We start from the raw sequence: 57,430 nt of genomic DNA, 5'->3' as shown, positions 1-57,430 counted from the left end.
GAGCGACGACAACACATCGGCGACGGGCACTGAAAACAGCACGCCATCGAGCCCATAGCGGGGCGTGTCGGGCGGCAACGATGCGGCCTGACGCATCAGGTCTTGTGCCGTGTCCGCATCGATCGGCGGCTGCGTCTTGACCACGCCGCGCTTGCCGACCAGCAGCAGCGTGCCCTCGTACGGCGACCTCGCGGTGACGTTGAAGAACTGCTCCAGCGGCTGAATGATCGCGATCAGCGCGACGGGCGTGTCGCCGGAATAGTAGGCGGTGATCGCGACCATCGCGGGTGCGCCGAGCAGCGGATCGGAGTACGGACCCGACAGCACGTAACCGCCCTTCGGCGGCGCGCGCGAGCCTGTCTGCGCGAGCAGGTTGCGCTCGAGCGTGTCGCGCAACGTGCCGATCAGCGCGGGCGAAACGGACGGCGCATGCGGGTCCGTGGAAGGCGACAGCTCCGGCATGAGAACCGCGTAGTCGTCCGTCAGCCCGACGATCACCGCTCGGTACTTCGCATCGAAGGCGGCGCGTGTCACGAGCGTCGAATTGGCCGCCGACGAAATCCGCCACAGGTTCTCGTTCAGACTGTCGCCCCAGCGCGCGCGCGTCGCTTCGGAAACCAGCACCTGATAGCGCGTGTCCAGCCCCGAACCCGCCGCGACCAGCAAGCCGCTTTGTCGCGCCGCCTGCTCGGCCTCGGCGGATACGCGCTGAATCTGGTCCGTGCTCTCGTAGTAGCTGACCGTGAGTTCGGCGCGTCTCAGGAACGACTGTCCGCGATGAATCGCGACCGAAAAGTTCGCCGCGTCCTGCGCGCGGATGCTGCGCATGTAATCGACGTATTTGCCGATCGCCAGCGCCGAGAGCAGCGAGGCCGATACGACGAGGATCGCCAGCAGCGCGACGATCGTCACGAGATAGAGCCGCCGCTGCCGCCGCGCATAGCGCAGAAGCGTGGCAAACCCTTCAGCCAGCGATTCCTGCGTGCGATCGAGAAGGTTTTGCATGTTGTCGCGCCTCATGGGTCGGGCGTTGCGTCGAAGGTGCGTCATCCGCGCCGTTGACTGACTGCATCGTGAACCGCTCGCAAGCCGGACGTTCGCTCGATCCCGCGCATGACCGCAAAAGATGCGAAAGCGAGGCCGCTATCCAACGAGTTTAGGCCGGGTTTGGGCCCGGGATTACGTCGATTGCGCGTGCAAGCACTCCGCCCGACCGGCGCGCTGATCAGCGACGCCGCGCGCCGAACTCTGTGTTATCGGCGCGCGCAAGCGTTACCTGAGTCAAATACCAGGAAAACCCTAAAGAGTCCAGGGTCTCTGCCGTTAAGCCTTACAGAACCATTCGGATGCTGAGGCGTCCGGCAGTCCAAGGAACGTGATGCGCAACAACCAGCCTGTTACCCAGAACGAGTACGACTATCCGTCCTCGCAGATGCTCGTTTCCGCCACCGATCTCAAAGGCAAGATCCAGTACTGCAATCCCGCATTCATCGCCGTGTCCGGCTATACGCGCGACGAACTGATCGGCAAGCCGCACAACCTGATCCGTCATCCCGACATGCCCGCCGAAGCCTTCGCCGACATGTGGACGACGATTCGCGCGGGCCGTCCGTGGTCGGCGCTCGTCAAGAATCGCCGCAAGAACGGCGACCACTACTGGGTGCGCGCGAGCGTCACGCCCGTCGTCGAGAACGGCACGCCCGTCGGCTATCTGAGCGTGCGCGTCAAGCCGGATCGCGAGCAGGTACGCGCCGCCGAAGCGCTGTACGCGAAGATGCGAACAGGCGACGCGCGCGGCGTGCGGTTGCACCAGGGCGTCGTGGTGCGCACGGGTCTGCTGGGCAAGCTCGGCGTGCTGATGCGCCTGCCCGTCGCGATGCGTGCGACGATCGGCTATATGGTCGCGCCCGTCGTATTGCTGGCGGCGGGCCTCGCGGCTTGGGGCGGCACGCCGCCGCTGCCGTTCTGGATTGCGTTCGGCGTGACGGCCGCAACCAGCGTGGCCGCCGCGCAGCTGCTGTCGCGCCATCTCGGCCAGCCGGTCGATGCGATGTCGTCGTTCGCCACGCGCATGGCCGCGGGCGATCTGACCGCCGATCTCGCCATCGCGCGTCACGACGATCTCGGCGACGTGCTGCAGGCGCTCAACCAGCTGAAGGCGAATCTCGCCGCGATCGTGTTCGACGTACGCGCGCAGATCGGCGGAATGCTCGATGCCGCGCACGAAATTTCGTCGGGGAACATGGATCTCGCACGCCGCACGGAGATGCAGGCGGCATCGCTGGAAGAAACGGCGGCGACGATGGAGCAGCTGACGACCACCGTGCAGGCCAACGCCGACGCATCGGTGCGTGCGCTCGATCTGGTTCGCGATGCGCAATCGGCGGCGGAGACAGGCGGCAAGGTCGCGCAGCAGGTCGAACAGACGATGGCGGGCATCACGGAAGCGTCGAAGCGGATCGCCGATATCACGGGCGTGATCGACGGCATCGCGTTCCAGACGAATATTCTCGCGCTCAACGCTGCCGTCGAAGCGGCGCGCGCGGGCGAAGCGGGCCGCTCGTTTGCCGTGGTCGCGGGCGAAGTGCGGATGCTCGCGCAGCGCTGCGCGGCGTCGGCGAAGGAAATCAAGCAGGTGGTCGACACGACGGTGAACGAGGTGGCACAAGGCACCGAACTCGTCGGACGCACGACGGCGCAGATGGCCGTGATCGATCAGGCCGTGCAGCGCGTGTCGTCATTGATCGTCGAGGTGGCGAACGCGAGCAGCGAACAGGCCGACGGCATCAGCCAGGTCAATCAGGCCGTGTCGCATCTGGACAGCGCGACGCAGCAGAACGCCGCGCTGGTCGAGCAGGCCGCGGCGACGGCGCAGCGTCTCGCGGAACAGGCCGACGTGCTCGACGAAGCGGTGCGTCTGTTCACAGTCGCGGGCGCACCGGAGCAAAGCGCGAAGAAGCAGGCGGTGCGCACGGCGACGACGCTACGCAATCCCGCCGTTCCCGCGCGCGCGGTTCACGCTGCCGTCGAGGAGGAAGACGCATTGGTCTGATGGATCATCGTTACTCCCATCTCGACAACGCGCTATTGGCCAATAAAGATACGTCGGTCAGCGCCCAGGATTGTGTGCGGGCCGGCTGACCCGAGTAACAACGGCGTTTAAGTAGCCCGCCCACTTTTGGACGGGCTATTTTTTTTGTCTGCCGAACTCGCCCGTTCAGCCGAACGCCAGCAACTCGAGTTGTTGCGGCGCTTTCGACATCGGCCGCTCCAGCTTCAGCAACGCGTCCTTCCGATGCAGCCCGCCCGCGTAGCCGGTCAGATCGCCCGCGCTCGAAATCACGCGATGGCACGGCACGACGATCGAAATCGGATTGCGCCCGTTGGCCGCGCCGACCGCGCGCGACGCCGACAGCGGTAAGCCAAGCCGACGCGCAATGTCGCCGTAGCTGGCCGTCTCGCCGTAGGGAATCTGCACGAGTTGCTCCCACACGTCGCGCTGGAAGGTGCTGCCGAGCATGCGCAGCGGCAGCGTGAACTCAAGACGCTCGCCCGCGAAATATTCTTCGAGCTGCTCGCGCGCCTGATGCAGCGCGCGTGAATCGCCATGCGCGGCGAGCGCGCCATCGGTAGCCGGAAAATACTTCTGCCCGACGAAGTACACGCCCGTTAGCGCGTCGTCCTCGGCGCGCAGCAGAATGTCGCCGAGCGGACTGGGCATCGACATGCATTGCTTCATGAAATCCTCCCGCAGGGTCGTGACGGCCCGAATGCGTTCACTTTAGCGTAATGGCCAACCGCGCCGCTTCCCGGTTCTTGCTCTGATCACGTCAAGCACAGGCAGGCGTCATGACCGTGACAGCCACTGCATGCACGCCGCGAACGCGCCCGAAATTTGCGTGCCGGGCGTCGGGATCGCGCGCCTGACACGCCTGGAACGCGCCGCAAAAAAGCACGACACCCTTGCCGGAAGCCGCGCCGGCCTTGTGTTTCCGTCGAATGCCCCGTCCCTTCGATGCATCGCGCACGGCTCGCCCGCATAATCGGACGAGTGTGAGCGCCACGCGACAGACGGCGCGCGGCACTGCCCTTACAATGCCTGTTCGGCAACGTTGTTCAATCACGCAAGAGGGAATTTTCGATGCGCACCACCGGGTCTTCCGGGGCAATGGCCCTGCTCACCGAGCACGACGACGAAACGGGTCGCGAACTGCGCACGCTGCGTCTCGAATCGACAGAAGACGGCAAAGGCATACTTCTGATCGAAGTCGATGAACGCAAGCCGGGCATCCACCGTGAAGTGCGTTATGAAATCACGCCTGCAGAACTGATCGCAGCTATCCGCGCGCACGGCGCCGAACTGCCGGGCGAGCAGCATAACCACCGTCAATAATTCGCAGCAGTCATCAATCGCAGCAAAAAGAGCGCGCGGCGCAGGGGATATCCGGCGCCGCGCCTCTTGTTTTTGAAGGTAGTCGTCACCATCTCAGACGTCTCGTCGAACGTCACGCGATGTTCATCGGGCAGGCCGAAAGTCTTTTGCCAGAGACTCAGGCAATATGCGCTTTTCCCGCATTTCGGCAATACCCGGACGCAAAACGCACCTCTCTTGCACGCGTTGAAAATGCGTCCATAATCTTTTAGTCCATTCCAGTCGTTTTCGCGGTCCAAAGGTCGCGAAAGTAAGCCGATGCTACATGATCTCGTCGAGCAGTACGGGCCTGCCATCGTATTTGTCAATGTCCTTGCCGCATCCATCGGGCTGCCCGTGCCCGCGATGCCCTGTCTCGTGCTGTTCGGCGCGATGGCAGCCATGCACCCCGGCTCGGTCGGCACGCAAGTGCTGCCCGTGCTCGTGCTCGCCGTGTTCGCCACGCTGATCGGCGACAGCGCATGGTTCGCGGCCGGGCGCATCTACGGCGGCAACACGCTGAAGACGCTCTGCAAGCTGTCGCTGTCGCGCGATACCTGCGTGAAGAAGACCGAGCGCTTCTTCGGCCGCTGGGGCGTGCGCGTGCTCGCCGTGGCGAAATTCGTGCCGGGCCTGTCCATCGTCTCCATTCCGATGGCAGGCGCAATGGGCACGCCGTACCGCACTTTCCTCGCGTACGACAGCATCGGGGCGACGCTCTGGTCGGGTCTCGGCCTCGTGCTCGGCGTCGTGTTCGCGCAGCAGATCGACATGCTGTTCGCGGGCGCGAGCCGCCTCGGCAAGATGACGGCCGTGGTGGTCGTCGTGCTGCTGGCCATTTACTGCTCGTATCGCTGGTATCGGCGCCGTCAGCTGATCAAGAAGCTCGCAACGGCGCGCATGGACGTCGACGAGCTGTACAACCTGATGCTCGACAAGCGCTCGCCCGTTCTGTTCGACATCCGCTCGCAGGAAAAGCGCGCGCTCGATCCGTTCGTGATTCCCGGCTCGGTGTTCGCGGACGAGCGCCAGCTCGAAGAAATCGTCGCGAAGTATCCGCACGACCAGAAGCTCGTGATCTATTGCTCCTGTCCGAACGAGGTGTCGGCGGCGTGGATGGCGAAGCAACTGTCGGAAGCCGGCTTCCGGGACGTGATTCCGCTGCGCGGCGGCCTCGATGCGTGGCGCGACGCGGGCCGCCAGCTCGAACCGCTCGCCGAAGAACTCGAGCCGACGATGGCCGTCGGCATCACGCCGAAGACAGTCTGATCGACAAGCGCCGCTCGCCTGCTCCGGCATGCGGCGCGCCAAGGAGCAAATCCAATGGGTGTAACGCGAGAGGGTGAAGAGGCGCAACGCGCCGCCGCCAGCGAGGCGCCGTTCTCGACGCTGTCGACGCGGCGTCACCAGATGTTCCCCGAACTCCAGCCGGAAGAAATCAAGCGGCTGTGCAAGTTCGGCGAACGGCGTCACTTCGAGACGGGCGAGATGCTGTACCGCACGGGCAGCACGGGCGCCGGGATGATGGTCGTGCTGTCGGGCGCGGTGAAGGTGTATCAGCGCGACGGGCTCGGGCGCGAACTGCTCATCAACGAACACCACAAGGGCTCGTTCCTCGCCGAAGTCGGCCAGCTCTCCGGCAAGCCCGCTCTCATCGACGCGATGGCGCTGGAGCCGGGCGAAGTCCTGCTGATTACACCCGAACGGCTGCGCGCGCTGATCGTCGCGGAAGCCGAACTCGGCGAGCGCATCATGCGCGCGCTGATTCTGCGGCGCGTCGGACTGATCGAGCGTGGCGCGGGTGGGCCGATCATCGTCGGCAAGAGCAATGACCGGCGGCTGGTGTCGCTGCAAGGCTTCCTCGCGCGCAACGGTCATCCGCATACCGTTCTCAACGAAAGCGACGAAGACGGCCTGCGCGTGGTCGAGCAATTCGCGGCGGGTCCCGAAGACATGCCGCTCGTGATCTGTCCGGACGGTTCGGTGCTGCGTCATCCGAGCGATCCCGAACTCGCCACTTGCCTCGGCCTGATTCCCGATCTCGATTCGGAACACGTGTACGACGTGGCGATCGTCGGCGCAGGTCCGGCGGGACTGGCGACGGCCGTGTACGCAGCGTCGGAAGGCTTGTCGGTGATCGTGCTCGACAGTCGCGCGCCGGGCGGCCAGGCGGGCGCCAGTTCGCGCATCGAAAACTATCTCGGCTTTCCGACGGGCATTTCCGGCCAGGCGCTCGCGGGCCGCGCGTTCGTGCAAGCGCAGAAGTTCGGCGCGCACGTCGCGATTCCGGTGAGGGTCAAGCATCTGCATTGCGACGAGCGTCCGTACCGGCTCGAACTCGCGTGTCAGGGCAGCATCCGCGCGCAGGCGATCGTGATCGCGAGCGGCGCGGTCTATCGGCGTCCGGAGATCGACGGGCTCGACCGCTTCGACGGCCGCGGCATCTACTACTGGGCGTCGCCTGTCGAGGCAAAGCTGTGCAAGCGCGAAGAAATCGTGCTGGTCGGCGGCGGCAATTCGGCGGGACAGGGCATCGTTTATCTGGCGTCGCACGCGAAGCACATTCACGTGCTGATCCGCCGCAGCGGCTTCGAGTCGACGATGTCGCGCTATCTGATCGACCGGATTTCGTCGCTGCCGAACGTCACCGTCTATCCGGGCACGGAAATCGGCTCGCTCGAAGGCGATGAAGGCGGGCTCGCGCAGATCGGCCTGAAGCGGCCATGCGCCGACGGCCGCGACTGCTTCGACGCGCGTCACCTGTTCCTGTTCACGGGCGCCGATCCGAATACCGACTGGCTGCGTTCGTGCGGCGTCGAACTGGATGCCAAAGGCTTCGTGCTGACGGGCAAGGATTCGGCCTGCGATCTGACCACTTCTGTCGAAGGCGTCTACGCAATCGGCGACGCACGCGCGGGATCGACCAAGCGCGTGGCGGCTGCCGTCGGCGAAGGCGCGCAGGTCGTCGCGCAAATCCATCAGATGCTCGCCGAACGCGCGGGTGAAACGGTCGCGCTCGGCGCCTGATTCTCTCTTCTCAAAACGGCTCGCGTCATTCATGGCGCGGGCCGTTTGCTTTTCTCCCTCTGCATTTTTCTCTCCTGTGCAGCAACCGCTTACTCGTTGTTACACAAGCGACGGTCTGCTTTCACCTCTATTCCTTTCCGCTTCGTAAGATTAAGTCAGCATCCGGTCAGGAACTGCAAGGGATAGGAGAACAGCATGATCAAACGTGCGATGGTTTTTGCGGCTTTGGGCGTCGCCGCTGCATGTGCATCGACGGCCGCGTCGGCGCATGTCGGCGTCGGCGTGTATCTGGGCGCGCCCGTCTATGCGGCGCCGCCGCCCGTCGTGTATGCGCCGCCTCCTCCACCTGTCTATTACGCACCGCCGCCGCCCGTCTACTACGGCGGATATGGCTACCGCCATCGCTATTGGGGCGGCGGTCCGCGCTGGCACGATCACGGCCATCGCGGCTGGGAAGGACGTCATCACGGCCGCTGGTAACGCGGCTTCCTGACGGCGCAGGCAAACCAGGCGTGCGTTTCCGCCGATCACGCTACAGTAGCGAAAGGTCCGGCATGGCAAGACGCCATGCCGCTCATTCTTGCCAGGGCGTCATCGCCCGGATCGCTACGACAACCATCGCGTGATCACACTGCCCGTCTCCGCCGCCCGCACGCTTCATCTGGCCGCTCAAGGCCTGCTCACGCCGCCGCGCCGCAAGGCAACCAAAGCCGATGTGCTCGACGCAATCCGCCAGATGGCGCAATTGCAGATCGACACGATTCATGTCGTCGCGCGTAGTCCGTATCTCGTGCTGTTCAGCCGGATCGGCGCGTATCAGCCGCAATGGCTCGACGAACACCTCGCGGAAGGCGCGCTCTTCGAATACTGGTCGCACGAGGCGTGTTTTCTGCCGATCGAGGATTACGGCCTGATGCGTCACCGGATGCTCGATCCGAGCGACATGGGCTGGAAATATGCCGCCGACTGGCACACGCAGTACCGCTCGGAGATCGACAAGCTGCTCGCGCAGATCCGCGCGTCGGGGCCCGTGCGCTCGGCGGATTTCGCGCGCGAAGCGGGCAAAGGCAACGGCTGGTGGGACTGGAAGCCGGAGAAGCGGCATCTCGAAGTGCTGTTCGCAATCGGCGAACTGATGGTCGCGGAGCGGCGCAATTTTCAGCGTGTGTACGACGTGACCGAGCGCGTGCTGCCGCATTGGAACGATGCGCGCGACCTCCAACCCGCCGACGATGTCGCCACGGAACTGCTGCGGCGCAGTTGTCGCGCGCTGGGCGTGGTGCGCGCGGATTGGGTCGCGGATTACTACCGGCTGCCGCGCCGCCCCTACGCCGACGCGCTCCATCAACTTGCCGACGCGGGCGAACTGACGCCGGTAAAAGTGGATGGATGGAAGCAGCCGACCTTCGTGCACCGTGACTTCGCGCCGATGATCGATGCGGCGTCGAACGGGCAACTGTCGTCGACGGTCACGACGCTGCTGTCGCCGTTCGATCCCGTCGTCTGGGACCGCAAGCGCGCGGCGGCGCTGTTCGATTTCGACTACGTGATCGAGTGCTACGTGCCCGCCGCGAAACGCAAATACGGCTACTACGTGCTGCCGATCCTGAATCGCGGGAAATTGATTGGGCGTGTCGATGCGAAGGCGCATCGCGCGACGGGTGTGTTCGAACTGAAGGCGCTGCATCTGGAGCCTGGCGTCCGCGTGAGCGGGCGGCTCACGGCCGACCTGCGGCGCGCGCTGCAGCGTTGCGCCGACTGGCATGGCACGCCGCAATTGCAGATCACGTCGGCGCCCGATGAACTCTCAAGCGCGCTCGCCGCCAGCGAAGACTAAGCGCAAGCGCCACAAAGTCAGTGCAGCGCAGCCCACGCGAGCGACAACGAGAACATCCCCAGCACGATCGACGCCGCGCGCTGCATCTTCACCGGGTCCAGCCATTTGAGCTTGCCGCTGCCGAGCGCCGCGCCGAAGCTGATCCACGCGAACGCGATCGGCACGAGCAGGCACGCGAACAGCGACATCGCGAACACGTAGCTGCGCGTGTCCTCGAAGGCGACGGACGGGAAGATCGTGCCCGCGAACAGCAGCGCTTTCGGATTGAGCAGCGTCGCGACGAACAGCGCGCGCGGCCCGTTCGTGCGCGGCGCGGAGTCGGGCAACGCGACGGCGGCGCGCCACATATCGACGGCGAGATACGCGATGTACAGACCGCTCGCGATACGCAGCACGGCGGGCAGCCACGGCAACGTCTGCGCCGCGTGCACGATGAAGCGGCCCCACACCGAAATCGACACGACGTAGCCGGCCAGCTCGGCCCCGATCAGCGGCAGCGAACGGCGCGCGCCCTGGCGCAAACCGGCGGCGGCAAGAAGCGTGTTCGTCGGGCCCGGCGTCAGCAGCACGATCGTGATGCCGAGCGCGAGCAGCGCGGTATCGGAAGGAGAAAGCATCAAAAGAAAAAGGGCGTGTCGAAACGAGCGCCCTTTGTATCACAGCCGCGCGACAGCGCCGAATTCTGTCAAACGAATGTCCGCATGCCGCGCGACGCACGCTCAGCGATCGAGCTTCACCCGCAATTCGCGCGCGGTTTCGAGCAGACCTTCGTAGCCGGAACGCGCATGCTCCGGCAGATCCGGGTCGCCGACCAGCGCGCCCAGCGTTTCGATCAGGCTATAGAGAATGCCGCGCGCCGCGCTCACGGCAATGTTGCCCGATGACACCATTTCGTTCACATGCGACACGGCTGCGTCGAGGTGTTCGAGGTCCGGCTGTGCGCCAGTGTCCTGCTTGTTCGGATCGTCGCGCGTCATGATGAATCGTCGCTCCTGTTCTGGCTTGTCGGCAAAGGGTTCTGCCGCCATATATATACCGATCGCGCGCAGCCGTCCATTCGCACAGACGGCAGCGCACGCGGCGTTTCAGGTTCGACTGACGTCGATCAGCATGAGTTCACGCGGCACTCAGGGCGTCCATCGATACATCAGGATTTTGGCGCGCGCGTCGTCTTCGAGCAGCACCACATACTCGCCGTTATCGCGCCGCACCGCGCTGATGCCGAGGTACACGTCGACCCAGCCCGTCGTGTTGCCGACCGCCGCGCCCGGCGTCATGTAGCCGACCATCTGCCCCGAACGCGCGTCGTACACATCGACCTTCGGCGTGTACAACTCGGCGACGAAGATGTAGTCGCCCGCCACGGCCACGCCGACGGGCGTCACCTGCGGACTGCTGGCCGTATTCCAGGGCAGGTTGATCGTGTAGACGAGTGTGGGCGAGCCGGAACTCCAGTTGTCGTAGCGCACGAGAATGCGGCCCGCTTCCTTCCAGTGTGTCGCGTCCCACGGCAGGCTGCTCGTGTAGCCGGACACATACATCGTGTCGGTTTCGGCGATATAGACGATGCGCGCAATGCGGCTGAACGGCGCGGGCATCGGGAACATCTTCGAGCTAGCGTACGTGTAAATCGGATTGCCGACGCTGTCGAAGCCCTGCAACGGCATTTCGCGGATGCCGCTCGCGGGCGTCGCGAGCCACACGTTGCCGGGCGTATCGACCCACCAGAAGCCGTTGCCGACCGTGCTGCCCGTCGACGGATTGCCGGCGATCTCGCTGGCGTCGACATGGCCGTCGCCGTTCGTATCCCGCCACATCCATTCGCCGTAAGTCGGCTGACCGGCGGGCCACGTGCCCGGCAGCGGATTCTGTGCGAACAGGCCGGATGGAATCGCGACTTCATCGTGAGCGGCATCGAAGCGATAGACGTTCAGGTAATGCGCGCCGGGATCAAGCGTGAACAGATACGGCTTGCCGTTGATCCGCCGCACCATCGGCTCGCCGCGCACGCCGCGCGGCTGATGGAACGCGGGATCGTCGGGGAAATCGAAGCGGTTCAGCGTGAAGCCCGCGTACTTCCATTCGCGTCCCGGCTGCTGCTGCGCATAGTCCATCGTAAAGCGCTTCGAACCCGTGAAGACGCTGTTCGGCGACGCGGGATCGAAGGCCGCGCCGTCGACGAAGGTCAGCCCTTGCAGCCGCCAGTTGAACGCGCGTGTGGCGTACCGGTAGCTTTCCAGCACGGCGCCCTGCCCGACCGTCGCTGAGGCGAGCGGGCGCGGTCCTTCGCCATTCTGTGCGACATAGAAGTTGCCGGCCTGATCGAAGCCGATCCCCGTCACGCCGTTCAAGCGCCAGTTGCCGGGTGTGCCCTTCGGCTCGTGGAAGATGCCGTACAGCGTGCCGAGCGCGCCTGTCAGCTGCGTCGCGCCCGTTGCGGTTTTGCCGTAGACGAGGATCTGCTGTCTGCTTCCGTTGTCGGCGACGAGAATCTGTCCCGCAGGCGAAATGGCGATGTCCGTCGGCACGGTGCCGGCGGGCAGCGCGAGCGTGCCCGGCAGCGGCGCGCCCGTCGATGAATAGTGCAGCACGCTCACGCTCGCCGTGCCGAAGCCGCTCATGACCCAGACGGACGAATCGCTATCGATCGCGATACGTCCCGGCGCCGCGACGTTCCAGGAGCGCAGACGGCGCATCGTGTTCGCATCGAACACGACGATCTGGTTGCCGTAGGTGTCCGATGCGTACAGTTCGGTATCGGTCGCCGCGAGTCCGCGAAGGCCTGCGTCCGTGCCCGTCGCCACCGAATTAACGCGCAGAAAGCTGTTCTTCGTCGCGTTCGCGCTGTTGCCGATTCCGCTGTCGAACGGTGCGCCCACGGCGATGTTCGCCGCCGAGCGACGCGTGATGCCGAACCACGTCTGCCCGGCAGGCGGATAATCCGCACCAACGAGCCCGTTGTTCTGATTGCCGATCGACATGGCCGCGTAGACGTACGTGTGATTCGATGCGATTGCATCGCCGCCTGCCGCGCCCCATCCGTGCGTCGCTCCCGCTACTGCAATTTTGTCGCCATTTTTATAGGCGGCGATTTCACTTCCGCTTTCGTCCCATGGCGAATTGGTGAATACCGTTCCATCCGATGCGACGTTAATCGCCTGAATGTCCTGCTGCATCCATTTGCCGTCGCCGAATCCGAAACTATTGCCTATCCACGATGTGGTGTAGGTCAATTGCGATTGCGCAGCAGCGCCAATGGGAATCAGGCTGCCGAGCGCAATCAGCGCGACGGCGACGCGGGTCGAGACTTTCACGGTCGTGTCCTTGCGAGAAGCAAAACGTTAGCAAACGCAGACAATGCATACGCGATTCCGCAATGCGCTTATCGATCAGCATTTGCCATTCCGCGCGAATCAATACTCAATTCGCATGGAATAAGGTTATTGTGTTTATTATCTTCTCAAACCGTGACGCGACCGTTTTGCTTTAAATAAATCGTTTGGCTATTTTTTATGCTTTTATTCGAATTGAATTGCCATTAGCTTTGACACATCAGGCCGCGCGCGTGCGCCGCACGAAGAGCCGATGCGTCACGCCGAACGCGACGAGGTTACCCGCCACCACCAGCACGAGTCCGACCACTGCGAGCGCCGACCATCGGTAGCCTTCGAACACCGTCGACACAGCCAGCGCGACGAACGGAAACAGCACCGTGCAATACGCGGCGCGCTCGGGCCCGATGCGTCCGACCAGCATCAGATAAGCAGTAAAACCGATCACCGAGCCAGGCACGGCAAGATAGACGAGCGCGCCGAGATAGCGCGTGTCCGTGTCGAGCGCGAACGGCAGACCTGCCGCCAGGCTGCCGACTGTCAGCACACTCGCGCCGATCAGCATGGCCCAGCTGTTAGTGACGATGGGATGCAGGCCCATCGACTGCATGCGGCTGGACAGCAGATTGCCCGCGGAAAAGCACATCGTGCCCGCGAACGCGACAGCAAGGCCAATCCACTCGGCGTGATCGCCGAGATGACCGGCCATCTGCTGCAGCGACAGACAGACGATGCCCGCGAGTCCGAGCACTGCGCCGACGATAGCCGTCGGCTGCAGCGGACGGCCCATGAACAGCCGGCCGTTGAGCGAGTTCAGCAGCGGCGCGGTCGAGAACACGACGGCCACGAGACCACTCGGCACGACGCCTTCCGCGTAATAGAAGCACAGGAAGTTCACGCAAAAGAGCGCGAACCCCTGCGCCACGAGGAAGCGCCATGCGGCGCGCGGCGGCCACACCGGGCGTCGCATGATTTTCAGCAGCGCGAACAGCACGATTGCGGCGAGCCAGAAACGGCATGCAATCGAAACAGGCGCCGGCACGACGCCGAGCTGCCACTTGATCGCGATCCAGGTCGTACCCCAGATCAGCACGGTCACAACATAAAGAAACAGATTCATCGTCAGAGAGCCACACAATACGGGTTGCTTCGACTATGCGACTGCGCACGTCCGTTCGATTGTCCAGGATTGCGCACTTTTGGCAGGCCGCCGGAAGCGCTGGTCATGCTGCACGTATACTCGATGTCATCGCATCGCCTTTTGCGCACCAATTCGCTTCGTCCATTCACGTGAACACACCGCCTCTTGCCACGACCGACCCTGCCGATCCGCCGTTCGGCCTGCATTCGGTCTGCCAGACGCTGAGCGAGTGCAATGCGACGCTCGATCGCTTCGCGTGGCTCGGCGATCAACTGGCCGTCGCGATCTGGACGCGCGAAACGAAAGAAGCCGAAACGGTGTACGAGCAGCCCGGCCATCACACGCTGTCGTGCTATCTGGACGGCGGCTATCGCACGGAGCGTCAGAAGATGCCTGGCCGTTATGGCGCGCCGAGCCGGCTGTGCGCGCTGCCGGGCGATCACGAATCGCGCTGGTGGGTGCGCGGCCACATGCATTTCATGCACCTGTATTTCCTGCCCGAGCATTTCACGCAGCGTGCGATCCGCGAACTCGACCGCGAGCCGCGCGAACTGACGCTCGCCGACCGCACGTATTTCGAGGACGAGCGCATTGCGGCGCTCTGCCAGTCGCTTGCGAACGATGCGTGGGACGACGCCGACGGCCGTCTGCGTGCCAACGAAACATCGCACGAAATTCTCAGTCTGCTGTTGCGCTCGCAAGGCGTGAACCGCACGGATGCCGTGCTGAAAGGCGGCCTTGCAGTAGCGACGCGCCGCCGTCTGCGCGACTACATCGACCAGAATCTGACGCAACCGTTGACGCTCGGTGAACTGGCTGTCGTCGCGAACCTGTCCGAATTCCATCTGGCGCGGATGTTCCGCACGTCGTTCGGTCTGCCGCCGCATGCGTGGATCGCGCAGCAACGGCTGGAACGCGCGCGCACGCTGTTGCGCACGACTGCCTTGCCGCTCGTCGATATCGCGATGCAATGCGGCTACGCCAACACGAGCCACTTCAGCCACCGCTTCCGCCAGGGCGTCGGCGTGACGCCGGCCGTCTATCGCCAGACGCTGCGAGCCGGCTGATCCTTTGCGCCCACGCCACGTCTCTCGTGGCGTACTCTGTCTCCCAGACTCTCCGTGTTTGCGCGCTTTCGCGCAAGTTTCTGTCGCTAGCTTTATTTGTCCATTTTAGACAACTCGTCTACACTCAACATCAATCGAACTGCGCCGCGAAGGTCTGATCAGCCGCGCCCATGCCACTGCTTTCACTTGAGGACAGAGCTCATGCAAATCAGGGAATTCGGAGTCGAACGCTGGATGGATCTCTACGAGAACCGTTGCGAATTGAATCTTGCGGAAACGTGTGTCGAATCGCTAACGGTGGGCGAACTGCTGAAGATTGCGGGCAAGGAAGACGCGCTACTCGACGAGATCCTGCCGATGAAGCTGACGTATGGCGCGATCGACGGCACCGAGCGGCTGCGCAGCAACGTTGCATCGCTGTATGAAAAGCAGGCGGTGCCCAATGTGCTGATCACGCACGGCGCGATCAGCGCGAACGCGCTTGTCTATGAAACGCTCGTCGAGCCGGGCGATCATGTGATTTCGGTGCTGCCCACTTACCAGCAGCATTATTCGATTCCCGAGAGCTACGGCGCGAACGTCGAGATTCTGCGTTTGCGCGAGGAGAACGCGTTCCTGCCCGATCTCGACGAATTGAAGCGCATGGTGAAGCCGACTACGCGCGTCATCGCGATCAACAACCCGAACAATCCGACGGGCTCGTTGATGGACCGCGCGTTCCTCGAACAGATTGCGCAGGTCGCGCGTTCATGCGGTGCGTACGTGTTGAGCGATGAGGTGTATCGCGGCACCGATCAGGAAGGTACTGGATTTACAGCATCGATTGCTGATGTGTACGAGAAAGGCATTAGCACGGGCAGCATGTCGAAGACGTGGTCGCTGGCGGGCTTGCGGGTGGGCTGGATCGTCGCGCCTGTCGATCTGATTCATCGCGTGCAGATTCATCGCGACTACAACACGATTAGTGTCGGGATGTTGAATGATCTGCTTGCGTCGATTGCGCTGGAAAATCGCAAGGCGATTCTGGAACGGAATCATGGGATTTTGAGGAGCAATCTGGCGGTGCTCGACGCCTGGATTGTCAAGGAGCCTTTGCTTTCTTATGTTAAGCCGCGGTCCGGGACTACTGCGCTTGTGCGCTTTGACGTCGATATGTCTTCTCGGGAGTTTTGTGTTTCTCTCATCGAGAAGACTGGGGTTATGTTTACGCCCGGTAGTGCGCTTGATATCGAAGGCTATATTCGGATTGGGTACACGAGTGGTCGTGATGTTCTCGTTGCCGGGCTTGAAAGGGTTTCTGGATATCTGCGCGATATCCGGCGTTAGGTTTTGGTTTTGGGTTTTCGCTGGCATCCGCGCTTTCGTATCGGTGCTTCAGGCGTTGCCCCTGTGCGGGGCGGCAGTTACTTTCTTTGCCGCGGCAAAGAAAGTAACCAAAGAAAGCCGCTTTTGAACCTGCGGTGCCCGCCAGAATTCCGCTTAAGCATGCCGCAGTTGAGCTATCGCGCAGCGACGTCCGCACGCTGTAGAACGCCCGCAGTCACCCGCGCACGGCGCGAAAACCCCACACACAGTCTGGAGCACATACCGCCGCAATCAACCGAGGGCAAATGCAAAAGAAACGTGCTGACCGAATGTGCTCCAAGTGGATGTCATTTTTCGCGCCGCGCGCGGCTGACTGTGGGCTTTCTACGAAGTGTTGGCGTCGCTGTGCGACGGCTCAAAGAACCTGTGCCGTGGCGTTATCCTGGCAGGCACCGGAGGTTCAAAAGCGGCTTTCTTTGGTTACTTTCTTTGCCGCGGCAAAGAAAGTAACTGCCGCCCCGCACAGGGGCAACGCCTGAAGCACCGATACGAATTCGCGGATGCCAGCAAAAAAAGCCAAACAAAAAAATCGTCGCAGACAGAAAAACACCCCTATCTCAAGGCCTTAGCCAACACCTGCGCAACATGCACAGCACTAACCCCTGCCCCATCATGAATCTGATGACGACAACTAGTGCCATCGGCCACAACAACAGTCCTGTCATCAATCCCCCGCACAGCGGGCAACAAAGACAACTCAGCCATCGCCATAGAAGCCTCATAGTGCTCGGCCTCATACCCAAAACTTCCGGCCATGCCACAGCATGAAGATTCAACCATCGACACCTTCAACCCAGGAATCCACTTCAAAACAGTCTGAACAGGCGTAAAAGCATCGAACGCTTTCTGATGGCAATGCCCATGCACCAGCGCCTGGTCAGCGCCATCAATCGACTTCAACTCGAGCGTAAGCCGCCCAGCAGCATGCTCACGAACAAGAAACTCCTCAAACAACATAGCGAGCTTCGACAAACGCTCAGCCTCTTCCCCAAACCCATACTGCAAAAACTCATCGCGCAACGACAACAGACAAGAAGGCTCCAGCCCAACAACAGGCACACCACGCTCGATATACGGCCGAAACGCATCGAGCATCCGCCGCGCCTCGCGCTTCGCCTCATCGACGAGGCCTGCTGCCAGAAACGTTCTTCCACAGCAAAGCGGACGCTCGCCCGCTCGTGTGTTGAAGTGCACGGTATAACCCGCCGCTTCGAGCACCTGCTGCGCGGCTCGCGCATTCTCCGGCTCGATGCTGTTATTAAATGTATCGACGAAGAGCAGCACTTCCTTTTGCGTGCCGACTGCTCCTGAAGAAGCAGCCTTGACAGAACCACTGCCGAGAAACGGTTTGACGAACCGCGGCAACGACCGCTGCGGCGCAAATCCCATCGCACGCTTGAACCACGGCAGATTCCCCGCAAACGCAAACACACCCGGCATGCTCGCCGCAACAGACGCATAGCGCGGCATGAACGCAATCATCTTTTCACGCAAACGTAAGCCGTGCTTTTGCGCCCACGTAGCACGCGCCTCGATCTTGAACTTCGCCATGTCGATGCCCGTCGGGCAATCGCGCTTGCAGCCCTTGCACGACACGCACAAATCGAGCGTGTCCTTCACGTCCTGACTCGCGAGTCCTTCGTCGCCAAGCTGCCCCGACAGCGCAAGCCGCAACGTATTCGCACGTCCTCGCGTCACATGCTGCTCGTCCTTCGTCACGCGATAACTCGGGCACATCGTGCCCGCATCGAACTTGCGGCAATGGCCGTTGTTGTTGCACATCTCGACGGCCTTCGCGAGTCCGCCTGCGAGGTCGTTGCCCGTGCCCTGCGGTGTTTCCACACCCGTCATCGGATCGCGTTCGACATTCCAAATCGACCAGTCGAGTGCAGGCGTCAACGCGCTCGCCTTGTATCCCGGCGCGAAGCGGAAGTTGTGCGCATCGTCCATCTTCGGCGGACGCACGATCTTGTCCGGGTTCATCCGGTTGTCGGGATCGAACAGCGTCTTGATCTCGCTGAACGCGCGATTGATGCGCGGGCCGTATTGCCACGCCACCCATTCGCCACGACACAACCCGTCGCCATGTTCGCCAGAGTACGCGCCCTTGTACTCGCGCACGAGCGCCGCCGCTTCTTCGGCGATCGCTCGCATCTTCGTCGCGCCGTCGCGGCGCATGTCGAGAATGGGCCGCACGTGCAGCGTGCCGACGCTCGCGTGCGCGTACCACGTGCCCTCGGTGCCGTTGCGATGAAACACTTCCGTCAGACGGCTCGTGTATTCCGCGAGATGTTCGAGCGGCACCGCGCAGTCTTCGATGAACGACACCGGCTTGCCGTCGCCCTTCATGCTCATCATGATGTTCAGGCCGGCCTTGCGCACTTCCCACAGCGCTTTCTGTTCGCCGGCATCGGGCATCTGCACGACGGAATCAGGCAAGCCGAGATCGGCCATCAGTTCCGTCAGTTGCTTGAGCGACGCGAGCTGTTCGTCGCGGTTCTCGCCCGCGAATTCGACGAGCAGAATCGCTTCGGGCCTGCCGACCAGCGCCTTTTCGATCACCGGACGGAACGCGGGATTGCTCATCGCGAGATCGATCATCGTGCGATCGACCAGTTCGACTGCAACCGGCTTCAGCTTGACGATGTGCTGCGTCAGATCCATCGCCTGCCAGAACGTCGGAAAGTTCACCACGCCCAGCGTCTTGTGCGCAGGCAGCGGCGCGAGCTTCAATGTCAGTTGCCGGCTGAACGCAAGCGTGCCTTCAGAGCCCACAAGCAGATGCGCGAGATTCGCAACGCCATCGTCGGTATACGCGCGCGGGTTCTGACAGTCGAACAGATCGATGTTGTAGCCCGCCACGCGTCGCAACACTTTCGGCACTTGCGCGACGATCTCATCGCGCTCGCGCAGTGCAATCGCCTTCACACCTTCCACGATCTGCTGCAGGCGCGCGCCCTGCGGCGCATCGCGCAGCGAAGCGAAATGCGCGTGCGTGCCGTCGGCGAGAATCGCATCGATCGCTTCGACGTTGTGCACCATATTGCCGTACTCGATAGAACGCGAACCGCACGAGTTGTTGCCTGCCATCCCGCCGATCGTGCATTGCGCCGCCGTCGATACATCCACGGGAAACCACAGGCCGTGCGGCTTCAGCCACGCATTCAGATGATCGAGCACGATGCCGGGCTCGACCGTCACCGTGCGCTTGTCCTTGTCGAACTCAATCACCTGGTTGAGCCACTTGCTCGTATCGATGACGAGCGCTTCGCCGACTGTCTGCCCACATTGGCTCGATCCCGCACCGCGCGCGAGCAGCGGCACGTTTTCGCTGCGTGCGATGTCGAGCGCCATCAACAGATCGTCCAGATCGCGCGGCACGACCACGCCGATCGGCGTGATCTGATAGATCGATGCATCCGTCGAATAGCGCCCACGGCTTGCCGCGTCGAACAGTACGTCGCCGCGCAATTCCTTGCGCAGCCGGTTCGCGAGCGGCGTACTCATGCGGGCCGCCGACGGCACGAGATGAATCGGTTTGACGAGCAAAGTGGAGTTCGACATGTGCTTCGGCCTGTGGGAAAAGGCTTGAAATCAGCGGCTATTCGAGCGTGACGCTAACGGGCCCGAGCCCGTCGATCTGTCCGCGCGCGGTGCCCGAATGCTGCGGGAAAAACATGCCCGTGTACGAACCCGTCGTGAGGATCATGTCGGGCGTCACTGCAATCCGATGATGCTGCGTGCAGTGATTGACGAGCCACGTCAGAAGACGCCGCGGATCGCCGCACGGATTTGCAGGCGTCGCCTTCACCACATCCTGTCCTTCGAACGTGAAGCTCAACGCAGGCGCAACGAACGGAAAATCGCGCCGATACTTCGTGAACTCGCCGACGATCAACGCGCCGTGATTCTGCAAATCCGCGAGTTGCGCGAGCTTGTCGACGTTGGGCCACTGCGCGAACCGGCTCGCGACGATTTCGATGGTCGCTGCCATCGAATCGATCGAATCGAGCACTTCTACTTCATGCCAGGCGTTATCGGCGGGCTCGAAGCTGCGCCCGAAACGAAACGCGATTTCCAGTTCGAGGCCCAGCGGTTTGTAGTGCGCGCGCGGCAGATGCGCGCCATCCGCATGCAGATCGGTCGAAGGCAGCGGCGCGCCCTGAATCGCGCCATCGGCGGATTTCGCGCCTATTTTCCAGCCGCCGATGCGCGCACCGCGCGTCGCGAGCAACGCATGCTGGATCGCGTACGCGGCACTCATGTCGGCGGGAATGAGTTCGGGAGAAAGCGACGCGAGCGTCGAGTGATCGGCGCGCGCGTCGGCAAGTTGTTGGATCAGCATGGTCGGTCAAACGTTAGCGATGCTCACGCATTGAAGCGCGTGGCGGGTTGTGCAGCCGGCTCCGTGCCGACAGCGAAACGGCTTTCGGGTTGCATGCGGAACGCGAGCACGACGCCGATCGCCATCAGCAGCATGCTGCCCGCGAACGGCAATTCCCAGCTGCCGAATGAATCGATCAGATAGCCCGACAACACGGGCGAAATGATTGCCGCGAGCGCCGAGCCCGTGTTCATCATGCCGCTCGCCGTGCCCGAGTGTTCCGGCGCGATGTCCATCGGGATCGCCCACATCGGACCGATCGTCATCTCGGCGAAGAAGAAACCCGCCGACAGACACACCATCGATACATAAAGATTGTGCGTGAGCATCAACGGCACCAGCGATGCAAGTGTGAGCAGCATGCAGATCGACACCATCCAGCTGCGTGCGCGCTTGAGGTTGCCCGTGCGCTCGAAGATCTTGTCGGTGACGATGCCGCCCAGCGTATCGCCGATCACGCCCGCGAAAAATACCGCCGAAGCAAACACCGCCGACTTCTTCAGATCGAGGTGATAGCTGTGCAGGAAGTACTGCGGAATCCAGCTGAGGAAAAGCCACAACGTCCAGCCATAGCAGAAGTACACGACGGTCACAGGCGCCATGCGTTTGAACAGCGCTTTCCACGGCACATTTGCGGACTTGGCTTTCGGCGCGGGCAAGATGTCGAGTTCAGCCTGCGTAATGCGGCGATGTTCTTTCGGATGTTCGGTGAACGTCATCGCCCACACGACGACCCACAACAAACTGAACGCGCCGCAGATATAGAACGATTCGCGCCAGCCCCACGTCGTCATCACCAGCACGATCACGCCAGGCGCCACCGCATTGCCGATGCGCGCCGCCGCGTGCGTAATGCCCTGCGCAAAGCCGCGCTTTTCTTTCGCGACCCAGCGCGACATCGCTGCCGTCGCTGCAGGAAATGTCGCGCCTTCGCCGAAGCCGAGCAGCACGCGCGCGAGCAGCAGCGATACGAGACCGCCCGCAAAGCCCGTGAGCAGCGTCGCGACAGCCCAGATCGCGCCGCACGCAATCAGCGTGCGCTTCGCGCCGAAGCGGTCGCTAACCCAACCGCCGATGATCTGAAACACGAGATACGGATACGCAAAGGCCGAGAACACGAGGCCGATTTCCGTATGCGAAAGATGAAACTCCTTGCCGAAACCCGCTGCCGCCGTGCTGACGTTGACGCGGTCAAGGTAAGTGATGAAGTACATGATGCATAGCATCAGTAGAACGATACTGGTCGCACTGGTCACACGAAACCGCTTCATCGTCTGTCTCCGTTGCTAGCGGACGGCTTGTTCACGCGGCGTGTTCGGCCTTCATGCCGCGCGAGCCGCCGTCTGCAGGGTCTGCGTTGGCGTTGGTCGCGTTTGTGGTTCGCTTGCGTCTTTGTCTTTCTGTTCGTTGCGATGCGTCGCGCTGGCCGGGCGCGTGGGTGCTTCGTGGATCACTGCGTTTGCGATGAAGGAAGCAACGTGTCGTCGTTTGCGCTTCCTTCGTCGTCTGTCTATCGGCAGCTCAGGCGGCTGCTTTGAGTTTCGGCGTGTTCGGCTGCGACATCAGATACTCCATCGCTGCCGGCAAGCCGCTTGCGGCAACAGGAACACCCGCTATTTGCAGGCCCATTTCGACGCCTGCGAGCGTTGCCATCAGCGTGAGATCGTTGCAGTCGCCGAGATGCCCGATGCGGAACATGCGCCCTTTCATCTTGCCGAGGCCCGTACCAAGCGACATGTCGAAGCGTTCGTAAATGATCTTGCGCACGGCATCGGCATCGATGCCTTCGGGCATCATCACGCCCGTCAGAACCGGGCTATAGACGGACGGATCGTCGCATTGAATCTCGAGGCCCCACGCACGCAACGCGCGGCGGCATGCTTCGGCCAGGCGGTCGTGGCGCGCGAACACGTTGTCGAGGCCTTCGCCGAGAATCATATCGAGCGCTTCCGACAAGCCGTACAGCAGATTCGTGTTCGGCGTGTACGGCCAGTAGCCGCTCTTGTTCATTTCGATGATTTCGGTCCAGTCCCAGAACGCGCGCGGCAGCTTCGCGTGCTTGCCCGCTTCGATCGCCTTCGGCGACACAGCGTTGAAACTGATGCCGGGCGGCAGCATCAAGCCCTTCTGCGAACCGGAGACGGTCACGTCGACGCCCCACTCGTCGTGACGATAGTCGGCGCAAGCGAGGCCCGAAATCGTATCGACGAGCAGCAGTGCCGGATGGCCCGCCGCATCGATTGCGCGGCGCACGGCGGCGATGTCGGACGTCACGCCCGTCGATGTTTCGTTATGGACGACGCACACGGCCTTGATCGCGTGCTGCGTGTCCTCGCGCAGACGCGCTTCGATCATTTGCGGCTGCACGCCGCGCCGCCAGCCTTCGATGCCGGGCAAACCGAGAAACTCAGGCTTCAGGCCGAGGCTTTCGGCCATTTTCTTCCACAGCGTCGCGAAGTGGCCCGTCTCGAACATCAGCACGTGATCGCCGGGGCTCAGCGTATTCGACAGCGCGGCTTCCCACGCGCCCGTCCCCGACGCCGGATAGATCACGACCGGCTGCTGCGTCTTGAAGATCTTCTTGATGCCGTCCAGCACCTTCAGGCCCAGCGCGCCGAACTCCGGGCCGCGATGGTCGATGGTCGGATAGCTCATCGCCCGCAAGATGCGGTCGGGCACCGGGCTCGGACCCGGAATCTGCAGAAAGTGGCGGCCTGCGGGATGAAAGTCGAGCTTCAGCATCGGTCGATCTCCTCGATTGAATTTTGCATGCAAAAAACTATAACAAACGATATGTGACAATCCCAAGGCGGTGTTTACCCTCGCAATACGTGGGAAATGGCTTGCTTTAAAATCGGTGCAAATCGTGCTTGAGGATTTTTGTATGCAAAATTCGGACATTGAAGCAGGCCTGACGCCGCCTCCCCTGATGCCGAAGGTCGAACGCCAGCGCTTGCACGACACGGTGGTCGAACACATCCGGCGCTTTATCGTCGAAGGCGTGCTGGAGCCGGGCAAGAAACTGAACGAGCGTGAGCTGTGCGAGACGCTCGGCATTTCGCGCACGCCGTTGCGCGAGGCGCTGAAGGTGCTCGCCGCGGAAGGGTTGATCGATATCGAGCCGAATCGCGGCGCGTCGGTGTCGAAGATGTCGGAAGCGGAGATGCGCGAGACGTTCGAACTGATGAGCGGGCTCGAAGCGTTTTCAGGCGAACTCGCGGCGGAGCGCATGACGGCCGCCGAACTCACCGAGATCAAGGCGCTGCACTACGCGATGCTCGCGTGCCGCACGCAGAACGATCTGGCCGGCTACTACAGCCGCAATCAGGCGATTCACGACAAGATCAACGAAGCCGCGCGCAATTCGGCGCTGCGTCAGACGTATATCGCGGTGAATCGCCGGTTGCAGGCGTTGCGGTTTCGCTCGAACTTTCAGGTGCCGAAGTGGGACAGCGCGATTCACGATCACGATGAAATGCTCAAGGCGCTGGAGGCACGCGACGGCAAGCGGTTGAGCACGATCTTGCGTCAGCATCTGCTGGATAAACGCGATGCGGTGCTGCAGATTCAGTCGCGGGAGGATGCGGCCGCGGCCAAATTGAAGGCTTGAATCAGGGCTTGAAATGAAAAAACGCACGGCTCGATGCCGTGCGTTTTTCTTCACGCTAAAAAGCGTCTCACACTTCAACCCGCCCCGTATGATCCTTCTGCCGCAACGACTGCGGCAAGCCATACAGAATGATCAGCGCGCAGACCAGGCTCAATCCACCGATCACATACAACGCCGGCGTCGTGCTGCCCGTCACGTCGCGCACACGGCCCACCATCACCGGGCTCACGATCCCGCCCAACTGCCCCAGCGTATTGATCAACGCGATACCGCCCGCAGCGCCCGCACCCGACACGAGCTTCGGCGGCAATGCCCAGAACGCCGGAATCGAAGCGATCACACCTGCGCCCAGCACGGCCAGCGCCACCACGAGCATCACCGTCTGCTTGTCGAAATAGCCCGCTGCAAAGAATCCGATTGCAGCCATCACGAGCAGCACGCTCACGAACTTGCGACGTTCACCCGTCGCATCCGACAAGCGCCCCACGACAACCATACAAATCGCGCCGCAGATATAAGGCACAGCCGTCAGCAAACCGATGATCGTCGGGTTCTGCGTACCCGCGCTGCGGATCAGATGCGGTGCCCAGAAGTTGAGGCCGTACGACGCGATCTGAATCAGGAAGTAGATCAGACCGAGCGTCAGGAAACCAGGCGTGCGGATCGCGCCGAGCAGCGAATGACCGTGCGTCGTCGGCTGCGCCTGTTGCGCGATCTGGCTCGACAGATACGTCTTTTCCGATGCAGACAGCCAGCCCGCGTCTTCGATACGATCCTTCAGCACCTTGAGCACGAGAATGCCGAGCACGACGCACGGCAGACCGCCGAGCATGAACAGCCAATGCCAGCCGCGAATGCCGTACACGCCATCCATCTGACCGAGCACGAGACCCGACAGCGGCGCACCGACCAGACCCGAAAACGCCGATGCAAGAAACAGCAGCGACGTGATGCGTCCGCGATAGCTCGCCGGAAACCACAGCGTCAGATAGTAGAGCACGCCCGGCGCAAAACCCGCTTCCATCGCGCCGATCAGAAAACGCAGGCCGTAGAACTGCCATTCGTTTTGCACGAACACCATCGCGGCCGTCGCGAGACCCCACGAAATCATGATCCGCGCAATCCACTTACGCGCACCGACCTTGTAAAGCAGCATGTTGCTGGGCACTTCGAACAGCACATAGCCGATCACGAAGAGACTCGCGCCGAGGCCATACGCCGTGTCGGAAAAGCCGAGATCGGTTTGCAGCTGGAACTTCGCGAAGCTGATATTGATGCGGTCGAAGAACGCGAACAGATAGCAGATCATGATGAGCGGCATCAGCCGCCACGTGACCTTTTTGATGATCTCGGCAGTTGCCGATAGCTTGTCGTTACGGCTATCCGCCGCGACTGCGCCTGGTGTGCTCATGTTGTGTCTCCATTGCCAGTCGATTTAACCGGCTGGTCGTGATGTAGTTGTGTGAGAAGAATGAGTTCAGATGCTGCGTACGTAATCGGGCACAGGATGCACGTCGCAATTGCGGCCCGCTTTCATCAATTGGCCCTGCACGTCGTGGCCCAGCAATGCAGGCAATGTGCGCGACAGCGCGATCAGCTTCTGCAGATCGATGCCCGTCGGAATGCCGATTTCGTCGCACATGTTGACGAGATCTTCCGTGCAGATGTTGCCCGACGCGCCCGGCGCAAACGGACAACCGCCAAGGCCACCGAGTGCCGCATCGAAGCGTCGCGCGCCGACTTCGTACGCCGCCAGCACATTCGCGAGCCCGAGTCCGCGCGTGTTGTGGAAGTGCAGCGTGAGCGCATCGGCGGGCACGCGTTGCAGCACGCGCGCGACGAGTCGCGCGACCTGGCGCGGATTGGCCATGCCCGTCGTATCGGCGAGCGTGATGCCGTTGATGCCCATTTCACGGTACGTATCGACGATCGACACGACGCGGTCTTCGTCGATCTTGCCTTCGAACGGGCATCCGAACGCCGTCGCCACCGTCGCATTCAGCGACACGCTGAAATGCCGCGCGAGTCGCACGATATCGCCGAACGCATCGAGCGACGACTCGCAGCTCATGCGCATGTTCGCGCGGTTGTGCGTCTGGCTCGCGGACATCACGAGGTTCAGTTCATCGGCGTGCGCATTCAACGCGCGCTCGGCGCCCTTCACGTTCGGCACGAGCGCGACGAAGATAACGCCCTCGCGACGCTGAATCTGCGTGAATACGGCCTCGCCGTCGCGCAGTGCAGGGATTGCCTTGGGCGACACGAACGAGCCCGCCTCGATGCGCGTAAAGCCCGCCGTCGACAGCTGATCGATCAGCGCGATCTTGTCCGCCGTTTCGACCCACGTCGGTTCGATCTGCAAGCCGTCGCGCGGCGCGACTTCCTGCACGATCAGCGTGTCGAAATGTTCCTGTTCGAAGTTCATTGCACGGCCCCTTCGCGGCGCAGCCGCTCGATTTCGCTTTGCTCGTAGCCGAGATCGGCCAGCACGCTCGACGTATGCTCGCCGAGCGCCGGACCTTGCCAGCGCACTTCGCCCGGCGTCTCCGACAGCTTCGGCACAATGCCCGGCATCTTCACCGACGCGCCGCCCGGCAAATCGGCCTTCAGCAACATCTCGCGCGCCTGGTAGTGCGGATCGGCGACGATGTCGGCGACCGAATAGATACGGCCCGACGGCACTTCGGCGCTTTCGAGCGCGGCGAGCACGTCGTCGATCGAATGATGCGAAGTCCAGGCGGTGATCGCGGCATCGAGCATCGCGTTTTGCGCGACGCGGCCATCGTTGCGTGCGAGCGCGGGATCGTCGGCGAGATCGGGACGGCCGATCACCTGCATCAGACGCTTGAAGATCGGATCGCTATTGCCCGCGATCACGACGAAGCCGCCGTCTTCCGTGCGATACGTGTTGGACGGCGCGATGCCCGGCAGCGCGCCGCCGCTGCGCTCGCGCACGTGGCCAAGCAGATCGTATTCGGGCACGAGGCTTTCCATCAGGTTGAATACGCTTTCGACGAGCGAGACGTCGACGATCTGTCCATCGCCCTGTCCCGTCTTCACGCGCAGCACCGACATCAACGCGCCGATCACGCCATGCAGCGAAGCGAGCGAATCGCCGAGACTCACGCCGACGCGAGCGGGCGCGCCGTCGACATCGCCCGTCGTGTAGCGGATGCCGCCCATCGCTTCGCCGATCGCACCGAAGCCCGGACGATCGCGATACGGGCCCGTCTGGCCGTAGCCGGAAATGCGGACCATCGTGAGTTTCGGGTTGATTGCGTGCAGCACGTCCCAGCCGAGGCCGAGCTTTTCGAGCGCGCCAGGACGGAGATTTTCGATGACGATGTCGGCGTCGGCGGCAAGACGCTTGACCACATCCGCGCCTTCCTGCGACTTGAGATTCACGCAGATCGACTTCTTGTTGCGCGATTGCAGATACCACCAGAGCGAGGTGCCTTCATGCAGCTTGCGCCATTTGCGCAGCGGGTCGCCCGTTTCGGGTGCTTCGATCTTGATGACTTCGGCGCCGAACTCGGCGAGCAGGCGCGCGGCGAACGGCGCTGCGATCAGCGTGCCGATTTCGACGACGCGAATACCCTGCAACGGACCACTCATGATGCTGTCTCCAATCTGAATTCATGTTGGAGACAAGAGTAGAAGCGAGGCCGCCAAAGCGTCCAACCGCATTTCGCCAACGACCGTTCGCGAAACGCGAACGCTCCCCGCTAAGGCTTGCCGGACAAGGCTTCGACGGTGCGCAGATGATCGAACAGCAGCCGCGCGACGGGCGACAGACGCGCCGAATCGCGCGTCACGATGATGAGATCGCGCTCGGCCCATTCGTCTTCGAGCGCCACGGCAACGAGGCCCAACGGCCGCCCCATGATGCGATAGACGTTGACGGGCAGCACGCCGACGCCCATGCCCGCCTGCACCATCCGGCACACGGCGTCGAAGCCGGGCACGTGGATGCGCAGCTTGAGCGCCTTGCCCGCCTGGCGCGCGGCCGTGTGCGTGCGCGCGTTAATCGAACTCGCCGAATGCAGCCCAACGTGATCGCTGTCGAGCGTCTCTTCGAACGCGACGCTTTCGCGCATCGCAAGCGGATGATCGTCGCGCATCACGACGCACAGCGCATCGTGCCGGTAGTGCGTCGTTTCGAGGCCGCGCGCGTCCGCTTCGCCCGAACAGATGCCGAGATCGGCGAGACTGTCGGCGACGGCTTCGATCACGCCGCCGCTCGGCCGCTCTTCGAGATCGATCTTCACGAGATCGTTGACGGCGAGAAACGCTCGCAAATCTTCCGGCAGGAATTCGACGATCGCGGAGAGGTTGGCCATCATCCGCACATAGCCGCGCACGCCGCTCGCGTGCCCCGCGAGTTCGATGCCGATGTTCTCGATGCCGCGCATCACGCGGCGCGCGTGATGCAATAGCGTTTCGCCCGCCGGCGTGAGCGTCATACCGCGCGCGTTGCGCTGAAAGAGCGTCGCGTTGACGGCCTGTTCCAGTTCGAGCAGCCGCTTGCTGGCGGCCGACACGGCGATGGCCTCGCGTTCCGCGGCGCGCGTCAGCGTGCCTTCCTCATAGACGGCGATGAACAGTTGCAGCGTCGTGAGGTCGAGGCGGCGGAGCAGATTCTTCAGGACCATGACGGACAATCGATGCAATGGATTGCGTCATATTGTGCCGCGACCTCGCCGCGAGCGCTCGTATTCAATCGAAACACATCTGCGGAATGGGGTCGCTGGCGGGGAAAGTGTCCATCAGCGCCTCGTCCATCAGACGTTCGCGATGCGCTTCATGTACCCTCGCATCGGCCTCGTAAGCGGATTTGCTATTCTGTTCCATCCTGGGTTCCTCCTGTTGTCGATACGGGCTGTCGATGGCTTCAGTATTGGTTGCGCGGCCGCTGCGTTCAACCTGTGCGCACGTGCGGAACCTGCCAACCATACATCGTCTGCTGCCGTTTTCGCCGACGCGCCGTCTGCGGGGTCATTGAATGCCGAGCGTTGCCATCGCGATCTTTCCGGGCGTCCAGGCGCTGGATGTCGCCGGTCCACTCGATGTTTTCGCGGAAGCGAACCTGTTCATCGACGGCAAGGACCGCTATGAAGTGACATTGCTCGCCGCCGACGATGCGCCGTTGCGCGCATCGAACGGCATCAGGTTCGTCCCCGACGAAACCTTCGACGACAAGCGCAGCACGTTCGATCTCGCGCTGATCGCGGGCGGCCCTGCGTTGCCGGAAAGTGTCCCAGACACGCGCCTCACGGCCTGGCTCGCGAATGTCGCATCGCAATGCGAGCGCTACGGCTCGATCTGCACGGGCGCGTTCGCGCTCGGCCACGCGGGCCTGCTCGACGATCGCAACGTCACGACGCACTGGCAGCACGCGCAGCAACTCGCGACGCAATTCCCGAAAGCGCGCGTCGATTTCGACCGCATTTATCTGCGCGATGAACGGCTCGTGACGTCGGCGGGCGTGACGGCGGGCATCGATCTCGCGCTGGCGCTCGTCACCGAGGATCACGGTCCGCAGACGGCATTAAAAGTGGCCAAGCGCCTCGTGGTGTTTTCGCAGCGCCAGGGCGGGCAGTCGCAGTTCAGTCCTTATCTGACCGCGCCCGCCGATGAAACCTCGCCCGTAGCAAAAGTGCAGACGCACGTAATGGCCAACATCAGGGACAACTTCACCGTGGCACAGCTCGCCGATGTCGCGGGCATGAGCGCGCGCAATTTCGCGCGCATCTTCGTGCAGGAAACGGGCGTGACGCCGCATGAATTCGTCGAGCGCGCGCGGATGGATGCGGCGCGCAAGCTGCTCGAAAGCAGCGGCGCGGCGCTCAAGGCGATTGCCTACGATTGCGGCTTCGGCACGGCGGACCGTATGCGGATCGTGTTTACGAAGCGTATCGGTGCGACGCCGAATCAGTATCGCGAGCGCTTCCGGCACGCGTGAGCGCAAGGGCCTGCACGCGTCGACCGTACGTGACAAAATGATGAGCTGATCAACGCCTCGCACTTTGTGCACATCGACATGAACGCTACTACTTCCGTTCGCGCCATCGTCACGGGTCATACGCGCGGTCTCGGCGCGGCGCTCGCAGAACGGCTGCTCGCGCAAGGCATCACCGTGCTCGGCATATCGCGCTCGCGCAATGAAGCACTCACGAGCCGCACGGGCTTCGATGAGGTGGAAGTCGATCTGTCCGACGCGGAACGTCTCACCCAGTTCATCGCAGGCGATACGTTGCGCAACTTTCTCAAGGGCGCGCAAACCGCGTTGCTGTTCAACAATGCGGGCATGGTGCAGCCGATCGGTCCCATCGAAGCGCAAGACGTTGCAGCCATTGCGCAAGCCGTGACGCTGAACGTGTCGGCGCCGTTGATGCTGGCGACTGCGTTCGCTACGGCGAGCCCGGATGCGACTGATCGGCGCATCGTGCATATTTCGAGCGGGGCCGCGCGTCATCCGTATTCGGGCTGGAGCATCTACTGCGCGACGAAGGCCGCGCTCGATCATCACGCGCGTTCCGTCGCACTGGATCAGAACCGCGCGCTGCGCATCTGCAGCGTCGCACCGGGTGTGGTCGATACGAATATGCAGGCGGAAATTCGCGGCACGGAACTGGACAAGTTTCCGATGCGCGAGAAGTTCGAGGAGTTGAAGCGCGACGGCAAGCTGTCGACGCCGGAAGAGTCGGCGGGGAAGCTCGTCGATTATGTGCTGAGCGAGACGTTTGGGGCCGTGGCGACGGCGGATGTGAGGGAGTTGCCGCAGACATAGCAGCCTCACCCGAACACGAAGTCCCGAAAAGCCTCACCTTTGGATGAGGCGACTCGGGTCGATCAACTCAACGCTTGTTGATGACGCGATGAAACTGCCCTAAAACAAGGGCTTGTTCACACTCTCGCACCGACGCCGCATCGCTTGCGGTGCGAAATCACGCACCGCATCACTCACTCCCGAAAACCCTCACCTCAAAACAACTTGGGCCACGACGCGCAGCAAGCGCATCGTGGCCCAACCTTGAAGCCACTGGAAGAAGAGACGTTAAGCCTCCAGCTGCTCCAGCACCTTCCCCTTCGTCTCGATCCCAAGAAACTGCACGACCAGCGCAGCGAGGAACGGCACGACAGCCAGCAGATAGAACGCCACATCCAGATTGCCGCCGATCATCGTCTTCGACACGAGCGTCGGTGCAAAGATCGCCGCGAGCTTTAGCCACGCGCCGCCGACACCGCATCCGAATGCCCGGATGCTCGTCGGATACAGCTCCGGCGTGTACACATAAGCCGTGATGAACCCGCACGCGAGCCAGCCGAGCGCGAACGCGCAGCACGCAGCGACGACATACACCGACGCATCATGGAACACGCCAGCCAGCACGAGCGACAACGCGCACAACATGAACGACCAGTTGATGATCGGCTTGCGGCCCACCTTGTCGACCAACATCGCGCACAGCAGCGAACCGAGCACGCCAAGCACGGACGCCGCAACGGCCAGATTCAGCGCGAGCTGCAACGGCGCGTGATACACCGTGCGATAAATCGTCGGCAGCCACGTCGACAGACCGTACTGGATCACGCCGCACGTCATCCACAGCATCGCGACAGCCGCCGAGCGCTTCCAGTAAGCCTTGCCGAACAGATCGCGCATCTTGCGCTTCGGGTGACGCGCCGCCATCGACTCGAAGCTCGCAGGATCGCCCATCGGCGGCAACGTGCCCTTTGCGGTGCGTTCGAAAGCGTGCACAGCATCGGCCGCTTCGCTCATGCGGCCACGTTCTGCGAGCCAACGCGGTGACTCGGGCACGAGCTTGCGCAGCACGAAGAACAGAATCAACGGAACGCCGCCGATGAAATACATCGCCTCCCAGCCGAAGCGCGGCACGATCCACGCGCCGAGCGCATTCGATGCGAGCAGGCCCACAGGAAACACGATCTCGTACAGCAGCACGAAACGCCCGCGGCCATGTGCACGGCAAATCTCGTTGATGTACGTCGCGGCTACGGGCAACTCGCCGCCAAGGCCGATGCCCTGCACGATCCGCAACACGAAAAACACCGCAAACGTAGGTGCAAAACCACACGCAATGCTCGTGATACCGATCAGTCCCGAACTCAGCGCAATCGCCTTCACGCGACCATGACGTTCCGCGTACCACGGAAACAGAAACGCGCCGATCAACTGACCGACCGAACTCGCGCCGATCAGCAACGCCACGTCCCACGGCGTCAGATGCCATTTGCCGATCAGGATCGGCAGCGTCGCGGCGATCGCGATGACGTCGAAGCCATCGAAGAATGTCGCGAGTCCAATCAGAATCCGCGCGCGCACCAGCATCGCGTTCGCGGGCAATCGTTCGAGCCGCGCAATGATCGATCCGCGCGTCGCGGGACCGGAGACACCTGCGCTGCTCTGTGCCTCAAACGTATTGTCGATAGTACTCATGCGTCGTCTCCGCCCCGTACTGTGGTTATGCAAGCGCCTTGTCGGCATCGGCCAGAGCCGCGACATCGACTGTGCGTCCCTGTGTCATCCATTTGCGCGCGAGCTTGAGGTCGCGCGGCGTATTGATCGCGATCACGCCGCGCACGCCGCCGTCCGCGACATGAAAGAGCGTCGCGCGCCGCGCGCTCACGTCGCCGCGCACGACAAGCTGCGCATCGGCGGGAATGTCGCCGAGAATCTGCAGATTCACGTCGTACTGATCCGACCAGAACCACGGAATCTCCGCATACGGCTCGAACTGGCCGAGCGCGGCCTTCGCCACGACGATCGCCTGGTTCTGCGCATTCGCCCACGATTCGAGCCGCACGCGGCGCTTCAGCCACGCGCTCGGATGATTCGCCACGTCGCCGCACGCGAAGATGCGCGGATCGCTCGTCATGCCGTGCTCGTCGACGACGATGCCGTCGTTCACGGGCAAACCCGCCGCTTCCGCCAGCGACGTATGCGGCGTAAGACCGATGCCCGCGACCGCGAAATCCGCGTCGAGCGTGGTGCCGTCTGCGAGCGTCGCGCGCACTTTGCCTGCGTCTTCGGGATGCGTATCGAGCGACGTCAGCGCAGCGTTCAAGCGCACATCCACGCCATTCACGCGATGCAGTTCGAGCAAAAAGTCCGACACGGCAGGCGGCACCGAACGCGCGCACAGACGCGGCGCGCCTTCCACTACCGTTGCCGCGACACCGAGCTTGCGCGCCGTCGCTGCCACTTCGAGACCGATCCAGCCGCCGCCAATCACGAGCACATGCTGGCTCTTGCGAAGACGTTCGCCGAGCGCCGACGCTTCATCCAGCGTGCGCAGATACGCGATGTGATCTGTCTTCGCGAGCGATGCCGGCAGCTTGCGCGCCGCGCCGCCCGTTGCGATCACGAGCCGGTCGTATTGCACTTCGCGGCCCGTCTGCGTGCGCACGATGCGCCGTTCGCGATCGATTTCCACAGCAACGTCCGGTTGCCATGCTTCGATGTTCAGCGACGCGAAATCGTCGGTTGCGAAAAGACGGACGGTGTCGATGTCGGCATCGCCGGACAGCACCGCTTTCGACAACGGCGGACGTTCATACGGCAGATGGATTTCATCCGCGATCATCACGAGCCTGCCTTCGAAACCCGTCTTGCGCAGCGTCTTCACGACCCACCCCGCCGCCTGGCCGCCGCCGATCACGACGATGGTTTGCGGCGTATCCGTCGCGCTCGCGCTTGCGTTGATAGAAGCGTCGGTCATTTTTTGCGCTCCGTCATGAACTTGCCTTCCGGCGCCTTCGCATTCATCTGACGGCGCGTGTTGCCGTCGATGCCGCCGTCGATTGCCCACTCTGCAAACACGGTCGGACCCGGCTCGAAATCGCGCGGCTGCCACTCGGGCGTCAACTGGTCTTCGTCCGCGTAGTACTCGATCAAACCGCCCGCCGGATTCTGGAAGTACCAGAAGTACGCCGATGAAACAGGGTGACGTCCCGGTCCAAGCTGTGTTTCCCAGCCGCAGCGGTTGATGTGCATGCCGCCGCCGAACACTTCATGAATGTCGCGCACGGTGAACGCGACGTGATTCAGGCCGCGTTTGCCCGTGGGCAGCTGCAACAGGAAGAGATCGTGATGACCGCCGTGCGGCGCGCAACGCATGAACGCGCCGCGGCCCGGATAACGGTCCGACGTCTCGAAGCCGAGTCGCTCGTGATAGAACTTCTCCTGCTCCGCGAGAACGTTCGTGAAGAACACGACGTGACCCACTTCGACGGGTTCCGCGCGTTCGTAGATCGGGCTCGGTGTATCGACGCGCAGCGTTTGACCCCACACGTTCGACGGCGAACCGTGCACATCGACAGCGCGCTTGCGCGTCACTTCGATGCGAATCGCCATGCCGTTCGGATCGATACAGCCGACTGCGTCGTCGTTCGAGTAATAGCCTTGCGCGCCCTTCAAACTCTCGCGATACCGATCGAGATCGGCGACAGCTTCCACGCCCCACGTCACTTCACGCAGCGTCGGGCCTTCTTCGAATGCAGGCGGCAACGACGCGTCATTCGCGAGCACAGCGAGAACCGTGCAGCCGTTCAGCGTTTCGAAGCGCGCGCGCGTTTCGTCGTGCGCGGTTTCCTTCATGCCCCAGTCGGCGAAAAAGCGCCGACAGGTCTCCAGATCCGTCACGCCGTACGTAATCTGTTCAATGCCGAGAATGCTCATCTTGCGTGCCTCTTCAGTTCGCCCACGCGAGCGGGGCGTCGTTCAAGCCCCAGTAGAGGCTCTTTTGCTGCATGTACTCACGAATGCCGACGCGGCCTTTTTCGCGGCCCATGCCGCTTTCCTTCCAGCCGGAGAACGGCGTCGAAATCGAAAACAGCTTGTACGTGTTGATCCAGATCGTGCCTGCTTCGAGCGCACGCGCGACGCGCCATGCGCGCTTGTAGTCGCGCGTCCAGATGCCGGCGGCGAGACCGAATACGCTGTCGTTCGCTTCCTTGATCAGCGACGCTTCGTCGTCGAACGGCATCGCGACCAGCACCGGCCCGAAGATTTCTTCCTGGCAGATGCGCGCGCTGTTCGTGAGGCCTTCGAGAATCGTCGGCTGATAGAAGAAGCCTTGTTCGCGGTCGTTGCCGACAGGGCGTTCGCCGCCGCACAGCAGGCGTCCGCCTTCTTCGAGACCGAGCGCGACATAACGCTCGACTGATTCACGATGCTTCGCGGTGATCAGCGGACCCATCTGCGTGTTCTCACTCGACGGATCGCCGACGCGCAACTGACGCGCCTTCTCCGCCAGCCGCTTCATGAACTCGGGATAAATCGAGCGCTGCACGAACAGACGCGAACCCGCGATACACGCCTCGCCCGACGAGCTGAAAATGCCGTACAGCACGCCATTTACTGCGTGATCGAGATCGGCGTCATCGAAAACCATCGTCGGCGACTTGCCGCCGAGTTCGAGCGACACGGGCATCAACTTGTCCGCTGCAATACGTGCGATGCCGCGCCCGACTTCCGTGCCGCCCGTGAACGACACTTTCTTTACGAGCGGATGACGCACCAGCACGTCGCCGATCACCGAACCCTTGCCGGGCAGCACGCTCAACACGCCCTTCGGCACGCCTGCTTCCTCGCAGATGCGAGCCAGCGCGAGCGACGCGAGTGGCGTCACTTCGGCGGGCTTCAGCACGACGGCATTGCCCGCCGCCAATGCGGGAGCGAGCTTCTGCGCATCCGATGCGATCGGCGAATTCCACGGCGTAATGGCCGCGATCACACCGATCGGCTCATGCACGCTCATCGTCAGATAGTCGCCGCGCGAAGGCGTGACGTCTTCGTCGAGCGTTTCGAGGCACGCCGCGAAATAGCGGAACGTGTTCGCCGCGCTCGCCACGAGCACGCGCGTTTCGTTGATCGGCTTGCCGTTGTCGCGACGTTGCAGTTGCGCGAGCGCTTCGTGCTTCGCCATGATCAGATCGGCGATGCGGTACAGGATCAGCGCGCGCTGATGCGGCTTCAGACCGGACCAGTTCGGCTTGCGCCACGCGGCGTCAGCGGCTTCGACGGCTTCGCGCGCGTCGTCGGCATCGGCCGTCGTGATCTCGGCGTTCACCGAGCCGTCGGCGGGATAGACGCTCCCGTACAGCGCGCCGCGGCCACGCTTCCATTTGCCGCCGACGAAAATATCGGCGGTCGGCACGAGAGACGAAATGATGTCGGTATGAGGCATGTCGTACTTCCTTCGCTTCAATTCACTTCAGATCACGCAGCGGGCCGCGCGATTGCGCAGCGCGCGGATCGCGCTGTACGCGGTCAACGCCGAAGTCTTCGGGTTGTCGGGCAGCGGCTTGCCGCTCATCTCCAGCGACATCTCGCCGAATGCGCCGCGCGCGACGATGCGATGCACGTTGCGCGTCACGGCGGGATCGGCGATCAAACGCACCGTCGTCTGATCGAGGCCGAGACCCGCGAGTGCAACCGTTGCCGCGACATTCGCGTTCTTCGGATAGAGACGCGCCGCTTCGCGCGCGCTGCCTTCGAAGATCACGCGCGCTTCCGTCAGCGTGTGCAGATCGCAGACCTGTTCGGCGGGCGAGCCGAGCCAGCCCGTCGGCGGCTTGCGTCCGATGTATTGCACTTCGTCGAGACCGCCGAGCTTCGCAGCCGCGAGCGCATCGATGCCGCCAATCGCGCCCGATAGCAGCGTCACGGTCGCGTGACCTTCATCGGCGGCTGCGTTCAACGCGTCGAGCAGCGAGAGATCCGACAGCGCGCCGATCGACGCCACCGCGCAGTCCGTACCCGCCTTCAGCAAAGGCACGACGTGGCTCACGAGCGCGCCGTGTCCCGCGCATTCGAGCGCGAACTGCGGACGCGACTTCAGCGCATCGACCGACCACACGACATCCACGTTCGGACCAACCTGCTCGCGCACGGCATCGGCCTGATGCTCGGGCACGATCACATGCGACACGTGTACTTGCGGATCGGCAGCGACCGCGCGATACACCGTCTGACCGATCGCACCGAAGCCGATCATCGCAATGTCGATGGGCGTGTGGTTCATGGTTGCTCCGTTCGCGGCATACGCTGCGTTAGGCATGTTCCGGCTCCTGCTTGCGCACGGGCGGGCCTGCAAATGCAGTAGCGAACTGACCGACCGACAGCATGTCCACTTCGACCATCACAGGTCCCGTCTTCGCCATGCCTTCGCGGACGATTTCATCCGCCTGATCGAGCGACGTGATGCGATAGTGCGTGAGGCCGAAGCTCGCGCAGAACTGTGCGAAATCGGGTTGATGCAGTTGCACGTAGCAGCGGCGGCCGCCGTAGTGCGCGTCCTGAATGTTGCGGATCACGCCGTAGCATTGATCGTTCATCAGCACGATCATTACGTTCGCGTTTTCCTGCACCGCCGTCACCAGTTCGCCGACGTTGACCATCAAGCCGCCATCGCCGACGAGGCACACCGTCTTCGACGCCGCATCCGCAAGCGCCGCGCCGATCGCCATCTGAATGCCCTGGCCGATGCCGCCGCCGAGCGCATGCACGCCCGCGCGCGGCTGGAAAATCTTCAGCATGCGGTTGCCCCACGTGCTGTTCGAGATCGTGACGTCGCGCACCCAGTTATAGTCGCGGCCCACTGCGTGTTGCAGCACGTCGACGAGACGCTTGTACACGCCGAGACCCTTGCCGGTTTCAGCGACGGCCACTTCGCGCGTCGCCGCGAGATCGCCTGCAAACGCAGGGTCGATCTTCATGCGGCCTTCGAGCAGTGTCGCAAGTTGATCGAGCACGGCGGCGGCATCGCCATGAACGAAGAGGTCGTTGCGATAGCCGCGATTGTCGGCGAGTGCATCGGCATCGACGCGGAACAGCGGTTGCGGCAGCGCGAGCTTGTACTTGAGCGTCTCGTTGCCGCGCAGACGCGAGCCGACCACGAGCAATGCGTCGCAGGTCTTGTAGAAATTTTCGACGGTCGGCTGCACGTTGAATGCACCGAGCGTCGCGGGATGATCTTCGGGCAGCACGCCGCGGCCCTGCACGCTCGTCACGACGCCGAAGCCGAGCTTCACCAGACGCTCGACCTGCGCACGCGCGTGACGCGTGCCGCCGCCGAGCCACAGCAACGGACGCTTCGCTTTCGCGAGTTCATCGGCGAGTTGTTCGACGCGCTTGATGTCATGCGTGAGCGTGTTGATGTGCGGCGCGCTCATGTCGGCGGGCCATTCCACTTCTGCGGCCTGAATGTCGATTGGAATCTCGACGCTGACGGGACCGCTCGGCGCCGTGAACGCGACGCGCACGGCTTCGCGCACTGTCGCCAATGCGGTTTCGACGGAACGCACACGATATGCAGCCTTCGAGATCGACGAGAGCATCGTCAACTGATCCGGCGCTTCGTGGATGTACGCGAGGTCCTGATCCAGATACGTCGTTTCGATCTGGCCCGTGATGTGCACGAGCGCCGTGCCTGCCGTCAGCGCTTCGACCATCGCGCCCGCTGCGTTGCCCGCAGCCGTGCCCGTGCTCGTGAACGCAACGCCGAGGCCGCCCGACACGCGCGCGAGTCCATCGGCCATGTTCAGCGCGCCTGCTTCACCGCGCGCGCCGACATAGCGAATGTTGCCGCGCGTGTTGATGGCGTCGAGGATCGGCATGTTGTGAATCGAGATCACGCCGAATGCAGTCTTGACGCCGCACTGTTCGAGGAAAGCGGCGATCAGTTCGCCGACGGTGGTTTTGTTAGACATGACGTGCAACGCCTCCGGAAACATCGATATGGCTTCCCGTCGTGTACGACGACAGGGGTGTAGCGAGATAAAAGAGCGCTTGCGCGGCCTCTTCGGGACGGCCGAAACGGCCGAGCGGAATGTGCTTCGTGCGCGCGAGTTCGCTGGTCCAGTCTTCCCAGCTTTGACCCGGCTGCGCCTGCGTCTGATAACGGCGGCGCCATTGGCCCGACTCGACGATGCCGATCAGAATCGAGTTCACACGAATGCGTTGCGGCGCGAGTTCGACGGCCAGCGACTTGATCAGGTTCTGCACGCCTGCGCGCGCCGACGACGTCGCGACCATGTGCGGTTCGGGCTGCAAGGCGAGCAGCGAATTCACGCAGACGATCGAGCCGTTGCCTTGCTGCGCGGCTTGCGTAAGCATCGGCAGAAAGGCGCGCGTCGGACGGATCACGCTGAAGTACTTGAGGTCGAGTTCTTCGCGCCAGGCTTCGTCGGTCGTATCGGCGAAAGTGGACACGCGGCCCTGGCCTGCGTTGTTCACGAGCATGTCAGCACGGCCGAAGCGCGCTTTGACTTCGTTCGCGAATGACTCGACTTCTTGCGCATCAAGCACGTTGCAGCGCGCCGCGAGCAACTGCGCTTGCGGAAACTGCTTGCGCAGCGATGCTTCGGCGCTCGCGAGACGATCGGTATCGCGTCCGCAGATCGCCACCGATGCGCCCGCGCGCAAGAAGAGTTCGGCAGTCGCGAGGCCGATGCCGGACGATCCGCCCGTCACCACTGCAACCTGTCCTGTCAAATCGATCTGGATCATCAGAGCCCCAATGCCTTCATGTATCTGCTTTCCGCCGACGGCCGGTAATTGAGCCGCAGCGACAGTTGCTCGGCCGCGCCGCGCACCTTGTCGATCAAACCGCTGTCGAGAAGAGATGCATCGATGTGTCCGCGCGGGATCGTCGTCGTGATGACGGCGGCAATGCGGCCCGTGTCGTTGCGCACGGGCGCGGAAATCACGGAAATGCCGTTTTCAAAGGACGATTCGCTGATCGCGAAACCGCGCACGGCATCGTCCTTCACGCGTTCATACAGTTCGTCGACAGTCGCGGGCGTGTGCTTCGTGAAGCGCTCCAGCGTCGTCTCCGGATACAGCGCGCGCAGTTCCGCGAGCGACAGGTCGCCCATCAGCACATGACCGTGCGTCGTCGCGTGCGCGGGCAAACGCGTACCGACGTTCACCTTCACCGAGCTGAACACGGGTGCATGGCTTTGCGCCTTCGCGACGAACACCACGTCGCGTCCGTCGCGAATCACGATGTGCGTCGTCAAACCCGTCGCATTGCGCAGTGCTTCGATCAGCGGCAGGCCGAGGTCGGTGAGTTCGAGCGAACTGAGATATTCGAAACCGAGCCGCAGAACCGCAACGCCCAGCCGATAGTTGCGGTCTCGATCCGCGCGCTCCAGAAAACCGAGCGATTCGAGCGTCTGCAACAGACGGAACACCGTCGTGCGCGGAATGCCGAGACGCTTCGACAACTCGGGCGCGCCGAGTACGGGCTCGCGCGGCGAAAACTCCGTGAGGATGCGCAGGCCGCGTTCGAGGCCGGGCACGCGATAACTCACGTCGTTGCGGTCCTCTTCTGCTTCAGGTGCAGTGCCCGTCATTTCGGGGGTCATGCTTTACTCCATTGGCCGTCGCACGTGCGGCAGAAGGCGTCGATGAGCGCGGTGTATTCGGTGCTCGCCTCGATGTAACCCGCGTGACCTGCGCGCGGAATGATCTGCAGACGCGTGCGCGCCGCTTGCGCAATGCGTTCGCACGATGAAGGCGGCGTGATCGTGTCTTCCGCGCCGACCGCGACGGCGATGCGGCCTTCGAACTTCGCGACATCGCTTGCGAGGTCCGCGTTGGCGAGCAGATGCGTCGCTTGCGCATAACCTTGCGGCACGATGCGCGACATGTTCCAGCGGACCCAATCGCGCGATGCTTCGTCGGCATGCAGCGACAGCATGTTTGCGCTGCGTTGATCGGCGAGTCCTTGCGGACCGAGGTCGGCGAGCATCGCAAGACGGCTGTCGCGTTTCGACGCGCGTACTTCTTCGGATGCCGCGCCGTATCCCGCTGCCGGCGACAACAACAACAGACCTGCAACGCGTTGCGCATGCGACGCAGCAAACGAACCCGCGATGATCGCGCCGAGCGAATGCCCAACCAGCACGCAACGTTCGATGCCGAGCGCGTCGAGCCATTTGCCGAGCGCATTCGCGTATACATTCGCTTGTGGCGACGACGATTCAACGCAAGTCGATTCGCCATAACCCGGCGCGTCCCACGCGAACACGCGACGCGTCGCGCTCAACGCTTCAAGCTGTTGCACCCACGAAGCCTCGCCCGATCCGATGCCGTGCAGCAACACGAGCGGCAACGTATCGTCAGCCTGACCCGCTTCGCGATAACCGATCACGCGTTGCGGCGCAATCGCGATCCGCTTTGCCGGGAACTGCGAGAGGCGCATTTCCAGCGTGGCGTTTCGATCTTCGGTGAAGGGCAATAAAGCGGACATGTGCGTGACTTCGTGAGTGATGACGCTTTGAATAACGTTACTTCGCGAGATCGCGCTTGATCTTCGCGAGCGGCGAATCGGGCGGATATGTCGGCGTGATCGGCTTCGGCGAACCGAGCATCACGCACATCAGCGCGTCTTCTTCACCGACGTTGATTTCCGTGCGATACACGCCCGGCGGCACCGAAATCAGATCGCGTTCGCCGAGTACGGCTTCCCACGTTTCGCCGTCGCGCTCGCAGATCACTTTCATCTTGCCGCGCAGCACGAAGAAGATCTCTTCGACGTCGGTATGAATGTGGCTCGGGCCGATGTTGCCGGCGGGAATCACCATCGTCGAGAACGTGAAGCCGCCTGCGGGCACCGTGTTCATGTCCTTCGCGACACCCGTGCCGCCCGTGCCGACGTAACGCATCTGCGCGCGGCGATACTTCGGGTCGTAGTCGGCCTGGAACTTCAGTGCGTCCCAGTCATAGCGGCGCGTTTCGAAGCGCGCGACACGCGAGTCCAGCCATTGTTCGAAACTTGCTTCCGCAGGTTGGTCCCACGATTTGCGTTCGAGATCGGCGTCGGCCATTGTTTTCTCCATGTGGTTTGCTGGTTGCAGCAAGGTCAATTCATCGCGAAGCCGCCGTTCACGGGCAGCAACTGGCCCGTCACGAAGCGCGCGGCATCCGTCAGCAGGAACAGCACGGGGCCCGTCACATCGTCGGGCACTTGTGCGCGCGTCAATGCGCGGCCTTTCAGGTAGTACTCGTGGCGTTCGGCGGGCACGTAGGCGGTGGCTTCCACTTCCGTGAGGCCTGGCGCAATCGCGTTCACTGTGATGCCGTGCGCGCCGAATTCGCGTGCGAGCGAGCGCGTCATCGAAATCACCGCGCCCTTGCTCGCCACGTACGCGAGCAGCTTCGGCGCGCCCCACATCGCCGTATCGGACGCGATGTTGACGATTGCGCCACGCTTCGAATCGCGCAGATGCGGCAGCGCTGCCGTGCACATCAACCAGGTGCCGCGCACGTTGACGTTCATCACGGCGTCCCACGTTTGCGTCGTGAGTTCTTCCGCGAAGCGTCCGCCTGAGTTCGTGATTGCCGCGTTGTTGATGAGCGCGTCGATGCCACCCATCTTTTGTGCGGCTTGCGCGACGAATGCATTAATACTGTCGGGACTCGCGAGATCGAGCGGAACGAAATGCACATTCGCGCCGAGCTTCTCTGCGAGCGCGCGGCCTTCGGCTTCGAGCACGTCGCCGAATACGACTTGCGCCTGCGCGTTTGCGAGCGCTTCGATAAACGCCGCGCCGAGTCCGCGCGCGCCGCCCGTTACGACGACACGCCGTCCGCTCAATCCGGAGACCGTGACCTCAGGCATGAGCGTGCCCCGTCGATGCTTGTGCACCCGCTTCCGCCTGCTTCGCATTGAATGCGTCGAGATCGGCGAAATGCTGTTGCGCGCGTTGACGCAGCATGCGGCGCACGCGCGTCATGCCGACGTCGTGCTGATAAAGGAATTCGTGTTCGCGCGCATTCGGCGCGAGGCTTTCGAGCACATAGCGGTCTTGCTCGAGCACCGCCCAGTGCAGACCTTCGAGACGGTTGCGATACAGGAAGCGCCATGCGTCGCGCTGCCAGCCGCTCACCTTGCGCGTGCGCCAGAAGTAGACCTGGCAGTTGTCGTTATCGACGGGAACCGCGAAGCCGATGATGCCGAAGTTGCCGCCCGGTCCGAACTTCTTCTTGTACGGAATCGCGAGACGCATCCACAGGCAACCCGTTTCGCCGAGTTCGACCCAGTCGAAATTCACGTCGCGCTGGCCGACCTTTTCGAACATGAGACCAGTTTCGGTTTTACGCACACGCATGTCGGCCTGCTTGTCGCCTTCGGCCATCGAGTGCGAGGTCGCGTGCAGATACGCGCCGTGCATCGGGTCCATCACGTTGTCGATTGCGTACTGATAGTTGCACTTCCAGTTCGACACGCAGAGGAACTGCGAGTACTCGGCGCCAACCAGTTCTTCAGGCAGCGCGAGCGGCGTCGGCTCTTTGTGCGCGTCGTCGCCGAACCACAGGAAGATCGCGCCCGCATGTTCTTCGACGGGATACGACTTCACGCACTTCTGGCCTTCGAGCGGACATGCCGACACGGCCGGCACGCTTTGCACGGTGCCCGAGCCGTCGACTTCGATGCCGTGATACCAGCACGCAACGCGATTGCCGAGATTCCAGCCGAGCGACAGACGCGCGCCGCGATGCGGGCAGCGGTCTTCGAGCGCGTGGACTTTGCCTTCCTGATCGCGCCACAGCACGATCTGTTCGCTCAGGCGCGTCAGGCCGATCGGCGCATTGCTGACTTGCCAGCTGGGCGCGACGGGATACCAGTAGTTCTTGATGCCGCGATCGAGATACGCCTGAACGGGATCGGCTGCGGGGCTCGTTGTATTGAGGGACGTCATGGGGATACTCCGTGTTCGCTTGGGTCGTGGGTTCGCGCGGCGCTTATTCCGCGAGCAGTCGCAGTTCCGCGGCGAGACGCTCCTCGCTCCACTGCGCGCCTTCCGGCGTGCGGAAGCCGACACGATTCAGCCCGGCCACCACTTCGTGCAGCTCGGCTGCACCTGCTTCGAACACCTTCTCCAGCGCATCGCCGAAGTCGTTCTCGTATTGCGTCGGCTCCGCCTTGCGCGTCTGCCAGATCATGTTTTCCGTTTCGCCCGGCTTTTCGATCACGCCCTTGCCCGCGACGTTGTTCGGCTGCGGCGCGAGCCACGGCTTCAGAAAGGGATTGAAGTTCACGACAGCTTCTTTCATGTCATTCCACCTTGATCTGGATTTCTTCACCCGCGAGGCGCACGGCGTACGTCTTCAGGTCGCGGCCGCCCGGCTCTTTCAGGCATTTCCCCGTCGGGATATGGAACACGGCTTCGTGCAGCGGACATTCGACCGTGTCGCCGTCGATAAAGCCTTGCGTCAGCAGCGCATAGGCATGCGGGCAGACGTTTTCGAGGGCGTAGAGCTCGTCGCCCACCTTGTAGATGCCAATCTCTTTGCCGTCGTCGAGCTTGAACTCGACGGGCGAGTCATCCGAAAGCGCACCGGCGTGTCCGGCACAAAGCCACTGTTCACTCATTTCTCACCTTCTCCTACCGACCTGTCCTGACCGTCTGTTGTTCCATCTAAGGAACGTTAGTTTATGTATGGTCATTATAGGAGCCTGTTTGGACGAACAAAATAAAAATTCTGCGCCGCCAGGGAAAACACCGACAGATGCATTTCTGCAACGTCCGAAGCCCGTAAAACGGGCCAAAACAAAGGGTTGCTGCGCATAAAGTGCGCGCGCGTACGGCACTGAACGGCGTCTGATAAATGAGGGTTTTCACCGTCGCAAAAACTTTTTTGTTCGCCCATTTGACTCTCTATACTTTCCATAGGCGATACATATGCCCATAAGTGGAACAAAGCGCGGATAGCCTCGAAAGCGCAGGTGACGGGAAGGCCATCCAAAGAGATGACAGGCAAAGGGAAGAGCGACCGGCGTGTCCGGCAATCGACCACACGATCAGGAGTACCAAGGGTGAAACGCATCATCGCTGCCGGCGTGGCAGGACTTGTGGTGACATCGACGGCATGGGCGCAAAGCAGCGTCACGCTGTACGGCAGTCTGGATGCCGGCATCGCGTACGTGAGCAACGTCGGCGGCCATACGAAGTGGATGGAAGAACAGGGCAACATGCAGCCGGACCGCTGGGGCCTGCGCGGCGTCGAAGATCTGGGCGGCGGTCTGCACGCGATCTTCCAGCTTGAAAACGGCTTCTATACGAACACCGGCAACTTCGCGAAGGCGGGCACGCTGTTCAACCGGCAGGCGTACGTCGGCATCAGTTCGGATCAGTTCGGGCAGATCACGCTAGGCCATCAGACGCCGTTCAACTTCGACATGCTCGGCCCGCTCAGCACCGCGTATCTCGCGGCGAGCTGGTATGCGTTCCACCCCGGCAACATCGACGAACTCGCGGACACGGGCGTCGTGCCGTTCGACAACTCGGTGAAGTTCAAGTCGGCAACGTATGCGGGCTTCACAGTCGGCGCGATGATGGGCCTCGGCAACACGACGAACTTCTCGACGGGCAAGACGCTGAGCTTCGGTGTGAACTACGCGAATGGTCCGTTCAAGGCGGCTGCCGTGTATTCGAACGAGCACAACCGCACGCCGTCGATCGTCACGACGGGCATCAACACGTTCCAGGGCATCCCCGCCGCGACCTATTCCGCAGACAAGGTCGAGAACATGGGCGCGGGTCTGTCGTACCAGTTCGGCAAGCTGCTCGTGCACGGTCTGTACACGCGCGTGAAGCTGCAATCGAACGGCTTCTCGGATACGTATCAAAGCTGGGACGCGGGCGCGAACTACCAGTTCACGCCGGCCAACACGCTTGCGGGCGGCGCCGCGACGACGACGCTTTCGGGCCGCCGCTGGACGCAGTTCGAACTCGGCGACATCTATGCGCTGTCGAAAAGCACGCAGGTCTATGTGAATGTGCTCTACGAACACGCGAACGAGAACGCGAACGCTGCGTTCTTCACGGCGGGTGTATCGAGTGGACGCAATCAGGCGATCGTGCTGACGGGCATTCACCACTCGTTCTGAACTCACGGATGAAAAGAAACAGGCGGCCCGAGGGCCGCCTGTTTTCATTTGATGCATGTGTTCCGCGACGCGTTCAGGCGCGCGACTTCATGAAAGTCGGATCGTCCGCCGATGGTCTGTAGTTCAGCCGCGCCGACAGATCCAGCGCCGCGCCGCACACCTTGGCGACGAGCGGCGCGCGCTCGTCGTCGCCGATATCGGAACGCGGCACCGTCGCCGTCATCGCCGCGACGATCTTGCCCGTCTGGTCCCGCACGGGCGCGCTCACCACAGAAATACCGCGCTCGAACGATGCCTCGCTGAGCGCATAACCCTGCGTTGCCGTTTCGCGGATGCGTTCATACAGTTCATCGACGGTCGCGGGCGTGCGGTCGGTGAAGCGTTCGAGTTGCGACTCGGGATAAAGCTGACGCAGCTGCATCAGCGATAGATCGCCCATCAGCACCTGGCCATGCACGGTCGCATGCGCGGGCAGCCGCGTGCCGACGTGCACTTTCACCGAGCTGAACATCGGATCGTGCGTTTGCGCCTTCGCGACGAACACGACATCGCGCTCGTCGCGTATCAGCAGATGCGTGCTCAGGCCAGTCTGATCGCGCAAACGTTCGAGGATCGGCGTGCCGAAGTCGGTCAGTTCGAGCGAACTCAGATATTCGAAGCCCAGCCGCAACACGGCGACGCCGAGCCTAAAGTGACGCTCGCCGTTGGCGCGTTCGAGAAAGCCAAGCGCTTCGAGCGTTTGCAGCAGACGGAAAGTCGTCGTGCGCGGAATGCCGATGCGCTTCGACAGTTCAGGCGCGCCGAGCACGGGTTCGCGCGCCGAAAACTCGGCGAGGATGCGCAAGCCGCGCTCGAGCCCGGGGACGAGATAGGTCGAGCCGCCGCCGGATTCTTCATCGGCGGAATCAGCGATGTCTGGGCTGCGTGCGCTGTCCTCGTCGGCCGATGCGCGCCCCGCATCCCGGCGTCCCACTCCTGTCGTGTTTTCTCTTGCCATGTCCGGCTGTGTCGTTTTCATCTCGAAGATAGAGATGATAGCGCGAAGGGTTGGCGGGGCTGAGCATCCGGCGAACTGCATGTACCGCTCGATCTTCGCAGCCCGCTTTCATCACGCCTCGCCCCGTACAAACCCCAATCCCGAAAGAAAATATTTTTTCACAAGACCAATTTCATGTAAATTCACTTTCATTCCGGGCCAGCCCCGACAGATCACTCCGACACCGATGTCCCGTCACAGCCCCAAACAATCCGCCGCCGAACCCGCCATCGCCGCGCGCATCACGGCCGCGATGCCGATCCTCACGCCCGTTCATCGGCGCATGGGCGAGTTCGTGCTGGCCAACCAGTTCCGCGCCGCGACCATGCGCATCGACGAACTGGCGACGGCCGTCGGCGCGTCCATCGCGACGGCGAACCGCTTCGCGCGCGCGCTCGGCTTCGACGGCTTTCCGGCGTTTCGCGAGGCGCTCGTGCGCGGTTTCGAAGCGACGCTCGCGCCTGTCGAACGTCTGCGCTCCGCGCAGGAATCGCAGACGAACGGCGACGAACTGTTCAGCGCATCGCTTGAACAGGCGGCCACCAATCTCGGCACGACGCGCGCCGCCATCGACGGTACGGCCGCCGAAGTCGCCGTCGAAGCGATCATCGCGGCGCGACGCGTGTTCATCATCGGCTGCGGCGCGAGTGCGTTTCTCGCGAGCCTGATGGAGCACAACCTGCTGCCGTATCACGACAACGTGCAGTCGCTCGCGCTGATCGGCGGCCCGACGCACGCGGCGCGCCGCCTCTTCAACGCGGGCAAGGGCGATCTCGTGATCGCCATCGCGTTCCCGCGCTATGTCGACGACACCATCGAACTCGCGCGCCGCGCGGCCAGTCTCGGCGCGGACGTCCTCGCGCTGACGGACAGCCCGGCGTCACCGCTCGCGGCAATCGCCACGCGCTCGCTCTTCATTCGCGCGGAACGCCGTCTCGCCGCGACATCGGAAGCGACCGTGCTCGCGGTGATCGAAGCGCTGTGCGACGCCGTCGCATTTCGCGCGAAGCGTTCCGCGCAGGCCGCCGCCAACATGACCGAGTTCGTGTTGCCGTGGCTCACCAATACAGCAGCGCTGCCAGCCCAATCGAAGGCCGTCACGCGGCCCACTTCCAACCACGCAAAGAAGAAGCAATGAACACCAACGCGGTAGTCGCAATTCACGGCGGCGCGGGCACGATCGTGCGCGCGTCGATGGCCCCCGATGCGGAAGCCCGCTATCACGCCGAATTGCGCGCGGTGCTCGTCGCCGCGCAGCGCGTGCTCGCCGACGGCGGCAGTGCGCTCGATGCCGTCACGCAAGCCGTGCGGCTGCTCGAAGACTGTCCGCTGTTCAACGCCGGGCACGGCGCGGTGTTCACGTCGGCGGGCACGCACGAACTCGATGCGTCGATCATGGACGGCCGCACGCTCGGAGCGGGCGCCGTGTCGTGCGTGAAGCGCGTGCGCAATCCGATCGTCGCGGCGCGCCATGTTCTCGAATACAGCGAGCACGTGATGTTCACTGCCGAAGGTGCCGAAGCGTTCGCACAGGAACAGGGCCTCGAATTCGTCGATCCGTCGTATTTCCATACCGACGCGCGTCATCGTCAGTGGCAACTCGCACGCGAGCAGCAGCGCGCAATGCTCGATCACGACGGCGCGACGCTCGCCGCTCAATCAGGCGACACGCTGCCGCATGAACCCATCGATCCGAACAAGAAGTTCGGCACGGTCGGCGCAGTGGCCGTCGATCTGTACGGCCACGTCGCGGCCGCGACGTCGACGGGCGGCATCACGAACAAGCAGATCGGGCGCGTCGGCGATGCGCCGTTGATCGGTGCGGGCTGCTATGCCGACGACGCCACCTGCGCCGTCTCCACCACGGGCTCGGGCGAAATGTTCATGCGCATGGTCGCCGCGTACGACGTCGCCGCGCAGATGTCCTATCGCGGCGTGTCGCTCGAAGAGGCAGCGAACGATGTCGTGATGAACCGCCTGCCGCGCATCGACGGACGCGGTGGCCTGATCGCCGTCGACGCGCATGGCAACGTCGTGCTGCCCTTCAACACCGAGGGCATGTACCGCGGCTATGCACGCGTCGGCGAAGCGCCTTTCACAGCAATCTATCGCTAAGCCATCCCCTGCAACAGACGCCGAGAGACATCACAGTGCCGAACACGCAGAAAACGCCACGCCCGCTCGATAACCTGCCGCCGCAACGTGTCGTCGATATCGACAGCATGACGGTCGCGTTCCGTCGCGGCGAGACCACGTTCAACGCGGTGCGCGACCTGTCGCTCACCGTCGATCGCGGCGAGACGCTCGCGATCGTCGGCGAATCGGGTTCGGGCAAGTCGGTGACGTCGCTCGCATTGATGCGTCTCGTCGAGCATGGCGGCGGAAAGATCGCGAACGGCAGCATCGCGTTTCGCCGTCGCAACGGCAGCGTGCTCGATCTCGTGCAAGCATCGCAAGCAACGATGCGTTCCGTTCGCGGCGCGGACATCGCGATGATCTTTCAGGAGCCGATGACGTCGCTGAATCCCGTGTTCACGGTCGGCGATCAGATCGGCGAAGCGATCGCGCTGCATCAGAACAAGAGCCGCAGCGAAGCGCATGCGGAAACGCTGCGTCTGCTCGATCTCGTGCGCATTCCCGAAGCGCGCCGCGTGGCCGCGCGCTATCCGCATCAGTTGTCGGGTGGCATGCGTCAGCGCGTGATGATCGCGATGGCGCTGTCATGCAAGCCTTCGCTGCTGATCGCCGACGAGCCGACCACCGCGCTCGACGTGACGATTCAGGCGCAGATTCTGCAACTGATCCGCGGCTTGCAGGATGAGATGAACATGGGCGTGATCTTCATCACGCACGATATGGGCGTCGTCGCCGAAGTCGCGGATCGCGTGCTCGTGATGTATCGCGGCGACAAGGTGGAAGAAGGCGAGTCGGCACAACTGTTCGCCGCGCCCGCGCATCCTTATACGAAAGCGCTGCTTGCCGCCGTGCCGAAACTCGGTTCGATGCAAGGCACCGATGCGCCCGCGAAGTTCTCGCTGCTCACGCTTGATGGCGAACAGGCTAAAGCGGCTCCCGAAGCACAAGCGCAGACGCAAACTCAAGCAGCACAACCCGTTCTCCGCGTGCGCGATCTCGTCACGCGCTTCCCCGTTCGCAGCGGTTTGTTCAGCAAGCTCACGGGCCGCGTGCACGCTGTCGAGCGCGTCAGCTTCGATCTGCATGCGGGCGAAACGCTCGCGCTCGTCGGCGAATCCGGTTGCGGCAAATCGACGACCGGGCGCTCGTTGCTGCGTCTCGTCGAAAGCCAGAGCGGCAGCATCGAATTCGACGGCAAGGACATCAGTTCGCTCAGCGGTCCTTCGTTGCAGGCACTGCGCCGCGATATCCAGTTCATTTTCCAGGACCCGTTTGCGTCGCTCAATCCGCGTCTGACGGTGGGCTTTTCGATCATGGAGCCGCTGCTCGTGCACAACGTCGCGAGCGGCAAGGAAGCGCAGGCGCGCGTCGCGTGGCTGCTCGACAAGGTCGGCCTGCCCGCCGATGCCGCGCGCCGCTATCCGCATGAATTCTCCGGCGGTCAGCGTCAGCGGATCGCGATTGCACGCGCACTCGCGCTCAATCCGAAAGTGGTGATCGCGGACGAATCCGTGTCGGCGCTCGACGTCTCCGTGCAGGCGCAGATCGTCAATCTGATGCTGGATTTGCAGCGTGAACTGGGCGTCGCGTATCTGTTCATCTCGCACGACATGGCTGTCGTCGAGCGCATCAGTCATCGCGTTGCGGTGATGTATCTCGGGCAGATCGTCGAGATCGGGCCTCGTCGCGCGGTGTTCGAATCGCCGCAGCATCCGTACACGAAGAAGCTGATGGGCGCGGTGCCCGTCGCCGATCCCGCGCGCCGCCACGCGAAGCGCATGCTCGCCGCCGACGAACTGCCGAGCCCGATCCGCTCGCTCGACGATGAGCCCGTCGTCGCGCCGCTCGTCGCCGTCGGGCCGGATCATTTCGTGGCCGCGCATCGGATTGGCGGCGCGTATTGAGCGCGCGGCGCGCAGCGGAAAGCAGTCAGGCAGCACAACCAGAAGCCGCGCAGACCAGCGGCATGACAACAAGCAGTTCTCTTGCTCAGTGGAGTTTTGAAACGATGACTATGCCTCTCTTGTGTCAACCGTTGCGCCTGCGTTCGCTCGTCACGAGCGGCGCGCTGGTCTTTGCGATGCTCGCGTCGGCGGGTGCCCACGCGGCGCAGACAGCCATGATGGCCGTCGACTCGACGTTCACGACGCTCGATCCGTACGACGCGAACGACACGCTCTCGCAAGCCGTGTCGAAGTCGTTCTATCAAGGCCTGTTCGGCTTCGACAAGGACATGAAGCTCGTCAACGTGCTCGCAACGAGCTATGAAGCCAGCCCCGACGCGCGCGTCTACACGTTCAAGCTGCGCCAGGGCGTGAAGTTCCAGGACGGCACCGACTTCAATGCAGCCGCTGTGAAAGCGACCTTCGACCGCGTGACGGATCCGGCGAACAAGCTGAAGCGCTACAACATGTTCAGCCGTATCGAGAAGACGGAAGTGGTCGATCCGTACACGGTGAAGGTCACGCTGAAGACGCCGTTCTCCGCGTTCGTCAACGTGCTCGCGCATCCGTCGGCGGTGATGATCTCGCCCGCCGCGATGAAGAAGTACGGCAAGGATCTCGCGTTTCATCCCGTCGGCACGGGTCCGTTCGAACTCGTGAAGTGGGACCCGGCGGGCGATCTGACTGTCAAGAAGTTCGATGGCTACTGGAAGAAGGGTTATCCGAAGATCGACGAAATCGACTGGAAGCCCGTCGTCGACAACAACACGCGCGCCGCGCTGATGCGCACGGGCGAAGCCGACTTCGCGTTCCGCATTCCGTTCGAGCAGGCTTCGGCGCTGCAATCGAGCCCGAAGGTCGACATCGTCGCGACGCCGTCGATCATCAACCGCTACGTCAGCCTGAACACGACGAAGAAGCCGTTCGACAATCCGAAGGTGCGTGAAGCGCTGAACTACGCGATCAACAAGGAAGCGCTCGCGAAGGTCGCGTTCTCTGGTTACGCGGTGCCCGCCGACGGCGTGCTGCCCGAAGGTGTCGATTATGCGACGAAACTCGGCCCGTGGCCGTACGACCCGGCGAAGGCGCGCGCGCTGCTGAAGGAAGCGGGCTATCCGAACGGCTTCGAAACGACGCTCTGGTCGGCGTACAACAACTCGACGGCGCAGAAGGCGATCCAGTTCGTGCAGCAGCAGCTGGCGCAAGTCGGCGTGAAGACGAGCGTCGAAGCGCTTGAAGCCGGCCAGCGCGTCGCGAAGGTGGAAAGCGCGCAAGATCCGGCGACGGCGCCTGTGCGCATGTACTACATCGGCTGGTCGTCGTCGACGGGCGAAGCCGATTGGGGCATCACGCCGCTGCTCGCGTCGTCGTCGATCCCGCCGAAGCTCGTGAACACCGCGTACTACAAGAACGATACCGTCGACAGCGATCTGTCGAAGGCGCTCGAAACCACCGACCGCACGCAAAAGGCCGCGCTCTACGGCGATGCGCAAAAGCGCATCTGGGCCGACGCGCCGTGGATCTTCCTCGTCAAGGAGAAGGTCGTGTATGCGCGCAGCAAGCGGCTTTCGGGTGCGTTCGTCGCGCCGGACGGCTCGTTCAACTTCGATGAAATCGCGCTGAAGTAATCGCGCGCGTTGCGCTGGCTCCAATCTGAATGCTGATGGTTTGGTATTTTTTGGGGCCAGCGCGTTTGCTTCATGCCGCACATGTTTTTCGATAGCGGATCGCTCTCATGCTGAATTTTCTCGTCAAACGTCTGCTGGGCCTGCTGCCGACACTCGTCATCGTCGCCGGCCTCGTGTTCCTTTTCGTGCACATGCTGCCCGGCGATCCCGCGCGGCTCGCCGCCGGCCCCGAAGCCGACGATGCCACCGTCGCCCTGGTGCGCGCCGATCTCGGTCTCGACAAACCGATGCCGCAGCAGTTCGTCAATTTCTTCGTGCGCATCGCGCATGGCGACTTCGGTGTCTCGACGCGCAGCAAGCGCCCTGTCTCCGCGGAGATCGGCGAGCGCTTCATGCCGACGCTGCTGCTGACGCTCGTCAGCATGGTGTGGGCCGTGATCTTCGGCATGGCGATCGGCATCGTGTCGGCTGTGTGGCGCAACAAATGGCCCGACAGACTCGGCATGACGCTCGCCGTGTCGGGCATTTCGTTTCCGGCGTTCGCGTTCGGCATGCTGCTGATGGAAGTGTTCTCCGTGCAGCTCGGCTGGTTGCCGATTGTCGGCGATGGTTCATGGCGCAGCTACGTGTTGCCGTCGATCACGCTCGGCGCTGCCGTCGCCGCCGTGATGGCGCGCTTCACGCGGGCGTCGTTCGTCGAGGTGCTGAACGAAGATTTCGTGCGCACTGCGCGTGCGAAGGGCGTCGCCGAGCAATGGGTCGTCATCAAGCACTGCCTGCGCAACGCGATGATTCCCGTCGTCACGATGATGGGCCTGCAGTTCGGTTTTCTGCTCGGCGGCTCGATCGTCGTCGAAGTAGTGTTCAACTGGCCGGGCATGGGACGCCTGCTCGTGGACGCCGTCGCGATGCGCGACTATCCCGTGATTCAGGCCGAAGTGCTGCTGTTCTCGCTGGAATTCATCGTCATCAATCTGGTCGTCGACGTGCTCTATGCCGTCATCAATCCGACCATCCGTTTCAAGTGAGGCCTGCATGAGCACGACTGCCGACAACACCCGCACCGTCTCGTCCGCTCACGAGGAACGCGCGATCCGCACGCCGTGGAGCGAGTTCTGGCGCAAATTCCGCAAGCAGCACGTCGCCCTCGCGGCGGGCGTGTTCGTGCTGCTGCTCATCGTCGTATCGATTGCGGGTCCGCACATCGTTCCGTTCGATCCGGAAAACTATTTCGACTACGATGCGTTGAACGCGGGGCCGTCGGCCGCGCACTGGTTCGGCGTCGATTCATTGGGCCGCGATATCTTCAGCCGCATCGTCGCGGGCACGCGCATTTCGCTGGCGGCGGGCTTTTTCTCCGTGGCGATCGGCGCGATCATCGGCACGCTGTTCGGATTGCTCGCGGGCTATTACGAAGGCTGGTGGGACCGCATCACGATGCGCGTCGCCGACGTGCTGTTCGCGTTCCCCGGCATTCTGCTCGCCATCGGCATCGTCGCGATTCTCGGCAACGGCATGATCAACGTGATCGCGGCCGTCGCCGTGTTCAGCATTCCCGCGTTCGCGCGGCTCGTGCGCGGCAATACGCTGATGCTCAAGCAGCTGACGTATATCGAAGCGGCGCGCAGCATCGGCGCGTCGGACTGGACGATCATCATGCGGCACATTCTGCCGGGCACGATTTCGTCGGTCATTGTGTATCTGACGATGCGCATCGGCACGTCGATCATCACGGCCGCGAGCCTGTCGTTCCTCGGACTCGGCGCGCAGCCGCCGACGCCCGAGTGGGGCGCGATGCTCAACGAAGCGCGCGCCGACATGGTGACGGCGCCGCATATCGCGCTCTTTCCGAGTCTCGCGATCTTCCTGACGGTGCTCGCGTTCAATCTGCTCGGCGATGGTTTGCGCGACGCGCTCGATCCGAAGCTGGACCGGCCATGAGCGTTGTGTCGATGCCGCATGTCGGCGTGTTGCCTGCGGGCGATTTGGGCACGATTGCGGATGTTGGCGGCGTGACTGTCGGGCACTGCACGCTCGATAGCGGCGCGGTGCAAACGGGCGTCACGGTGATACGTCCGCACTTTCATGATCCTTATCGTCAGAAGGTGCCTGCTGCGGCGAGCGTGATCAACGGGTTCGGCAAAAGCATCGGACTCGTGCAAGTGGAAGAACTCGGCGTGCTCGAAACGCCGATTGCGCTGACCAATACGTTCGGCGTCGCGGCTGTTGCGCAGGCGCAGATTCGTGCGGCGATCGCGAGCAATCCGCAGATCGGGCGCGAGTGGTCGACCGTGAATCCACTCGTGTTCGAATGCAATGATGGTTACCTGAACGATATTCAGGCGCTTGCCGTTGAGCCTTCGCATTACCAGCAAGCGTTCGATGCGGCCGCTTCGACTTTCGAACGCGGGTCGGTCGGCGCGGGTCGCGGGATGTCGAGCTTCGATCTGAAAGGCGGGATCGGTTCGGCATCGCGCGTCGTGAACGTGGCGGGCGAGGCGTTCACGGTCGGCGCGCTCGTGCTCGCAAACTTCGGGCGTCTGCCGATGCTGACCATCGACGGCGTGCCACTCGGACGCGAACTCGCGCAACGACGCGACGCGGCGAAAGCGAAGCCGGAACAAGGCTCGATCATCATGATCGTCGCCACCGATGCGCCGCTCGATGCGCGTCAACTCAAGCGTCTGTCGATGCGCGCTGCCGCAGGTCTTGCGCGCACAGGCTCGGTGTATGGCCATGGCAGCGGCGACATCGCGCTCGCGTTTTCTACGGCGTGGACAGTGCCGCATGACAGCGACTTCGTCGCCACGCCGCCACTGCTCAACGACGCGCGTCTCGATCCGCTGTTTCAGGCATGCGCGGATAGCGTCGAACAGGCGATCGTCGATGGGTTGTGGTCCGCTACTACGGTCGTTGGCCGCGACGCGCACACGCGTCTTTCGCTGCACGACGCCGTACCCGATCTCGAACAACTGTTGAAACGGCGCACGCCATGAAAGTACTGATTTCTGTGGATATCGAAGGCGTCGCGGGTGTCGTGAATCCCGAGCAGACGCGCGCGGGCAACGGCGAGTATGAACGCGCGCGTCGATGGATGACGCTCGAAGCGAACGCGGCAATCGAAGGCGCGTTCGCGGGCGGCGCCACGGACGTGTGGGTCAACGACTCGCACGGCGGCTTTCGCAATCTGCTGCCCGACATGCTCGATGCGCGCGCTAACGTGATCTTGGGCAAGCCGCGCACACTCGGCATGATGGCTGGGCTCGAATACGCGCCGCAACTTGTGTTCATGATCGGCTATCACGCGATGGCGCAATCGCAGGGCATTCTTGCGCATACGATCAACAGCTTCGCGTTCACGCGCGTGACGATGAACGGGCGCGATGTGGGAGAGGCGGGTTTGTATGGCGCGTTGGCGCGTGAGTATGGCGCGCGAATCACACTGCTATCCGGCGACGATGTGTTCGCGGAAGAAACGAAGCCGCAGTTTCCCGATGCGACGTTCGTCGTCACGAAGCAGGCGACGGGTTATGGAAGTGGCGTGACGCAGACGCCGGAACGTGCGTGTGCTGCGATTCGTGAAGCGGCGCGCGATGTTGTGGCCAGATTTGAAGGGCTGGCCGTCGCACAACGCGTCGCGCCTCAGCCTGTCGATATCGAACTGCGCGTGCAAACTACTGCGCTTGCTGATCTGTTCGCGCAAATGCCTTCTTTGGAGCGAGTGGATAGCGTCACGCTGCGATTCACGACGCGATCCGTCGAGCATGCCGTGCGCACGCTGAATTGTCTGTCGGCGATGTCGTTTATGTTGCGCTGACCGGTCAGTCCCAACGCGGTCAGCGCAACAGAACGAAACCTCAAACCTTCCGCTTACTCCGCCGGAACTGATCGAACAGCACAGCCAGCAACAGGATGCCACCGCGAATCAGATACTGATAAAACGTCGGCACATTGAGCAGGCTCATCGCGTCCTGCACGGAACCCATGATGAGCACGCCGACCAGCACACCTGAAATCGTCGCAACACCGCCCGTCAGCGAGACGCCGCCCAGCACGCACGCCGAAATCACGCCGAGTTCGAGACCCACTGAAGTCTTCGGATCGCCGAGACTCATCCGCGACGCCAGCATCACGCCAGCAAAACCCGTCACGAGGCCTTGCAGCACGAACACCGTGATCTTGATGCGCGTAACGGGCAAACCAGCGAGCAACGCAGCCTCACTATTACCGCCAACCGCAAGCACGTTCTTGCCAAAAATCGTCTTCCGCAGCAGAAAGCCGAACAGCACGAAACCGACGATGTTGCTCCAGATCGGATACGAAATGCCGAGGAACGAGCCGCCGCCGAGATCGAAGAAGCTCTCTTCCGAAATCATCACCGCATCGCCGTTCGACGTGATGAACGCGAGGCCGCGCACCACTTCCATCATCGCGAGCGTGACGATCAGCGAGTTGATCTTGTAGCGCGCGATCAGCACGCCGTTCACCAGCCCGACCGCGCCGCCCGCGAGCACGCCCGCCGCGACGCCGAGCATCACGCTATGCGTGGCCGTAATCAGCGTCGACGCAACGACGCCCGAAAACGCG

52 protein-coding genes (2 of these 52 only partly in view) are annotated in these 57,430 nt (G+C 62.8%); 20 read left to right on the top strand and 32 right to left on the bottom strand.

Translation table 11 applies throughout. The features are described from left to right. On the bottom strand, positions 1–1,005 hold the beginning of the coding sequence (locus QEN71_RS17090) for an ATP-binding protein (RefSeq protein ID WP_201648297.1). The gene continues 2,526 nt to the left of window position 1, outside the view; the window shows 1,005 of its 3,531 coding nt (coding positions 1–1,005); it begins with the start codon at positions 1,003–1,005; the stop codon falls past the left edge of the window. Positions 1,006–1,378: 373 nt separating this feature from the next. Here QEN71_RS17090 and QEN71_RS17085 point away from each other — a divergent pair, with 373 nt between their 5' ends. Then, positions 1,379–3,052 carry a methyl-accepting chemotaxis protein gene (locus QEN71_RS17085; RefSeq protein WP_201648300.1) on the top strand — a complete coding sequence of 558 codons (1,674 nt, stop codon included), beginning with the start codon at positions 1,379–1,381 and terminating at the stop codon, positions 3,050–3,052. A 165-nt stretch (positions 3,053–3,217) separates the two neighbouring features. Here the strand turns inward: QEN71_RS17085 and QEN71_RS17080 are convergent, their stop codons facing one another. Then, positions 3,218–3,739 carry a methylated-DNA--[protein]-cysteine S-methyltransferase gene (locus QEN71_RS17080; protein WP_201648302.1) on the bottom strand — a complete coding sequence of 174 codons (522 nt, stop codon included), beginning with the start codon at positions 3,737–3,739 and terminating at the stop codon, positions 3,218–3,220. A gap of 402 nt (positions 3,740–4,141) precedes the next feature. On the opposite strand from QEN71_RS17080, the gene QEN71_RS17075 reads away from it, so the two are divergent. From QEN71_RS17075 to QEN71_RS17055, 5 genes are all read left to right on the top strand, one after another. Continuing rightward, a complete protein-coding gene (locus QEN71_RS17075) occupies positions 4,142–4,393 on the top strand; it encodes a hypothetical protein (protein WP_028369592.1) in 252 nt (83 codons plus the stop codon). A 297-nt stretch (positions 4,394–4,690) separates the two neighbouring features. Then, positions 4,691–5,680, top strand: coding sequence for a DedA family protein/thiosulfate sulfurtransferase GlpE (locus QEN71_RS17070; protein ID WP_201648303.1), 990 nt, complete (start codon positions 4,691–4,693; stop codon positions 5,678–5,680). A gap of 54 nt (positions 5,681–5,734) precedes the next feature. Continuing rightward, positions 5,735–7,438 (top strand): FAD-dependent oxidoreductase, encoded by a 1,704-nt coding sequence (locus tag QEN71_RS17065; RefSeq protein WP_201648305.1) that lies wholly within the window; start codon positions 5,735–5,737, stop codon positions 7,436–7,438. A 195-nt stretch (positions 7,439–7,633) separates the two neighbouring features. Then, positions 7,634–7,918: a hypothetical protein gene (locus QEN71_RS17060; protein ID WP_201648307.1), complete on the top strand. Its 285-nt coding sequence runs from the start codon at positions 7,634–7,636 to the stop codon at positions 7,916–7,918. Positions 7,919–8,060: 142 nt separating this feature from the next. After that, on the top strand, positions 8,061–9,275 hold the full coding sequence (locus tag QEN71_RS17055) for a winged helix-turn-helix domain-containing protein (protein WP_201648309.1): 1,215 nt from the start codon (positions 8,061–8,063) through the stop codon (positions 9,273–9,275). 17 nt (positions 9,276–9,292) lie between these two features. On the opposite strand, the gene QEN71_RS17050 is transcribed toward QEN71_RS17055, so the two are convergent. The 4 genes from QEN71_RS17050 to QEN71_RS17035 all read right to left on the bottom strand — a co-directional run bounded on the left by QEN71_RS17050 (position 9,293) and on the right by QEN71_RS17035 (position 13,727). Further along, a complete protein-coding gene (locus QEN71_RS17050; RefSeq protein WP_201648311.1) occupies positions 9,293–9,892 on the bottom strand; it encodes a LysE family translocator in 600 nt (199 codons plus the stop codon). A 102-nt stretch (positions 9,893–9,994) separates the two neighbouring features. Further along, positions 9,995–10,252: a hypothetical protein gene (locus tag QEN71_RS17045; RefSeq protein ID WP_028369586.1), complete on the bottom strand. Its 258-nt coding sequence runs from the start codon at positions 10,250–10,252 to the stop codon at positions 9,995–9,997. A gap of 150 nt (positions 10,253–10,402) precedes the next feature. After that, entirely contained in the window at positions 10,403–12,589 is a 2,187-nt protein-coding gene (locus QEN71_RS17040) for an NHL repeat-containing protein (protein WP_201648312.1), read from the bottom strand. 238 nt (positions 12,590–12,827) lie between these two features. Then, positions 12,828–13,727, bottom strand: coding sequence for a DMT family transporter (locus QEN71_RS17035; protein WP_201648314.1), 900 nt, complete (start codon positions 13,725–13,727; stop codon positions 12,828–12,830). 170 nt (positions 13,728–13,897) lie between these two features. Between QEN71_RS17035 and QEN71_RS17030 the strand changes: the two genes are divergently transcribed. Next, on the top strand, positions 13,898–14,815 hold the full coding sequence (locus QEN71_RS17030) for a helix-turn-helix domain-containing protein (RefSeq protein WP_201648316.1): 918 nt from the start codon (positions 13,898–13,900) through the stop codon (positions 14,813–14,815). A gap of 201 nt (positions 14,816–15,016) precedes the next feature. Next, entirely contained in the window at positions 15,017–16,141 is a 1,125-nt protein-coding gene (locus QEN71_RS17025; RefSeq protein ID WP_201648318.1) for an aminotransferase, read from the top strand. 591 nt (positions 16,142–16,732) lie between these two features. Here the strand turns inward: QEN71_RS17025 and QEN71_RS17020 are convergent. The 4 genes from QEN71_RS17020 to QEN71_RS17005 form a co-directional block, all read right to left on the bottom strand. Beyond that, positions 16,733–19,744 (bottom strand): FAD-binding and (Fe-S)-binding domain-containing protein, encoded by a 3,012-nt coding sequence (locus QEN71_RS17020; protein ID WP_201648320.1) that lies wholly within the window; start codon positions 19,742–19,744, stop codon positions 16,733–16,735. Between the two features lie 37 nt (positions 19,745–19,781). Next, on the bottom strand, positions 19,782–20,525 hold the full coding sequence (locus QEN71_RS17015) for a 2-keto-4-pentenoate hydratase (protein ID WP_201648321.1): 744 nt from the start codon (positions 20,523–20,525) through the stop codon (positions 19,782–19,784). A 23-nt stretch (positions 20,526–20,548) separates the two neighbouring features. Beyond that, positions 20,549–21,835, bottom strand: a complete 1,287-nt coding sequence (locus tag QEN71_RS17010; protein ID WP_201648323.1) for an MFS transporter — start codon at positions 21,833–21,835, stop codon at positions 20,549–20,551. 250 nt (positions 21,836–22,085) lie between these two features. Beyond that, positions 22,086–23,306, bottom strand: a complete 1,221-nt coding sequence (locus QEN71_RS17005) for a pyridoxal-phosphate-dependent aminotransferase family protein (RefSeq protein WP_201648325.1) — start codon at positions 23,304–23,306, stop codon at positions 22,086–22,088. 142 nt (positions 23,307–23,448) lie between these two features. On the opposite strand from QEN71_RS17005, the gene QEN71_RS17000 reads away from it, so the two are divergent. Further along, positions 23,449–24,174: a GntR family transcriptional regulator gene (locus tag QEN71_RS17000; protein WP_201648327.1), complete on the top strand. Its 726-nt coding sequence runs from the start codon at positions 23,449–23,451 to the stop codon at positions 24,172–24,174. A 67-nt stretch (positions 24,175–24,241) separates the two neighbouring features. On the opposite strand, the gene QEN71_RS16995 is transcribed toward QEN71_RS17000, so the two are convergent. From QEN71_RS16995 to QEN71_RS16975, 5 genes are all read right to left on the bottom strand, one after another. After that, the gene (locus QEN71_RS16995) at positions 24,242–25,585 is read right to left on the bottom strand and encodes an MFS transporter (protein WP_201648329.1); all 1,344 of its coding nucleotides are present in this window, start codon (positions 25,583–25,585) and stop codon (positions 24,242–24,244) included. Positions 25,586–25,651: 66 nt separating this feature from the next. After that, positions 25,652–26,599 carry a hydroxymethylglutaryl-CoA lyase gene (locus QEN71_RS16990; protein ID WP_201648331.1) on the bottom strand — a complete coding sequence of 316 codons (948 nt, stop codon included), beginning with the start codon at positions 26,597–26,599 and terminating at the stop codon, positions 25,652–25,654. Continuing rightward, positions 26,596–27,789, bottom strand: a complete 1,194-nt coding sequence (locus QEN71_RS16985; protein WP_201648333.1) for a CaiB/BaiF CoA transferase family protein — start codon at positions 27,787–27,789, stop codon at positions 26,596–26,598. The genes QEN71_RS16990 and QEN71_RS16985 overlap by 4 nt, the downstream gene beginning before the upstream one ends. A gap of 110 nt (positions 27,790–27,899) precedes the next feature. After that, positions 27,900–28,826 carry a LysR family transcriptional regulator gene (locus QEN71_RS16980; protein WP_201648334.1) on the bottom strand — a complete coding sequence of 309 codons (927 nt, stop codon included), beginning with the start codon at positions 28,824–28,826 and terminating at the stop codon, positions 27,900–27,902. Positions 28,827–28,890: 64 nt separating this feature from the next. Then, complete coding sequence (locus QEN71_RS16975) at positions 28,891–29,127, bottom strand: hypothetical protein (RefSeq protein WP_201648336.1); 237 nt, start codon at positions 29,125–29,127, stop codon at positions 28,891–28,893. Between the two features lie 49 nt (positions 29,128–29,176). On the opposite strand from QEN71_RS16975, the gene QEN71_RS16970 reads away from it, so the two are divergent. Beyond that, positions 29,177–30,136, top strand: a complete 960-nt coding sequence (locus QEN71_RS16970) for a GlxA family transcriptional regulator (protein WP_201648338.1) — start codon at positions 29,177–29,179, stop codon at positions 30,134–30,136. Positions 30,137–30,214: 78 nt separating this feature from the next. After that, positions 30,215–30,964, top strand: a complete 750-nt coding sequence (locus QEN71_RS16965; protein WP_201648339.1) for an SDR family oxidoreductase — start codon at positions 30,215–30,217, stop codon at positions 30,962–30,964. Between the two features lie 267 nt (positions 30,965–31,231). On the opposite strand, the gene QEN71_RS16960 is transcribed toward QEN71_RS16965, so the two are convergent. The 15 genes from QEN71_RS16960 to QEN71_RS16890 all read right to left on the bottom strand — a co-directional run bounded on the left by QEN71_RS16960 (position 31,232) and on the right by QEN71_RS16890 (position 45,040). Continuing rightward, complete coding sequence (locus QEN71_RS16960) at positions 31,232–32,635, bottom strand: MFS transporter (RefSeq protein ID WP_201648341.1); 1,404 nt, start codon at positions 32,633–32,635, stop codon at positions 31,232–31,234. A 25-nt stretch (positions 32,636–32,660) separates the two neighbouring features. Beyond that, positions 32,661–33,917, bottom strand: coding sequence for an NAD(P)/FAD-dependent oxidoreductase (locus tag QEN71_RS16955; protein ID WP_201648343.1), 1,257 nt, complete (start codon positions 33,915–33,917; stop codon positions 32,661–32,663). Continuing rightward, positions 33,914–34,876, bottom strand: a complete 963-nt coding sequence (locus tag QEN71_RS16950) for a VOC family protein (protein WP_201648344.1) — start codon at positions 34,874–34,876, stop codon at positions 33,914–33,916. Before QEN71_RS16950 ends, QEN71_RS16955 begins: the two co-directional genes overlap by 4 nt. Positions 34,877–34,889: 13 nt before the next feature. Beyond that, entirely contained in the window at positions 34,890–36,386 is a 1,497-nt protein-coding gene (locus tag QEN71_RS16945; RefSeq protein ID WP_201648347.1) for an aldehyde dehydrogenase, read from the bottom strand. A 27-nt stretch (positions 36,387–36,413) separates the two neighbouring features. Next, complete coding sequence (locus QEN71_RS16940) at positions 36,414–37,259, bottom strand: aspartate dehydrogenase (RefSeq protein ID WP_377790177.1); 846 nt, start codon at positions 37,257–37,259, stop codon at positions 36,414–36,416. Next, positions 37,252–38,910 carry a thiamine pyrophosphate-binding protein gene (locus QEN71_RS16935; protein ID WP_201648350.1) on the bottom strand — a complete coding sequence of 553 codons (1,659 nt, stop codon included), beginning with the start codon at positions 38,908–38,910 and terminating at the stop codon, positions 37,252–37,254. The genes QEN71_RS16940 and QEN71_RS16935 overlap by 8 nt, the downstream gene beginning before the upstream one ends. Beyond that, entirely contained in the window at positions 38,903–39,709 is an 807-nt protein-coding gene (locus tag QEN71_RS16930; protein ID WP_201648352.1) for an SDR family oxidoreductase, read from the bottom strand. Before QEN71_RS16930 ends, QEN71_RS16935 begins: the two co-directional genes overlap by 8 nt. Then, the gene (locus QEN71_RS16925; RefSeq protein WP_201648354.1) at positions 39,709–40,569 is read right to left on the bottom strand and encodes an IclR family transcriptional regulator; all 861 of its coding nucleotides are present in this window, start codon (positions 40,567–40,569) and stop codon (positions 39,709–39,711) included. The genes QEN71_RS16930 and QEN71_RS16925 overlap by 1 nt, the downstream gene beginning before the upstream one ends. Next, complete coding sequence (locus QEN71_RS16920; RefSeq protein WP_201648356.1) at positions 40,566–41,456, bottom strand: alpha/beta fold hydrolase; 891 nt, start codon at positions 41,454–41,456, stop codon at positions 40,566–40,568. Before QEN71_RS16920 ends, QEN71_RS16925 begins: the two co-directional genes overlap by 4 nt. A 37-nt stretch (positions 41,457–41,493) precedes the next feature. Beyond that, the gene (locus tag QEN71_RS16915) at positions 41,494–42,033 is read right to left on the bottom strand and encodes a cupin domain-containing protein (RefSeq protein ID WP_201648358.1); all 540 of its coding nucleotides are present in this window, start codon (positions 42,031–42,033) and stop codon (positions 41,494–41,496) included. 35 nt (positions 42,034–42,068) lie between these two features. After that, positions 42,069–42,827, bottom strand: coding sequence for an SDR family oxidoreductase (locus QEN71_RS16910; protein ID WP_201648360.1), 759 nt, complete (start codon positions 42,825–42,827; stop codon positions 42,069–42,071). Further along, the gene (locus QEN71_RS16905) at positions 42,820–43,908 is read right to left on the bottom strand and encodes an aromatic ring-hydroxylating oxygenase subunit alpha (protein ID WP_201648362.1); all 1,089 of its coding nucleotides are present in this window, start codon (positions 43,906–43,908) and stop codon (positions 42,820–42,822) included. The genes QEN71_RS16910 and QEN71_RS16905 overlap by 8 nt, the downstream gene beginning before the upstream one ends. A 43-nt stretch (positions 43,909–43,951) precedes the next feature. After that, on the bottom strand, positions 43,952–44,263 hold the full coding sequence (locus QEN71_RS16900) for a recombinase-like helix-turn-helix domain-containing protein (RefSeq protein ID WP_201648364.1): 312 nt from the start codon (positions 44,261–44,263) through the stop codon (positions 43,952–43,954). A 1-nt stretch (position 44,264) separates the two neighbouring features. Continuing rightward, a complete protein-coding gene (locus QEN71_RS16895; RefSeq protein WP_201648366.1) occupies positions 44,265–44,582 on the bottom strand; it encodes a non-heme iron oxygenase ferredoxin subunit in 318 nt (105 codons plus the stop codon). Between the two features lie 74 nt (positions 44,583–44,656). Then, positions 44,657–45,040, bottom strand: a complete 384-nt coding sequence (locus QEN71_RS16890; protein WP_201648368.1) for a hypothetical protein — start codon at positions 45,038–45,040, stop codon at positions 44,657–44,659. Here QEN71_RS16890 and QEN71_RS16885 point away from each other — a divergent pair. Then, the gene (locus QEN71_RS16885; RefSeq protein ID WP_201648370.1) at positions 45,027–46,100 is read left to right on the top strand and encodes a porin; all 1,074 of its coding nucleotides are present in this window, start codon (positions 45,027–45,029) and stop codon (positions 46,098–46,100) included. The genes QEN71_RS16890 and QEN71_RS16885 overlap by 14 nt on opposite strands. A gap of 73 nt (positions 46,101–46,173) precedes the next feature. On the opposite strand, the gene QEN71_RS16880 is transcribed toward QEN71_RS16885, so the two are convergent. Beyond that, positions 46,174–47,097, bottom strand: coding sequence for an IclR family transcriptional regulator (locus tag QEN71_RS16880; protein WP_201648372.1), 924 nt, complete (start codon positions 47,095–47,097; stop codon positions 46,174–46,176). Positions 47,098–47,323: 226 nt separating this feature from the next. On the opposite strand from QEN71_RS16880, the gene QEN71_RS16875 reads away from it, so the two are divergent. From QEN71_RS16875 to QEN71_RS16840, 8 genes are all read left to right on the top strand, one after another. After that, positions 47,324–48,274, top strand: a complete 951-nt coding sequence (locus QEN71_RS16875; RefSeq protein WP_201648374.1) for a MurR/RpiR family transcriptional regulator — start codon at positions 47,324–47,326, stop codon at positions 48,272–48,274. Then, entirely contained in the window at positions 48,271–49,251 is a 981-nt protein-coding gene (locus tag QEN71_RS16870; protein ID WP_201648376.1) for an isoaspartyl peptidase/L-asparaginase family protein, read from the top strand. The genes QEN71_RS16875 and QEN71_RS16870 overlap by 4 nt, the downstream gene beginning before the upstream one ends. Before the next feature lie 35 nt (positions 49,252–49,286). Beyond that, the gene (locus QEN71_RS16865; RefSeq protein ID WP_201648377.1) at positions 49,287–51,176 is read left to right on the top strand and encodes a dipeptide ABC transporter ATP-binding protein; all 1,890 of its coding nucleotides are present in this window, start codon (positions 49,287–49,289) and stop codon (positions 51,174–51,176) included. Positions 51,177–51,280: 104 nt separating this feature from the next. Then, on the top strand, positions 51,281–52,843 hold the full coding sequence (gene gsiB, locus QEN71_RS16860; protein WP_201648378.1) for a glutathione ABC transporter substrate-binding protein GsiB: 1,563 nt from the start codon (positions 51,281–51,283) through the stop codon (positions 52,841–52,843). 107 nt (positions 52,844–52,950) lie between these two features. Beyond that, positions 52,951–53,871, top strand: a complete 921-nt coding sequence (gsiC, locus tag QEN71_RS16855; RefSeq protein ID WP_201648379.1) for a glutathione ABC transporter permease GsiC — start codon at positions 52,951–52,953, stop codon at positions 53,869–53,871. 7 nt (positions 53,872–53,878) lie between these two features. Next, the gene (gene gsiD, locus QEN71_RS16850) at positions 53,879–54,784 is read left to right on the top strand and encodes a glutathione ABC transporter permease GsiD (RefSeq protein WP_201648380.1); all 906 of its coding nucleotides are present in this window, start codon (positions 53,879–53,881) and stop codon (positions 54,782–54,784) included. Next, positions 54,781–55,839, top strand: a complete 1,059-nt coding sequence (locus tag QEN71_RS16845) for a DmpA family aminopeptidase (RefSeq protein WP_201648381.1) — start codon at positions 54,781–54,783, stop codon at positions 55,837–55,839. The genes gsiD and QEN71_RS16845 overlap by 4 nt, the downstream gene beginning before the upstream one ends. Then, positions 55,836–56,660: a M55 family metallopeptidase gene (locus QEN71_RS16840; protein WP_201648382.1), complete on the top strand. Its 825-nt coding sequence runs from the start codon at positions 55,836–55,838 to the stop codon at positions 56,658–56,660. The genes QEN71_RS16845 and QEN71_RS16840 overlap by 4 nt, the downstream gene beginning before the upstream one ends. Positions 56,661–56,700: 40 nt before the next feature. Here the strand turns inward: QEN71_RS16840 and araH are convergent, their stop codons facing one another. Next, positions 56,701–57,430, bottom strand: partial view of an L-arabinose ABC transporter permease AraH gene (gene araH, locus QEN71_RS16835; protein ID WP_201648383.1) — the 3' portion only. It continues 287 nt past the right edge of the window; only the last 730 of its 1,017 coding nucleotides appear in the window; its start codon lies off the right edge, out of view; its stop codon occupies positions 56,701–56,703.

The sequence above is a fragment of the Paraburkholderia sabiae genome (genome assembly GCF_030412785.1).
Classification (GTDB): Bacteria; Pseudomonadota; Gammaproteobacteria; order Burkholderiales; family Burkholderiaceae; genus Paraburkholderia; species Paraburkholderia sabiae.
Note: the sequence above shows the minus strand (reverse complement) of the source record. Positions and strands in the feature narration are given on the sequence as shown.

What these genes read in the sequence shown, in the direction of transcription:
- QEN71_RS17085 (WP_201648300.1), top strand. Translation starts at nt 1,379, where the DNA reads ATGCGCAACAACCAGCCTGTTACCCAGAACGAGTACGACTATCCGTCC.
- QEN71_RS17080 (WP_201648302.1), bottom strand. Translation starts at nt 3,739, where the DNA reads ATGAAGCAATGCATGTCGATGCCCAGTCCGCTCGGCGACATTCTGCTG.
- QEN71_RS17075 (WP_028369592.1), top strand. Translation starts at nt 4,142, where the DNA reads ATGCGCACCACCGGGTCTTCCGGGGCAATGGCCCTGCTCACCGAGCAC.
- QEN71_RS17070 (WP_201648303.1), top strand. Translation starts at nt 4,691, where the DNA reads ATGCTACATGATCTCGTCGAGCAGTACGGGCCTGCCATCGTATTTGTC.
- QEN71_RS17065 (WP_201648305.1), top strand. Translation starts at nt 5,735, where the DNA reads ATGGGTGTAACGCGAGAGGGTGAAGAGGCGCAACGCGCCGCCGCCAGC.
- QEN71_RS17060 (WP_201648307.1), top strand. Translation starts at nt 7,634, where the DNA reads ATGATCAAACGTGCGATGGTTTTTGCGGCTTTGGGCGTCGCCGCTGCA.
- QEN71_RS17050 (WP_201648311.1), bottom strand. Translation starts at nt 9,892, where the DNA reads ATGCTTTCTCCTTCCGATACCGCGCTGCTCGCGCTCGGCATCACGATC.
- QEN71_RS17045 (WP_028369586.1), bottom strand. Translation starts at nt 10,252, where the DNA reads ATGACGCGCGACGATCCGAACAAGCAGGACACTGGCGCACAGCCGGAC.
- QEN71_RS17035 (WP_201648314.1), bottom strand. Translation starts at nt 13,727, where the DNA reads ATGAATCTGTTTCTTTATGTTGTGACCGTGCTGATCTGGGGTACGACC.
- QEN71_RS17025 (WP_201648318.1), top strand. Translation starts at nt 15,017, where the DNA reads ATGCAAATCAGGGAATTCGGAGTCGAACGCTGGATGGATCTCTACGAG.
- QEN71_RS17020 (WP_201648320.1), bottom strand. Translation starts at nt 19,744, where the DNA reads ATGTCGAACTCCACTTTGCTCGTCAAACCGATTCATCTCGTGCCGTCG.
- QEN71_RS17015 (WP_201648321.1), bottom strand. Translation starts at nt 20,525, where the DNA reads ATGCTGATCCAACAACTTGCCGACGCGCGCGCCGATCACTCGACGCTC.
- QEN71_RS17010 (WP_201648323.1), bottom strand. Translation starts at nt 21,835, where the DNA reads ATGAAGCGGTTTCGTGTGACCAGTGCGACCAGTATCGTTCTACTGATG.
- QEN71_RS17005 (WP_201648325.1), bottom strand. Translation starts at nt 23,306, where the DNA reads ATGCTGAAGCTCGACTTTCATCCCGCAGGCCGCCACTTTCTGCAGATT.
- QEN71_RS17000 (WP_201648327.1), top strand. Translation starts at nt 23,449, where the DNA reads ATGCAAAATTCGGACATTGAAGCAGGCCTGACGCCGCCTCCCCTGATG.
- QEN71_RS16995 (WP_201648329.1), bottom strand. Translation starts at nt 25,585, where the DNA reads ATGAGCACACCAGGCGCAGTCGCGGCGGATAGCCGTAACGACAAGCTA.
- QEN71_RS16990 (WP_201648331.1), bottom strand. Translation starts at nt 26,599, where the DNA reads ATGAACTTCGAACAGGAACATTTCGACACGCTGATCGTGCAGGAAGTC.
- QEN71_RS16985 (WP_201648333.1), bottom strand. Translation starts at nt 27,789, where the DNA reads ATGAGTGGTCCGTTGCAGGGTATTCGCGTCGTCGAAATCGGCACGCTG.
- QEN71_RS16980 (WP_201648334.1), bottom strand. Translation starts at nt 28,826, where the DNA reads ATGGTCCTGAAGAATCTGCTCCGCCGCCTCGACCTCACGACGCTGCAA.
- QEN71_RS16975 (WP_201648336.1), bottom strand. Translation starts at nt 29,127, where the DNA reads ATGGTTGGCAGGTTCCGCACGTGCGCACAGGTTGAACGCAGCGGCCGC.
- QEN71_RS16970 (WP_201648338.1), top strand. Translation starts at nt 29,177, where the DNA reads ATGCCGAGCGTTGCCATCGCGATCTTTCCGGGCGTCCAGGCGCTGGAT.
- QEN71_RS16965 (WP_201648339.1), top strand. Translation starts at nt 30,215, where the DNA reads ATGAACGCTACTACTTCCGTTCGCGCCATCGTCACGGGTCATACGCGC.
- QEN71_RS16960 (WP_201648341.1), bottom strand. Translation starts at nt 32,635, where the DNA reads ATGAGTACTATCGACAATACGTTTGAGGCACAGAGCAGCGCAGGTGTC.
- QEN71_RS16955 (WP_201648343.1), bottom strand. Translation starts at nt 33,917, where the DNA reads ATGACCGACGCTTCTATCAACGCAAGCGCGAGCGCGACGGATACGCCG.
- QEN71_RS16950 (WP_201648344.1), bottom strand. Translation starts at nt 34,876, where the DNA reads ATGAGCATTCTCGGCATTGAACAGATTACGTACGGCGTGACGGATCTG.
- QEN71_RS16945 (WP_201648347.1), bottom strand. Translation starts at nt 36,386, where the DNA reads ATGCCTCATACCGACATCATTTCGTCTCTCGTGCCGACCGCCGATATT.
- QEN71_RS16940 (WP_377790177.1), bottom strand. Translation starts at nt 37,259, where the DNA reads ATGCCTAACGCAGCGTATGCCGCGAACGGAGCAACCATGAACCACACG.
- QEN71_RS16935 (WP_201648350.1), bottom strand. Translation starts at nt 38,910, where the DNA reads ATGTCTAACAAAACCACCGTCGGCGAACTGATCGCCGCTTTCCTCGAA.
- QEN71_RS16930 (WP_201648352.1), bottom strand. Translation starts at nt 39,709, where the DNA reads ATGATCCAGATCGATTTGACAGGACAGGTTGCAGTGGTGACGGGCGGA.
- QEN71_RS16925 (WP_201648354.1), bottom strand. Translation starts at nt 40,569, where the DNA reads ATGACCCCCGAAATGACGGGCACTGCACCTGAAGCAGAAGAGGACCGC.
- QEN71_RS16920 (WP_201648356.1), bottom strand. Translation starts at nt 41,456, where the DNA reads ATGTCCGCTTTATTGCCCTTCACCGAAGATCGAAACGCCACGCTGGAA.
- QEN71_RS16915 (WP_201648358.1), bottom strand. Translation starts at nt 42,033, where the DNA reads ATGGCCGACGCCGATCTCGAACGCAAATCGTGGGACCAACCTGCGGAA.
- QEN71_RS16910 (WP_201648360.1), bottom strand. Translation starts at nt 42,827, where the DNA reads ATGCCTGAGGTCACGGTCTCCGGATTGAGCGGACGGCGTGTCGTCGTA.
- QEN71_RS16905 (WP_201648362.1), bottom strand. Translation starts at nt 43,908, where the DNA reads ATGACGTCCCTCAATACAACGAGCCCCGCAGCCGATCCCGTTCAGGCG.
- QEN71_RS16900 (WP_201648364.1), bottom strand. Translation starts at nt 44,263, where the DNA reads ATGAAAGAAGCTGTCGTGAACTTCAATCCCTTTCTGAAGCCGTGGCTC.
- QEN71_RS16895 (WP_201648366.1), bottom strand. Translation starts at nt 44,582, where the DNA reads ATGAGTGAACAGTGGCTTTGTGCCGGACACGCCGGTGCGCTTTCGGAT.
- QEN71_RS16890 (WP_201648368.1), bottom strand. Translation starts at nt 45,040, where the DNA reads ATGATGCGTTTCACCCTTGGTACTCCTGATCGTGTGGTCGATTGCCGG.
- QEN71_RS16880 (WP_201648372.1), bottom strand. Translation starts at nt 47,097, where the DNA reads ATGGCAAGAGAAAACACGACAGGAGTGGGACGCCGGGATGCGGGGCGC.
- QEN71_RS16875 (WP_201648374.1), top strand. Translation starts at nt 47,324, where the DNA reads ATGTCCCGTCACAGCCCCAAACAATCCGCCGCCGAACCCGCCATCGCC.
- QEN71_RS16870 (WP_201648376.1), top strand. Translation starts at nt 48,271, where the DNA reads ATGAACACCAACGCGGTAGTCGCAATTCACGGCGGCGCGGGCACGATC.
- gsiB (WP_201648378.1), top strand. Translation starts at nt 51,281, where the DNA reads ATGACTATGCCTCTCTTGTGTCAACCGTTGCGCCTGCGTTCGCTCGTC.
- gsiC (WP_201648379.1), top strand. Translation starts at nt 52,951, where the DNA reads ATGCTGAATTTTCTCGTCAAACGTCTGCTGGGCCTGCTGCCGACACTC.
- gsiD (WP_201648380.1), top strand. Translation starts at nt 53,879, where the DNA reads ATGAGCACGACTGCCGACAACACCCGCACCGTCTCGTCCGCTCACGAG.
- QEN71_RS16845 (WP_201648381.1), top strand. Translation starts at nt 54,781, where the DNA reads ATGAGCGTTGTGTCGATGCCGCATGTCGGCGTGTTGCCTGCGGGCGAT.
- QEN71_RS16840 (WP_201648382.1), top strand. Translation starts at nt 55,836, where the DNA reads ATGAAAGTACTGATTTCTGTGGATATCGAAGGCGTCGCGGGTGTCGTG.